Source organism: Natrarchaeobius oligotrophus (genome assembly GCF_003841465.1).
Taxonomy (GTDB): Archaea; Halobacteriota; Halobacteria; order Halobacteriales; family Natrialbaceae; genus Natrarchaeobius; species Natrarchaeobius oligotrophus.
This window is the reverse complement of sequence record NZ_REFZ01000017.1, coordinates 1-56102: the sequence shown is the minus strand read 5'-3', so window position 1 is coordinate 56102 and position 56102 is coordinate 1. Positions and strand designations below refer to the sequence as shown.

Below are 56102 nucleotides of genomic sequence, written 5' to 3'. Positions count from 1 at the left end.
AGTGAGACGCGTACCAGTCAGTCGAGTCGACTGTTTGTTTCTCAAGTAGATCGATACAACAAAAGCTATGGCTCTTCCCGGTAATCGGTACTCGTACTCCGCTGAAGTCGGCACGCGAGGCGAGTCGGCACCGGGAGCCGCGTAGGTGAAGTACGGAGTCAGTATGAAACCCGAGACACGGAATCCGAACGACGGTGGAGACGGCACGCCGGCGATCACGCCGACGGAACTCTTTCGCGCGTTCTCGTCGGATCGACGCCAGCGCGCGCTCGACTATCTCGCGGCGAAACCGGCGGCGATCCCGCTCGGTGACGTCGCGGAGTTCGTCGCCCTCGAGGAGGGAGAGCCGTCGTACGACCGGTACGAGCGAATTCTCGTCGACCTGTATCACAACCATCTCCCGCAGCTGACCGACGTCGGACTCGTCGCCTACGACGCGGAGACGGAACTCGTCTCGCTCGCCATCGATCGAGCCGTCGTCGCGCCGTATCTACGCCTGGCCGACTCGAGTGAATCGGTCGCCGGACCGGATCGGTAACGGGGGAGAATCACCGGAACGTCCGTCCGGAGGACACGGCGACGATAGTCCGCGCCGAATCGCTTCAAATTCGGTTACTATCACCACCCGACGAGCGCGTCGTCCGCCGATCGGCGAGCGCGTCGTCCGGTCCGCACGCGCAGTCGGCCGCTCAAAACAGCGATAGGTCTCCGGTGACCCGGTCGACGCGATCGTCCGCGGCGGGGCCAACCGCCAGGGCGGTAACGGTGCCGGGCTCGAGTTGCGTGTGACCCGCGTCTCGGACGAGCGCGGTGGGAATTCCGTCGCGCTCTGCAATCTCGGAGAGCTCGTGGAGCTGGCGTTCGCTCTCGCCTTTCAGGACGACCTTCTTCTGTCCCCCTCGTTTCCACTGGTCGCGAAGCTGCGTGTCGGCCTTCTCGTACGCCGACAGCGACGCGTGTGCGACCTGAGCCGCGAGTTTTCCCTGGCCCATCCCGACGTCGGTACGAGCGACGATGGCCTGTTTCATGGCGGGACCGACGCGACGGCGGCGTATAATCCCGATGATCCGCCGCGGCTACCGTGACGGGATCTCGAGGATCGAGAACGTTTCGATACCGTCGAGCAGGGCTCGGAACGTTTCGGTACCTTTTACGAACGCTGGTGCGACTGCCCGCGTAATGATCCTCTCCGACGCGGACATTCTGGACCGCCTCGAGGACGGCGATCTCGTCGTCGATCCCCTCGACGATCCGGAGCTACAGATTCAGCCGGCGAGCGTCGACCTCCGACTGGGACGGGAGTTCCTCGAGTTCCAGCGGACGAACATCCCCTGCATTCACCCGAACTCCGAACGGGAGGTCGACGAGTACGTCACGGAGACGGTCGTCGACGACGGCGACGACTTCATCCTCCATCCCGGCGACTTCGTGCTGGGAACGACCCACGAGCGCGTCGAGATTCCGGCTGACCTGATCGCACACGTGGAGGGGCGGTCGTCGCTGGGACGGCTCGCCGTGGTGGTCCACGCTACCGCGGGACTGTGCGATCCGGGCTATCGCGGCCAGATCACCCTCGAGTTGTCGAATCTCGGCACCGCACCGGTCGCGTTGACGCCCGGAATGCGAATCTCCCAGCTCACGTTCACCGAACTCAAAACGGAAGCCGAGCGACCCTACGGCAGCGGCCGCGGCTCGAAGTACCAGGACCAGGACGGCCCGCAGGCCTCCCGCATCCAGAGCGACGACGAGTTCGGCGGCGATCAGCTCGAGCGAGGCGACTGATCGACGAACCGCGGAGACGAATCGCACTCGACCGTCCGACTCGCACGTCGTGTCGCTCACCGTCGTGGTGCTCGCTTCGTCGTCCCACTCTCTCGCGCCGTCCGTCTCGTCGTCCCGTCCGCACCGTCGCGCCTTCGACTGACGGGTGGACGGCGATCGACGGGGACGGCGATCATCGCTCGGGATGAACCGGGGCGTCGAAACCACCACGAACTAACGGTTTGGCGACGTGGCGACGCGCACACGGCGGCACTTCGTACCACCCCGACTCGAGGTCGCGGTCGACGTCGATCGTTTCCTTTCCCGCCGCAGACGTCCCGCAGTCTCGACACCGGTAGCCCTGTCCGCGCCCGGCGCTTTCCATCGTCCGGTCGCAGTCGGGACAGGTCGGCGTCACGCGCTCGATCGTCTCGAGGTCTCGGACGGCGAACTTCTCGAGTTTGAGCGTTCCCCGGGAGACCTCGCCGCAGGCGGTGATCCGATCGCCGGGGCGGAGCGCACGAACCCGGTCGCGAAACCGTTTGGTCGGCTCGAACGCCGCACACTCCAGGCGACTGTCCTCGGCGCCGTGGGTCGGCTCCGCCTCGAAATCGACGAAGACGTGGCCGCCGCGGCGGGTCTCTGGCTCGCTCGCGACCCGGCCGTCGAGTCGATACGCGCGCCCGTCCTCGACGGAGTCGATCGAGCCGTCTCGCAGGTGGACGTCCGTCCCCTGGTTGGTCACGAACAGCCGGCTCGAGGCGACCGCCTCGCCGTCGATTCGACGCGCGACCGCCCGCACGGTGTCGGGGTCGTCGCCGCGAATTCCGTGGAGGATCGGACCCGGCGTGTGCGGGACGCAGACGGTCTCGCCTTCCCCGCGGTCGACCGTATCCCACGCCTCAGGGTAGCCCGCGTCGGCGGCCGCGAAGACGCTCTCGGGATCGACGTCGCGGGGCGTCCCCCACCGATCGACCGCGCGGTAGGAGATGCACTCGTAGGTCCACTCCGACAGCGCCCGCCAGCTACCGATCGCCGCGAGCGCCCCGACGCGTCCGCGGCCGTCGCCGGCGTGCCAGGATCGGTAGCCGTGGCGCTCGATCGTCGCGACGGCTTCGTCGATCTCGAGGTGGTCGCGGATCGCCCGTCGCGCGAACTCCCCGACGTCCTCGGGAATTTCGTCCGCCGCCTCGTCCGCGTCGGTCCGCTCTAGCGGATGGTCGGCGACGACGAGGCCGGGATTCGTTCGTTCGTCGACGGTCTCGGCCAGCGACTCGAGGCGGTCGCGGGCGAGCTCGAACGCCAGATCGGGATCGCACTCCGTGTGGATCGCGAGCGCGGCGTTCCCGCGGGTCTTGTACTCGACCGCAGGGTTCAGGCGGACGAGCAGGACGCGGGCGACGGAGCGGTCTCCGTCGCCGTTCGTCGCTCGCGATTCGCGCTCGAGGCGCGTTGCGATCCGCGCGGCGACGTACGTCGTGCACATCCCGTGCTCGCGGGAGTCGGTATCGTCGAGTCCGACGACGGTCATCGTCGACCGTTGTGGACGAGACGAGTAACCCCTTTCGGGACGTGCGGTCGTCGCGATCGAGCGGACGACGGAAGAGAACTTCTATTTAAGTATACCTCCACGGACGACTCGAATTCGGAGACAGCTTCCGGACATTCCGGGGCAACGCTCTTATATGAGGAGTTGCTTACATACTTCTATGTCCCGCTCCGCACTGGTCGGAAACGTAACCGCGATGCTCGAGGATGCGGGATTCGTGGTCAGCGACCGGTGTGCGATCCGTCCGAAGAGTTTCGACGTCGCTGCTCGTCGCGGCGATGACCTCATTCTCGTGAAGATTCTCGGGAACATCGACGCATTCAACGAGGCGACCGGCCACGAGATGCGCCGTCTCGGCACCTATCTCGAGGCGACGCCGCTCGTACTCGGTCTGCGAAGTCGTGACGAGGATCTGAAACCCGACGTCGTCTACTTCCGCCACGGCGTTCCCGTCCTCAGTCCGGATACCGCGTACAACCTGTTCGTCGAGGACGTCCCGCCGCTGATCTACGCGGCACCCGGCGGACTGTACGTCAACATCGACGGCGACCTGCTCGCCGACGAGCGCGAGGACCGCGACTGGAGTCTCGGTCAGCTGGCGAACGAACTCGGCGTCTCGCGACGCACCGTCTCGAAGTACGAAGACGGGATGAACGCCTCCGTCGAGGTCGCGATGGCGCTTCAGGAGCTGTTCGACGCGCCGTTGACGAGTCCCGTCGACGTCCTCGAGGGTGCAGACGACGTCCACGAGACCGAGTCGACGCCGGACGATCCGGAGGCCGATCCGGACGACAAACAGGTCGTCACCGTACTCACGCGTGCCGGCTACCGGGTCCACCCGACGATTCGGTCGCCGTTCAAGGCCGTCAGTCGCGACGAGGAGGACGTCGACGAGGACGTCGTCCTCACGGGCCACTCCGAGTTCACCAAGACCGCCGAGAAACGCGCCCGGATCATGAGTTCGATCAGCCGCGTCACCCGGACCCAGTCCGTCTACGTCGTCGACCGCGCGAAACGCGACTCGGTCGACGGTACCGCGCTCGTCGAACGCGAGGAACTCGAGACGTTTCGTGACGCCGACGACCTTCGGGACGTCATCCGCGAGCGCGCAGAGCAGGAAGAAGCGGCGTAGGCGGCTCGAAGCGGCGTTAGAATCATTTTCTCGGGTCTGTCACGAACGGACCGGCCGGTCTCGAGCGACGAGCGGGCGAATTGGTATCGACGGTCGAACGAATACTCGGCCTGATCGATCGACGGATCGCGGATACCGAACGAAGCGTCTACGCGTACGTCTCCTCGAGGTAGTCGACGATGTCGGCGCTTTCGTACATGCCGACGACGTCGTTTGTCTCGTCCGTGATCACGGGGACGCCGGTCTGACCGCTGACCTCCTCGACTTCGGTGCGTTCGTCGTGCGAGCGCGGTACCTCGATGACGTCGTACTCGAGGTCGAGTTCGTCGAGTTTCGAACGCACCTTCGCGCAGTAGGGACAGCCCGGGAGTTCGTACATCGTAATGTCTGACATGTGCCGTAGTAGTCGATTGCTCCCTATGAACGCACCGGTCGGCTGTGGGTATGTTTCACTCACCCATGAGGCGAGACGGCGGAACGAAGGTGACGCTACTCGCGATCAGAAGACGACCATTCCGGCCTCGACCGCGAAGTAGACGACGAAGTAGGCGACGAACGCGATTGCAAGCGCCCACTGTCCGAGCGAGACGTCGCGGTGGTTGCCCATGGCGGATTTGACGAGCGGATAGCTGATGATTCCCGCCGCCAGTCCGTTCGCGATCGAGGTCGTCAACGGCATGATCGTGATCGTCAGGCCGGCGGTGATCGCCCAGGCAGGGTCGGTCCAGTCGATGTCCGCAACGCCCTGGAGCATGATGATCCCGACGACGACGAGAGCCAGATACGTCGCGTACTGGGGAATCGCGGCTATCAGCGGAACGACGAGCAACGCGAGCAGGAACAGTCCACCAACCACCAGTGCCGTGAATCCGGTCCGTCCGCCTTCCTCGATACCGGTCGACGACTCGATGTACGTCGTCACGGTCGAGGTTCCGATCATCGCTCCGAACGTGGTGCCGACTGCGTCGGCCATCAGCGGCTTTTCGACCTCGGGTAGGTCACCCTGTTCGTCGAGGAAGCCGGCGATCTGCGAGACGCCGATCAGCGTTCCCGCGGTGTCGAAGAAGTCGACGAAGAAGAACGTGAACACGACGAGCAGGAAGACGAGCGGATCGTCGGTAATCATTCCGAGTCCCTCGACGAAGCCCCAGAACAGCGGCGTGAAGTCGTACTGGACGGATGCGAGCATCGAGAGCAGGCCGTCGGACGTCACCTCCTCGTAGGAACCCTCGGGCGTGAGAACGTCGGGTGCCACGACGCCGACGAGCGTAAGCACCCACCCCGAAAGCGCGGTCAACACGATTCCGATGATGATCGACCCCCGCACGCCACGTGCGTACAGAAGCAGCGTCAGGAGCAATCCGGCCAGCGAGAGTGCGGCGACGGGACTTTCGAGAACGTTCCCGAGGGTGACCAGCGTGCTCTCGTAAGCGACGACGACCTGCATCTCCTGCAAGCCGAGAAATAGCAAGAACACACCGATACCGGCACCGACGGCGAACTTCACCGGTTCAGGGAACAGCTCGATGATGTACTTCCGTGCACCCACGGCGGTCAGGGCGATGAAGATGATTCCCTCCACGAAGACGGCGGCGAGCGCGAGCTGCCACGGCACGCCGAGGATGACGACCACGGTGAAGGTGAAAAAGGCGTTCAACCCCATTCCCGGAGCCAGACCGAACGGACGGTTCGCGTACAGCGCCATCACGAGAATAGCCACGATCGAAGCGAGAATCGTCACGACCGCGAGCATCTGGACGATTTGACCTGCGTCGTAGGTCGTCCCGTTGATCATCGCTTCGCTCTGGAACTCGCCGGCGTCGTGATCCCAGAGAATCGCGCTGCTTAGAATCGCCGGGTTGACCACGATGATGTACGCCATCGCGAGGAACGTCGTCACCCCCGCCAGCGCTTCCGTTCGGTAATCAGTATCGTACTCGTCGAAACCGAAGTACTCCGCGAGCGTTTCTGAAGCCCCCATGTTGGACGTTCGAGCATAGATACAGATATGATTTAAAAGTTATTGTCTCCGCGCCCACCAGAGTATACAGGTACGTGTATAAGTGGTGTCGGTGCGATAAACCGGACGGTGTCCGCCGCCCCGGTCGACCGGCGTGGACGGTCGGGTGAACGTCCGTCGGTCGCTCGAGACGAACGTATTTCACGTCGGAGTGCGTACCCATTCCCCATGAAGTTTGTTATCGTGGGGTACGGTCGTGTCGGATCGCGAACGGCACGCATTCTGGACGAGGAGGGCCACGAAGCCGTCGTCGTCGACACCGACTCCGATCGCGTCGACCGCGCCGGAGCCGCGGGTTTCGAGACCGTCCAGGGTGACGGCGCGGACGAGGACGTTCTCGTCGACGCCGGCATCGCGGCTGCTGACGCGATCGGCGCGTTCACCCCGGATCTCAACGTCAACTTCGCTGCCTGCATGGTCGGCAAACACCACGGCTGTCGGACCGTCCTCCGGATCGACGAGGACTATCGCGAGGACATTTACGCGAAGTACGCCGAAGACGTCGACGAGATCATCTACCCGGAGCGACTCGGCGCGGCGGGAGCCAAAACCGCTATGCTCGGCGGGGACTTCAACGTCGTCACCGACCTGGCGGCCAACCTGCAGCTGACGGTACTGGAGATCCGTGACGGCTCTCCGGCCGTCGGAAAGCGGGTAAGCGAGCTCGAGCTTCCCGACTCGACGCGAATCTACGCCCACGGACGCCCCCGCGAATCGCTGACGATTCCGATCCCCGGCACCACGCTCGAGGCGGGCGACGAGGTCGCCATCATCACCGAAACCGATCGCATCGACGAGGTGCGCTCGAGTCTGCTGCCTGCGAGCGGTTGAACGACGGACGGGCCATTCGCGTCGAAACGGATTGGACGACCGTCGCTCCTCGAACTCCTGGCCAGCCGCCGGGCTCGTCAAATCCGTAACCGCCACTGGAAAAGTCGATCGCCCGAATGCGAGTCGGGCACAACGGTGTCGTCTCTCGATCACCAGCGGAACGAACGCCGTCGGCCGGGACGCCGCGGGGTCGCCGAATCGGTTCGGCGCCGTCGGCGCCCGTCGACAGCGATTGCCGACGTCGGCAATCGGCGCGCGACGGGGGATGGGGGTGTTACACGATGCGCGCCGGTTAGTACAATACACCTGATTGCCATAAAACCGCGTCAGACGATCGAATGACGTCAGTCAGACGCCGTCATCGATCGTCGTTCGGTCGAAACACGAGTACGTTCTGGTGGACCATCGACGGGACGAACGAGAACGGGTAGCCGTAGACGTGGAGGTCCTTCGTGGGATCGTACCAGATCAGGTTCGCCGCGAGCGTCACCGGTGCCGTCGACTCGATCGCCCGCGCGAGATCGGCCGAGAGGAACTCGTAGGACTGCTCACGGTACATATCCCCGATGAAGACGACCAGGTGTCCGTCGGGTGCGACCGCGTCGGCGAACCGGTCGAACTTCGTCGCCATGTCCGCGAGCCACTCGTCTTTCGTCCGACGCCCGGCTCCGTCGTCGAACGCGCCGAGTTTGCTCTCGCGGGTCTCCCGCTCGTTTCGCGTTTGCTCGAGTTCGTCCATGTGCCAGTAGGGAACGTCGGTGAGCAGGAGGTCGACCGAGTCGTCGGGGACGTCCGTGATCAGCTCTGCGCAGTCGCCGTGGCGCATCTCCTGGGCTGCAAGGGGCGGCTCGCCGCGGCTCGTCCGCTCGTCGTTTTCGCGCTCGAGGACGGTCTCGTAGAGTTCGACCCAGCGGTCGTTTCGTTCGAACCCGATCGCCTCGCGGAGCCCGGTTCCCTCGTGTTCGCAAAAACTCGCCCCGAGGAGGGTGCCGCCGACGCCCGCGAAGGGGTCGAGAACGGTGTCACCCGCTTTGCTGAACCGACCGATCAGCTCGGCACAGAGCCGCGGTGGTTTCTGACCGCCGTGTTCGCTGCGCAGGTCGTGCTGGACGTCCGGCGGATAGCCCCGATCGATCACCGACTTCGTCGCGTACTTCCACTCCCTGCCGGTGAGGTCGTTGACGCGGTTTCGTTCGTCGTAGATGCCGCGACCCTCGAGGTAGCGCTGGTGATCTGCGAGTTCGTCGGTGTCGATCACGTCGCCGTCTTCGATCGGTAGCGATTCGTCGCGTGCGCGCTCGACGTCGAACTCGCCGTCGTCGTCGGTAAACAGCCGGCTCTGCCGGTGACGCTCCCCGTCGTCTGCCATCTCTGTCCGTCGTAAGGGGCCGTGATCGCATAAATGCCGGTCTCTCGCGATTTCGCGTCCGTCGGCTCGACGTGACGCGTCAGTCGGGTCGTCGCGCTCCACACCGGCGGAACTCGGGTCGTCGGTCGGCGTCGATCGCCGGTGGCGCAACCCACGGATCGGTGTCGGACCGATCACGGCCGCACGTCGGGTGGTGACACCACCGTTAGCGGGCCCCTTTGTACGCTCGAGCACAAGGGTGCGTATGAACATGCTCGTCGACGGCGAGTGGCGAACGGACGCGTACGAATCGACCGACGGCGACGGCTCGTTCGAGCGCCAGGAGACGACGTTTCGCGACTGGGTCCGCGACGATCCGGACGCCGACGCACGACCCGAGGCGGGCCGGTACCACCTCTACGTCTCGTACGCCTGCCCGTGGGCCCACCGCACGCTCGTAACGCGCGCGCTGAACGGCCTCGAAGACGCGATCGGCGTCTCGGTGGTCGATCCGTACCGCGACGAGGACGGGTGGCAGTTCACGCCCGAGAAGGCGGGCTGTACGCGCGATCGGGTCCACGGCGTGGACTATCTGCGAGAGCTGTACGTCAGAGCCGATCCCGACGTCACTGGGCGCGTGACAGTGCCGGTGCTGTGGGACGAACGCGAGGACACGATCGTCAACAACGAGTCGAGAGAGATCATGCGAATGCTCGACACCGAGTTCGACCCGGTCGCGACTCGCGACGTCGACCTCTCCCCCGAGGGGTACCGAGACGAGGTCGACCGGATCATCGACGAAATCTACGAACCGATCAACAACGGCGTCTACCGCGCCGGGTTCGCGACCGAACAGGGGCCCTACGACGACGCGATCGACGACCTCTTCGACGCGCTCGATCACTGGGACGACGTCCTCGCGGACCAGCGGTACCTCGCGGGCGATCGACTCACGGAGGCCGACGTCGCCATGTTCACCACGCTCGTCCGGTTCGACGAGGTCTACCACACGCACTTCATGTGTAACGTCCAGTACGTCCGCGAGTACGACAACCTCTGGCCGTACCTGCGGGATCTCTACCAGACGCCGGGCGTCGCGGAGACGGTGAACATGGCACACATCAAAGAACACTACTACACGACTCACCCCGACGTCAATCCCCACCGGATCGTCGCTCGCGGGCCCGACCTCGCGCTCGACGCGCCCCACGACCGCGACGAACTTCCCGGCGGTCCGCCGGAGGATCTGGCCCCTGCGAGTGCGGACGATTAGACGCAGCCGTCTCGAGGACGTCGCCTCCGCTCGAGCGCCGGTCCGTCAAGAAGCGTTCGACGGCTGCTTTCCGGACTCGGTCCGCCAGGATTCAAAGCGCGACTCGTGCTCTTGCTCCGGGACGAAAATCTTCCAGAGAATCCACGCGAGGACGAGTATCGGCAACATCGGCAACAAGACGATCACGAGAATAATCGCCATCACGTAGCCGAACGCCGACATCTGAACGTTCGGTGCGTACCCCGTCGACTGAGACACCTTCGGCGACATGTTCGCTGGTACGAACGTGTCGATATTCGGTCTTTCGATCGCCCCACCCGTTCGCCGGTGCCGAGCGCCGCCTCGACGATCGACTCGTTCGGATTTCGCCGTCGGACGCGCCCCGTGGAGACCGCCGTCCGTCGGCTCCGTGCGAGCGCGAACGCCCGGCGGTCCCACCCACATCGGGACGGCGGCCCGTATCAGTCTTCGAGAACCTCGTTCGAGTCGTCCCGCGGTCGGTAGCCGAGTTCGAGCATCGTTTCGGTCAGCGAGAGAAACCGGTCGGCGTTGTTCGAGATTCCGTGGGCGGTAAGCGGCGTCCGCTCGAGGCTGTGGGTCGCCGCGGCGCGAATCACCCGCCGGCAGTCGGCCGGGCTGAGCCACATCGCACGGGCGAACCGCTCGCCAGCCCCGTCGCGGTCGGCACACTCCTGGCGCAGTTCGTCTCTGGTGAGCAACCAGCCGATCCGGAGGTTAACGACGTCCAGCCCGTGTCGCTTGGCGTAGTACGACCCCATCGCTTCGCCGAAGACCTTGGTGACGCCGTAGTAGGTGTCCGGATCCGGCGGGTCGTCGGGACGGACGACCTCCGGCGTTCCGATCGTCGACTCCGGTCGAATCGACGAGACCGCGTTCCCCATGTTGACCGCGTGGTTCGAACTCGCGAACACGACCCGTTCGAGATCGTTGGCGACCGCGGCCTCGTAGACGTTGTAGACTCCCTCGACGTTCGGGTCCGACAGGGCGTCCCACTCGGCCCGCGGATCGGGGTTCGCCGCGAGATGGACCACCGCGTCGTACCCCTCGAGCGCGTCGTGGACGGACTCCCGATCGGAGACCTCGATCGGCGTCGTCTCGAGGTCCGCCGACTCGCTGTGTGAAAAGAGCGCGAGGTCGCGTTCGCCGTCCGACAGCGCTTCGATCGCCTGCCTGCCGACGCGTCCCGACGCTCCGGTGATCGCGATGTCGGTCATACGGGCGTCGACACCGACCGCGCGGAAATAGGTCCGGCCGGCGCGTTCCGGTAGTCGACGCAGTTCTCGGCGGCGTGACCCTACAGCTCGACCGCCATCATGACTTCGTCGACGTCGCGTCCCTCCAGCTTGTAGTGGTCCTCGCGAACCGCCTCGATCTCCCAGTCGTGTTCCTCGAGGAAGGCGATCGCCTCCTCGTTCGTGGACGGAACGCTCTGGTAGACTTTCTCGTACTCGTTCGCACCCGCCCACTGGAGTCCTCGCGCGAGGAGGTGCGACCCGATGCCGTGGCCGCGGTACTCCTCGAGGACGCCGACGGTGAGTTCGGCCGTGTGGCTCAGCTTCTCGAGTTCCGGCGCGTAGAGGTGGACCCAGCCGACCACCTCGTCGTCGACGGTCGCGACGAAGAACATGCGCGACTCGAGTTCGTTGTGTCGCAACAGCGTCTCCTCGTGGTCGATCTCGTCGGCGACGGACTCGGCCTCGATGTACGTCTTCTCGGTCGCGACCTGGCGGATCGCGCCAACGATGCCCGTGAGATCCTCCTGTCTGGCCGGTCGGATGTGGAACTCGAGGTCCTCGCTGACGTACTCCTCTTCGGCTCCGGCGTCGATCGTCACCCTGAGCGTTCCGCGTTCTTCCTCGAGGCGTCCGTCTCGCTTTAAGATCGCGACGTGGTGTCTGAATCCGCCGGAGTCGATCCCGAGTCGCTCTCTGACGTCCTCCGGATCGACTGTTCCCTGCCGTTCGACGTACTCGTAGATCCGCTTTCGGTCCTCGTGGCCGAACTCGAGTGGTTCGCTGAGTCCCATGGTATGGAATGGCGGCCCACGCAACTTAACGTTTCGTCGTATCGGGGGCCACTCGCGAGGGACGCCGCCGGCGGTATAATGGTGCGACAGATGAATCCGGCCGGATTTGACCGTGGGGTTCATCTCGACGAACGGTGGGATGCCCGTCGAAAACCGAATCTCGCGCTCGCTGACCGAGCGCTCGCCGAACGAACAGCGATGATCGGACCGGACGAAGCGGTCGCAGTCGGTGGACTCCTCCTCGCGGTCGTGATCGGACTGCTCGCTCACGAGTGGGCACACGCGGTCGTACTCCGACTCGCGGACGTCGAGTACACCGTCTCGTACTTCCCCGGCCGCACCGACGGACTCGTCAGCCTGCTCGCGAGTTGCCCCTGGGCCGCCGTCCACCCGTCCCCGACGGGACGGGAGCCGGCCTGGGTCCTCAGAGTCGCGGCGCTCGCACCGCTGTCGATCGCCGTTCCGGTCTTCGCACTCGTCGCGTTCGACGTCGTCTCGACCGGTTCGTCGCTCGAGACGGCGATCGCAATCGGCCTCCTCGCCTGCGCGATTCCGAGCCCGCAGGATTTCTCCGTCGCGTTCTACGCCCATCGCGTTCTCGAGGAGGTCGACGACGCGAACGCGCGCAGTTCCCGCGCCGACTGACGGTCGCCGCGTCGCCGTGTGCGCGTTCACTACTACCGTCCGTTTCGACGGACGCGGTGCTCGAGCGTTCGGGTTCGTCTCACAAAAGGTGCTGGACCCGACGCGGGGGACGGGTCCGAGCCGGATCACACTGAACGATCACACAGCCACGAGTGACCGCAAGCGCTGATTGAGCACGAGTGATCCACCGGCGTTCACAGGGGTTTTCGTATTCGATGCGACCGGAGTCGGCGTCGATGCCGACGTATGGTCTATGTATCTGTCCAATAATAAACTTAATCGTTCGTGCTATATCGACCGATACTGCATTTTAATATCCACATAATGCATCTATCTGCGAGTTATTTTGAAGAGTTAGTACTTTGGTCCCCGGGATCGAGGGAACTCCGTCCGATGCGTCGATTTCGGACGTCGATCGAACCGGTTGTCGCCGACCGAACCGCCCGCACGGGCACGGTTGGTGTTGGATCCGAAACGAACGTGCGGTCCATCGGAACGGCGTCGTACGTCATCACGGTGCAACCGCTGGGGAGTCGCGGTTGCACCGATAGATCGTCACGTCAGACCGAATTCGTCCGGTGCGATATTCGGACGTTCGATCGTCCGTCGACACCCCCTCGAGCCGATTCAGGGGTCGATCTTGGCCGGCGTCAACCCCTCCGACAGCTCCGCGCTGATGAGGGCCGCGTGACTTCGCCGAAGTCGCTCGGAGAGGGCCTGGTGGGAGACGTCCAGTTCGGCCGCGAGTTCCTCGAGCGTTATCCTGCGGGGGACGTCGAAGTAGCCGTGTTCGTGGGCCGCGCTAATCGTCTCGTACTGGGTTTCGGTCAGCGGCGTCCGAGCGCGGTCGAGATCGTCGAAGCCGGCGACGCGCGTAACGTTCACCTGAAACTCGTAGCGCTGGAACAGTTCGTGACACGCCGACACCGCCTCGTGTTCGTGAAAGAGCAACTGGAGCGACCAGGAGGCGTCCCGACCGCGAGCCGTGAGGATCGCCCCGTCGTTGTCGGTGACGATCTCCTGGAACAGCTTGACTCCGTCTCCAAACTCGAGGCGGAACAGCCACTGATCGGCCTCCTCATCTCCGAACTCGGCGCGGTCTCGATCGCCGGTCAAACTGGCGATCACGTCCACGGACGGATCTTCCTCGAGCGCGTCTTCGACCCTCCGACGATCGGAACCCGACACTCGAACCAGGGGCGGTCCGTCACCGATCAGCCCCGCGATCTGGAACTCGAACGTCGATACGCGATCGAACGTCCGGGCGAATCCGAGTCGATCGGCAGGAATCTCGAGTTCGACGACCGTCGTCATCACCCGAATCCACCACAAGGACGTATAGACGAATTGGGTTTCCGGTAGCCTTTCCCGCCACCCAATCGCCGTGAGTGTCACTCGAAACTGATCCTCTGTTTCGCTAACGTTGGGCTTCAAAACGGAGGACGAACCCCCGTCACGGCCCGCCGTTCGGGCGACGCGTTTTCGCCGACGAAACGGTTCGGACGGACTGTCGCGACGAAGCGATTCGGACGGGCTGTCGGGCCGGTCTCCCGGCGCGACCGCGACACGTCTTGCGGGACAGCGGCAACAACGATAGCCGAATTGCGGCGCTACACGGACCGTCTCAGGCGGGAAGCTCCGTGGGGTCGCGCTCCCAGTGGCGATGCTCGGCGATGGCGTCGACGAACGACTCGGCGAACGCCTCGAGGTCGTCGCCGTCGCCGATCGTCACGACGCCGTGTTCGGAGACGACGCCGTCCCCGTCGCCCGCAACGTCGATACCCGGCAGCTCCACCGCCTCGAGCACGCTCGTCGCGTCGCCGGCGGCGGCGATCGCCTTCTTGTGTTTGAACGCCTCCGCGACGAACTGTTTCGCGCCACCCTGCTCGAGCAGGGCCTCGACGTTCTCCTCGCCGCCGGGGATGTAGACCGCGTCGAACAACACCGACTGGGTCGTCACGTGGCTCTCGTCTGCCTCGATCTCGTCGCCGTTTTCGGCTTCCTTGTCGCCCAGCACCTTCGAGACGACCTTCACGCGAGCGCCCTCGTCCTGTAGCGTCGACCGGACCGCCTCGAGGTGGTCGCCGTCGTAGCCGTCGTCGACGAGGATCGCGATCTTTCGGGTTTCGATGGAGTCCGCGTCGCGGCGCTCGTTGATGCTCAACGCGGGGTCTTCGGCGTCGTGATCCGGCATCTCGTCTCCCGGCGCTTCGGGTGGCTCGACGCCGATTCCCTCGGCGACGCGTTTGGCGAACTCGTGGTCGACGTTGTTGAACAGGTCGTACACCATCCGCTCGCGGATCTCCATCCGGTCGACCTTGCCGAGTTCGAAGTGGGCGGCGTCGACGATGTTTTGCTTTTCGGGTTCGGTCATGCTGTTCCAGAACAGCCGCGCTTGATCGAAGTGGTTCTTGAAGCTCTCCGACCGATTTCGAATCTTTCTGCCGTCGATCTTCTCGGCGAAGTGCTCGTAGCCGCCTTCCTCCGCGGACGCTTCTCGGGGCTCGTCGTCGCCGATCGAGTTCGGTTTGTACGAGACCTTCCCCGAGTTGATTTCCTGGCGCATGAAGCCCGCGCGCTGGTTGTTGTGTCGTTGCGCGAGCGGCCTGTTGATCGGGATCTCGTCCCAGTTGGCGCTGTTGAACCGGTTGAGCTGCGTGTCCTGGTAGGAGAACAGTCGCCCCTGCAACAGCGGGTCGTTCGTGAAGTCGATGCCGGGAACGACGTTTCCGGGGTGGAACGCCACCTGCTCGGTCTCGGCGAAGAAGTTGTCCGGCGTCTCGTTCAGCACCATCCGGCCGATCGGCTCGACCGGGACCTCGGTCTCGGGGACGATCTTCGTCGGATCGAGGACGTCGAAGTCGAACGCCTCGGCCTCGTCCTCGTCGAAGATCTGAACGCCGAGTTCCCACTCGGGTTCGTACCCCTCCTCGATGACGTCGTAGAGATCCATCCGATTGAAATCGGGGTTCTTGCCGGCGATCTTCTGGGTCTCGTCCCAGACGAGCTGCTGGGTACCGTACGCCGGCGTCCAGTGGAACTTGACGAAGTGTGCGTCGCCCTCGTCGTTGACCAGCCGGAACGTGTGGACGCCGAATCCCTGCATCATGCGGTAGGCCCGCGGGAGCGCGCGGCCCGACAGCACCCACATGATCATGTGCGTGATCTCCGGTTTGAGCGACGCGAAGTCCCAGAAGGTGTCGTGAGCTGCCGACGCCTGGGGCGTCCCGTCGTCGGGTTCCGGTTTGATCGCGTGAACCAGATCCGGAAATTCCATCGCGTCCTGGATGAAAAAGATGGGGATGTTGTTCCCGACGAGGTCCCAGTTGCCCTCCTCCGTGTAGAACTTGGTAGCGAACCCGCGGACGTCCCGAACGGTGTCGGGCGATCCCCGCGATCCGACGACGGTCGAAAACCGGGTGAACACGGGCGTCTTCGTGTCGGGATCGGTCAGCACCGACGCCTTCGTCAGCTCGGAGATGTCGTCGAACCCCTCGAGATCCGGGTCCTCGTAGGGTTCGAAGTAGCCGTGTGCGCCGGTGCCGCGGGCGTGGACGACTCGCTCCGGGATCGACTCGTGGTCGAACTGCGTCATCTTCTCCCGGAAGTGGAAGTCCTCCATGATCGTCGGCCCGCGCTCGCTCGCTTTCAGCGAGTTGTCGGTGTCGCTGACGCGCACGCCGTGATCGGTCGTCAGGTACTCACCCTCCGGGCTCTCGCGCACCGCGTCGAGCTGTCGGCGCTTGCTCTCGTCGTCGATTTCCTCGCTGCCGTCGCTCGTTCCCGACCGCGACTCCTCGTTCGAACCCGAGCCGTCGGCCCGCGTCGGACTCGAGTCGGTTCCGTCGGCACCCTCTGACGACGGATCGTCCCTCTCCTCCGTCGTTCGTTCGTCCGCTCCATCCCGTCCGCGCTCTGGATCGTCGTCCGTGGTCATGGTAGGCGTTCCCGGCTCGACCGGGTCACGGCGACTACCGCACCGGACTCACTGGATGCTGTGCATGGAACTGCAAGCCCCGGCGGTGATCAGTGCTCGACGAACTCGAACAGCACCCCGCCGGTGTCGGCCGGATGGACGAACGCCACCGAGTGGCCCCACGCTCCGGGTCGCGGCTCGTCGTCGATCGTCCGAACGCCGCGGTTGCGAACGCGCTCGAGCGCCCGGTCCGCGTCGTCGGTCGCGAACGCGAGGTGGTGGATTCCCTGTCCGCGTCGCTCGAGGTACTGCGCGATCGGTCCGTCCTCGAGCGGTTCGAGCAACTCGACGTAGCCGTCACCGCAGTCGAGAAAGACGAGCAACATGCCGTCGAACTCCTCTTCGTGAACGGTCTCGAGTCCGAAGAGGTCGCCGTACAGCTCGGCGAGTTCGCGCGCGTCGGTGGTCGCGATCCCTGCGTGATCGAAGTGCATGCACGCCCGTTCGTGGAGCGATCCCAAATATCGACGGGATCGGGAGGTCCGGGAACGGCTCGCAGACGGTCTTCTGTCCGTCGGTTCCGGTGCAACCACGAGCGGGCTGCGGTTGTCCCGACAGACGGTGACGGAGCCGTTTCATCCGGTTTACCGTACGTCATTTCCGGCGCAACCGCCGTACGGGTCGCGGTTGCGCCGGTAAATCGTCACAGCAATCCGTATCAGTCGAGGCGCGCAAGCCGGTTCAGCGCGTACACCGTCCGGAGGACGTCGACGCTCTTGCCGCGGTCGAAGACGAGTTCGTCCGTCTCGAGGACGTGAGCCAGCGTGTCGCGGGAGGCGTGTTCTGGCGCGGCCGCGATGCCGGCGCCGGTCTCCGCGATCCACTCCATCACGCGCAGATCGCTCTTGGAGTCGCCCATCACCAGCGCGAACGGATCGTCGACGTCGAGGACGTCGAGCGCCCGCTCGACGCCGACGACCTTGTTCAGCTCGAGACTTCCGATCTCGGCCGCGTCGGCCTCGTAGTAGGCGACGTCGATCCGCTCGAGCACGGACGCGAGTTCGTCGGGAACGTCGTCCGATTGCAGATCCGGGTAGGCACCCTCCCCCTCGAGGACGGTCCTGATCTCGGGGTCCTGGCTCGCGTAGAACGTCCGGGTCCAGTCGACGACGGTCCCGCCGTTCGATCCGATCTCGCCGTCGCCCGCCTCCACCGCCGTTCCGACCGCATCCGCCAGCAGGTCGATCAGGTAGACCAGCGCCTCGTCGATGGTCTCGCGGGCGCGCGACGATCCGGTCTCGTAGTTGGGCTTCATCGTCACGTTGAACTCGTTTCCCTGGAGGTGACAGCCCCGCCGCAGCTCCTCGGGTGCCTCCGGGAGCACGCGCGAGCGCACGTCGTCGAAGACGTCTCTGATCTCTTCTTCGAGGTCCTCGTAGAGGAGCTGTTTCGTCTCCGCGCCGTGGCCGGGCGTGAACACGCCGGTGCCCGCCTCGTAGACGATCGAGAGGTTCCCCGAGTGAACGATCTCGCTGCCCAGTCCCTGGATCGCGAACCCCTTGACGTTCTCCAGGGTCTGGCCCGTACAGATGACGATCGGGACGCCCGCGTCGTAAAACTCCGTGAGGACGTACAGCGTCTCCCGGGGAATCTCGTTGTCGGTGCCCCCGGCCGACCGGAGCGTCTCGTCGACGTCGAGGACCAGCACGTTCACGGCCCGGCCGTACTTCGCCTCGAGATCGAGGGCGGTAAACGCTTGGTCGCGGTTCGCCCGCGAGGCGACTTCCGCGAACGTCTCGCCGGCGGCGAACGCCGAACGGATCTCGTCCTTTCGGTGCTCGAGTTCCTCGGTCGCGCTCTGCCAGTGCTCGAGGGCGACCCGCGAGTCGACGGCGGGAAAGACGTCGACGAACTCCTGGTACTCCCGAAGCGTCTCCGTGTCGTACTCGTCGTACAGGCGGTAGACGAGATCGTATCGTTCCATGTGACGAACACCCTGGCCCCGAGGAGTAAGCGTTTTCGCTGTCCTCGAGGAACCGGATGCCACGGAGGGCGGCGACGCGTCGACCGAGACCGCCGGACGCCCGGCGACCCCCTCCGGGTATTCTCCCGCGTCAACGAACAGTATATAAAAGCGGCGACCGAACTCGCCGATATATGAAGAACGTCGACGACCTGATCGAGAGTGCAGCGGAGCTCGCCGCTCGAGGGCTCTCGAAGGGAGAGATCGCGGACGAACTGAACGTCTCCCGCGAGACCGCGAGCTGGCTCGTCGAACGCAGCGACGCGCAACCGACGGACCGGCCCACGCAGACCGCCGAAGAACACCCCGTCAGCGGCCCACAGGACATCCACGTCGACTGGTCGGCCATCGGCCGCGACAGCAAGCGGATGTGCTACGTCGCCGCCGCGATGGCCGACCTGCTCGCCAAACACGGCGAGGACGTCGACCTGACCGTCGGCATCGAGAAGGCGGGCGGTCCGATCGCCACGCTCGTCGCCCGCGAACTCGAGACGGACCTCGCGACCTACACCCCCGCGAAACACCAGTGGGAAGAAGGCGACATCGAAGACCTCGGCGGGACGTTCTCCCGCAATTTCGCGGGTATCCGCAACCGGGAGTGTTACGTCGTCGACGACACGATCACGAGCGGCACGACGATGCACGAGACGATCGACGCGATCCGTGCCCAAGGCGGAGATCCGCTGGCGTGCGTCGTGCTCGCGGACAAACAGGGTATCGAGGAGGTCGACGGCGTTCCCGTCTACTCGCTGTTGCAGGTCATCAGCGTCGGCAAAGACGAGTGATCGATCGCGGGGATCAGTCCTCTATCGCCAACCCGGCGTGCCAGCGATCGACGCCCGCCTCGCGTTTTCGCTCGTCCATCTTCGCGAGCAGGTGCGCCGCGAGCGACGCGGTTTCTGCTGCTCGCGACTCGCCTTCGGTTCGGAACTCGCCGCCGTCGCGGTCGGCGTACACCGTACAGACCGCGCCCGCGCGGAGCCCGTAGATCGAGGCGAGCGTACAGATCGCGCTCGCTTCCATCTCGATGTTCTTGACGTTCGCCTCGGCGAGTCGGTCGACGAGGTCGGCCGAACCGGCGGCTTCGAACCCGTCGTAGCCGGCCCGTCCCTGTCCGGCGTAAAACGAGTCGGCGCTCATCGTCAGTCCCGCATGGTACTCGTAGCCCAGCCGCTCTGCGGCGGCGATCAGCGCGGAGACGACCTCGTGGTCGGCGACGGCGGGGTAATCCTCCCGGACGTACTCCGCGCTGGTCCCCTCCTGGCGAACCGCGCCGGTCGTGATCACGAGGTCGCCGACGCTCATCTCCGGCTGGATCGCCCCGCACGAGCCCACTCGAAGGAACGTCTCGCAGCCGACCCGCGCGAGTTCCTCGACCGCGATCGCCGCCGAGGGGCTGCCGATCCCCGTCGAGGTGACCGAGATCGGCGTTCCCTCGTAGGTGCCCGTCGCGGTCCGATACTCGCGGTGGTGGGCCATCAGTTCGTGGTCGTCCCAGTGGGCGACGATCTTCTCGAGGCGCTCGGGGTTTCCCGGCAGGAGGACGGTCTCGGCGACGTCGTCCGGACCCACCTCGAGGTGGTACTGTACGTCGGCGTTCGGATCTTCGCTGTCGCCTGGCATCGGATAGGCGCGGTTCGCGGCGACGCCGTATATAAATGGGGGACGGCCGTAGCACGGGTATGGACGGCTCGCTCACCGACACCTACGTCGCGGCGATCCAGCACGATCTCGTCGAGCTTCCCGCGGACGCGACGCTCGTCGGGGTCGTTCGTCGGCCGACGTCGTGGTTTCACGCGACCGTCGACGAGAACCACCCCGAACTCGGTCCGCCGACGGACCTCCTCGAGGCGATGCGCGACGCCGAGGAGGAGCTGAAACTGTGCGGCCTCTGTGCGGAAGGCGCACACAACGCCGCCTGGGACGACGTCGGGTTCGGCGAGCGCTATCGCGACTACCTCGAGCGGTCGGACGACGCGAGGGATTCGCTGGCGGCGCTCGAGGATCGGCTGGCGGCCGGCGAATCGCTGGCGATCGTCTGCTACGAGAACACCGAGAAAAAGCGGTGCCACCGGACGATTTTGCGAGAGCGCCTCGCCTCTCTGCGGTGATGGACTGCGGCCGTCGACGTACCAGCAGTCGCCGCCGTCGAGAGCGAACCGATCCGCCGGCGGCCGAATCACTCGAGGGTGTCCCGTGAGATCGTGTTCGGAATGAGTTCCCCGAGCGTGTACCGGGCAGGCTCCTCGACCCCGTGGTCACAGACCACCGGAAGCTCCTCGTCGCAAAACTCCGCGAGCGTCTGTCGACACATTCCGCAGGGAGTGACGCCGTCGCGTCGGTCGGAGCTGACGGCGAGTCGGGTGAACTCGCGGTGACCGTTTTTGACAGCCTCGGCGATCGCGACCTCCTCGGCGTGGAGGCTGTTGCTGAAGTTGGCGTTCTCGAGGTTGCAGCCGACGAACACCTCGCCGGCCGCGGTCTCGAGTGCCGCCCCGACCCGGTACTCGGAGTAGGGGACGTGAGCGGCCGACTGCACCTCGCGTGCGGCCTCGATCAACTCGCGTTCGTCCATAGCACGCGATACCGTCTGCGAGCGCAAGAAGCCACCGGCGGCCGTCGTCCCGTCGCGAGAGGACTTCGGGAGATCTCGCCGGTCCGATTCCGGGGGCTACGCAGCGTCGTCGACCGCCGTCTCGACGACGTCGCTCGCGCGTTCGACCAGGTCGTCGACCTCGTCGCTTTCGGCGTAGATGCGAACGTACGGCTCGGTTCCGCTCGGGCGCACGAGGATCCACGACGCGTCGGAAAACTCGAGGCGAACGCCGTAATCCGTGTCGACGGTCGCGTCGGGAAACGTCGCCGGGAGTTCCGTCTCGAGGGCGGCCATCGCGTCGGCCTTTCGTTCGTCGGGACAGTCGACGCTCACCTTCCGGTACGGCCGTTCGGTCACCGGCGCTCTGAGGGCGTCGGTGTCGCCCGCGCCGGCGACGAGCCCAGCGACGAGCGCGGCGCTCGCGACGCCGTCGATCCAGCCGCCGAGGGCGGGGTGTACGTGCTTCCAGGGTTCGGCTGCGAAGACGACCGCCGTGTCGTCGTCGGCCCGCCGGCGCTCGCGAGCGATTCCCTCGTGCAACGCGCCCAGCCGGACTCGTTCGACCCGGCCGCCGGCGTCGCGGACGCGCTCGTCGATGCGCGCCGAGGCGTTCGGCGTCGTGACGACGACCGGATCGGCGGCGTCGCTCTGGGTCACGTAGTGTGCGGCGACGACGGCGAGGACGGTGTCTTCGTGGATCACGGCCCCGTCCGGTCCCGTGACGACCAGTCGGTCGGCGTCGCCGTCGTGGGCCAGGCCGACGTCGAACGTCCCGCTCGCGAGAAACGACGAGAACTCGCTCAGCGTCTCCGGCGTCGGTTTGCTCGGCCGCGCACTGAAGTGACCGTCGACGTTCGCGTTCACCGCGACGACGTCGGCACCCAGACGCTCGAGCACCTGTGGCGTGGCGAGCCCGCCCATCCCGTTTCCGCAGTCGACCGCGATCGAGAGTCCCGCGAGGACGTCGCCGCGGTCGTCGTCCCCGACGAATCGGCCGCGGACGTACGCCGTGACTGCGTCGCGGTACTCCTCGAGCACGGCGAGGCGGTCCGAGTGACCCCACTCGTTCCACGGCGCTGGCTCGGTGTCGTTCGCGTCGACCGCGGCTTCGATCGATCGCTCGGCCTCGCGGTCGTACTCGACGCCGTCGACGAAGAGTTTGATCCCGTTGTCCGACGGTGGATTGTGGCTCGCGGTGAGCATCACTCCGCGACGGCCGCGCGAGGCGAACGCGAGCGCGGGGGTCGGAACTCGTCCGATCCGGTAAACGTCGGCGCCGGCGCTCTCGAGTCCGGCCTCCATCGCGGCGGCGAGCGCCGGACCGGTTTCGCGACCGTCTCGGCCCACGACGAACGTTTCGCCCGGTTCGCCCGCGGCCTGACCGACGGCCAGCGCGAGCGACGGCGTGATCTCAGCGACCGGACCGCGAATTCCGGCGGTCCCGAACAGCGTCATGTGGGGTCGTTTCCCGAGGAGGCACTTATACTGTCCGCTGAGAGAAGAGGTGCGACTATCGCTGCGACGCGAACCGAGGACGGTTGCGGACGGAAGCGACTCGAGTGTGAACCCTACTCGGGAAGGTCGTCGATCAGGACGACGGCTTCGCCGTCGATCACCGTCGCGTCGTCGTCCTCGTTGCGGATGGTCGTCTCGAGCCGGTACTGGTCGCGGCCGAGGTCTTCGACGACTTCGACGCGCGCGGAGACGCGATCGCCGATGCCGACCGGCGCGGTGAACTCGAGGTCCTGGGAGAGATACACGGTGAGACCGGGGAGTCGGGCGAGGGCGGCGCTGATGAGCCCCGAAACGAGCGTCCCGTGAACGATCCGTTCGCCAAAGCGCGTCTCCGTCGCGAACTCGTCGTCGAGGTGGAGGCGGTTCGTGTCGCCGCTGATGCTGGCGAACGCTCTGACGTCCTCGTCCGAGATCGTCTTCGCGAACGTCACCGTATCCCCCACGTCGATCCGGGTCGGATCGTCGACGGTTCGCTCGAACGCCCAGTCGAGGTCGGAGTGCGTAACCGACGGAACCGAGGCGGACGTCGTTTTACCGTTCGATCGAGCGGCGGTCGTATCGGGAACCATCGCGGAGAACGCGGCGCGGTTGGCGGCGGCCGCACCCTGGAAGAAGCTCCGGGTCATCGCCGTCCACGCGTTCGTCATGGCGGCGAAGTTGTTCCCCCCACTGTTCTGGTGTGACATCTGCTCGATGCTAGGGCTGGAGGATTTATCACTCTTTGGCTGCATCACTCCGCTGTTATCAGGCGATCCGGATCCGATCGTTTCGCCCCGTTTAACGACGTATTACCGGCCCCCGCTGCGAGTAAGTGACTATTGTCGCGACCGTTCGAGTATCGAGACGGTTTCGCACCGGCGTCTCGACCGGACTGGTGGTTCCTCGAGTCGGATCGCAGGTATTGCGAGGGATCCGATCCGGGTCCCGGAACGCCAGCGAACTGCCGACGCCGCGATCGACCGCGGTGCGGACTAAGGCCATCACGTTCGCGCCCCCGCCCAACTGAAACCATCTAGTACCATTTGATGGTTTCTAGTGGAAAGCCTTATCCCGTTCCCCCACGTTCACTCGAGTGATGACGGACGACTCCGACCGATCGCTCTGGTTCCCGCCGGCCATGTTCGGCCAGCAGATGCAGGAAGCGGGCGAGCAGGTTGCTGAATCCCAGCAGGAGATGATGCGCCAGTTGATGGAAGCGAGTACGAAGACTCCCTTCGACGACGCGGGCGCGTTCGGGCCGATGAACATGGGAACGGCGACGTTCAAAGCCCGCGTCCAGAGCGGCGGTCGGATCAGCATTCCCGAACCCGAACGGGACGCCCTCGACATCGAAGAGGGTGACATCGTCCAGACGATCGTCGTCCCCGTCAAACGAAACCGAGAGGAAACACAATGACTCAGAACCCACTCACCGCGTTCTTCGACGCACAGCGCACCGCAGTCGAACAGACCCAGCACCTCACCCACGACGCCCTCGAGGCCCAGCGAACCTCGATCGGCGCGTTCGCCGACGCACTCGAGGCGTCGAGCTCGCTCGCGACGTCCAACGCGGAACTCTCCCGCGGAGCCGTCCACGCGTACTTCGACGCCCTCGAGTCGACGATGCCCGAAGGGGCCGCCGAGTTCGACGAACTGCGAGAACTCGCCGACGAGAGCGTCGACTCCGCGACCAGCGCGCAGTCGGAGTCGATCGCGGCCGTCGTCGAGACGCTCGAGGAGTCCGAAGCCGCCTACGACGAGTTCGCCGCGAACTACTCCGAGATGGTGGACGCCTCCTTCGAGTCGTTCCTGCAGGCCCACGAACAGCTCGAGCACAACGTGGCGGTCGCGGCCGAGAACGTCGAAGAGACCGCCGAGGAGTTCGACGCGTCGGCCTGAGTCGACCCACCTCAGCCTTTTCACAACTCCACCCCTATAGGTAACCAATGTCCGATTCAGAGCAGCCTCCGGCGCAGAACTGGAACGCGGTCGTCGAACAGTGGAACGAACAATTCATCGAGGCGTTCGAGGACAACGTCGAGGCCCAGGCCCGGTTCGTCGAGAGCTGGTCCGAAACCGTCGGCGAGCTAAGCGAGGACAACGAGGTCTCGGACGGACTCGAGGGCTACGCCAGGGCCTACGAGACCTGGATGAACGCCTCCAAGCAGATGGTCGAGCGGATGAACGACAGCCTCGAGGGCGAAGACGTCGACGCCGAGGAGTTCCGCGACGTCTGGCTCAACACGGCCAACGAGGCGTTCAAGGAGGTCATGTCGACGACCGCCTTCGCGAAGATGACCGGCGAGACCGTCGGCGACGTCCTCGAGTTACAACAGCAGGCCGACGAGACCGCACAGGAGACGCTTCGCACCCTCGGCTTCGCCACCGAGGAGGACGTCCTCGAGATCGGCGACCGCCTCGTCGAACTCGAACGCCGCCAGCACGACGTCGAGCGAAAGCTCGACCGCGTCCTCGATCACCTCGAAGACGAGGACCAAGAGTGAGCCACCACGAGCCATGAAAAATCCGTACGCAACCGCACTGGACTTCCAGCGACAGGCCTGGGAGGCCACCGCCAACCTGGCGGACAAGAGCCGAATCGCCCCGGAGCGCACCGAGACGATCGAGAACGTCGACGTCGGATCGACGCCGAGCGAGGTCGTCTACGGGGAGAACAAGCTCGAACTCCTCCACTACGAGCCAAAGACCGACGAGCAACACGACGTGCCGATCCTCGTCGTCTACGCGCTCATCAACAAGCCGTACATTCTCGACCTCCAGCCCGACCGATCGGTCGTCCAGACGCTGCTCGAGGCCGGTTTCGACGTCTACCTCATCGACTGGGGCGAACCGTCGAAGCTCGACCGGACGCTCGGCCTCGACGACTACGTCACGCGCTACATCGACAACTGCGCCGACGTGGTTCGCGAGCGCTCGGATCAGGATGAGATCAACGTCCTCGGCTACTGCATGGGCGGGACGATGTCGGCGATGTACGCCGCGTTGTTCCCCGAAAAGGTCAAGAACCTCGCGTTGATGGCCTCCGGACTCTGTTTCGCCGGTGAGGGGGGCGTCCTCGAACTGTGGGGTGCCGAGGAGTACTACGACCCCGAGACGGTGACCGAGACGTTCGACAACGTCCCCGCGGAGTTTCTGGACGTCGGCTTCGCGCTGATGGATCCCGTCGCCAACAACGTCACGAAGTACGTCCGCTTCTACGACAACGTCGAGGACGAAGACTTCGTCGAGAACTTCGCCCGGATGGAGCGCTGGCTCGACGAAGGGATCGACGTCGCCGGCCGCGCCTACGAGGAGTTCATCCGCGACATCTACCAGGCGAACAAACTCCACAGAAACGAACTCCACCTGAACGGCGAACGCGTCGACATCACGAACGTCGAGATGCCCGTCCTCCAGATCGTCGCCGAGTACGATCACCTCATCCCGCCGGGTGCGTCGAAGCCGTTCAACGAGGAAATTCCCGCCGAGGACACCGAGATCCTCGAGTTCCCGACCGGCCACATCGGCATGTCCGTCTCCTCGCGCAGCCACGACGAACTCTGGCCCGAGGTCTGTGACTGGTTCGAGGCACGCTCGAACGGTGCCGGCGTCGAGTCTGAGCCGGAGACGCCCGAACCCGACGAACCGGACGCCGCGCTGGCCGAAGACGTCGCTGGCGACGAGCGCGGACCCGACGACCTCGAGAACGGGGTCGACGCCGAGTCGATCGCCGGTTCGACCGGGAACCTCGAGTCCGCTTCTGACGCCGACCTCGAGGCCGAAACGAGCGAGTACGTCGGCGACGAGCGCTCCGACGAGGAGATCGAAGCGCGCGGCGAGTCCGACGTCGACGACGAGCCCGCCGAGCCCGGTGAGATGACCGTCGACGAGGAAGTCGTCGAGGAGGTCGCAGACGACCCCGATACCGTCGACGGGAGCGGGGGCGACGAGGAGTCCGCGATCGACGCCGAAACGGACGATCTGACCGACCTCGACGGCGTCGGTCGGGCGTACGCGAACGTCCTGTCCGAGGCGGGCGTCGACACGTTCGACCAGCTCGCCGAGGCGGACACCGCGGAGCTCGCGGCCGAAACGGGGCTGTCGCCGAGTCGCGTCGACGACTGGATCGAGCAGGCGCGCGAGCGCTGACGCGAATCGACCGTCTCGGTTCGTCCGTCGTTCGATATCCGAGGCCGACTCGAGTTCGGTTCGGAAACGCCGACTCGAGTTCGACGACCGGGGCTGGCGGGACGGCCCGTCGCGGCCACAGGTTCTTATATACTGTCGGAGGTAGAACGTGGTCCTAGCCATGTCTATGGACGGACGGACGTGCGTGGTCACGGGATCGGCGCGCGGCATCGGACGCGGTATCGCCGAGTACCTCGGCGCGGAGGGTGCCAACGTCGTCATCAACTACCGCTCTTCCGAGGAGGCGGCGAACGAGGCGATCGACGCGATCGAAACCGCAGGCGGGAGCGCAGTCGCCGCGCGGGCCGACGTCACCAGCCGGGTGGAGGTCGAGGAGATGGTCGATATCTGTCACGACGCGTTCGGTCCCGCCGACGTGCTGGTGAACAACGCGGGAATCACGGCCGACACGCAGTTCGTCGACATGACCCCCGAGGAGTGGGATCGCGTGATGGACGTCAACCTCGGAGGGACGTTCAACTGCACCCAGGCGTTCTACGACGACATCTGGAACGCGAACGAGGGGCGACTGATCAACATCTCGAGCGTCGTCGGCAAACAGGGGAACTTCGGGCAGGCCAACTACGCCGCGGCCAAAAGCGGACTGTTCGGATTCACGCGCACCATCGCCCTCGAACTGGCACAGGGCGGTTCGACGGCCAACTGCGTCGCGCCCGGATTCACCCGGACGGACATGTTAGAGAGCGTTCCGGAGTCCGTCCTCGAGCGCATCGTCTCGGGCATCCCGCTCGAGCGCCTCGCCGAGGTCGAAGACGTCGCCGCAGTCGTGCGGTTTCTCGCGAGCGAAGCGTCGTCGTACGTCACCGGCGAGGTGATCGACGTCAACGGCGGGATGGATCTGTGAGGCGATTCAACAACGTTTTTACTCGCGCTCGCGCTTCGAAGTCGTATGAGCGAACGCGAGGTGCTCGAGTCCCTTCGTGAGAACGCGCGGTACTCCGCGGCCGACATCGCGCGAATGACCGACCTCGAGGAGAGCGAGGTCGAGGCGGTAATCGAGGAACTCGAGGCAGCGGGCGTGGTCCGTGGGTACCAGCCGGTGGTCGACTGGGACAAACTCGAGGACGAACGCGTCCGCGCCGAAGTCGAGTTGAACGTCAGGCTCGACCGCGAGACGGGATACGGCGACATCGCGGAGCGCCTCGCACGGTTTCCGCAGGTCAGAGCGCTGCGGCTGGTCAGCGGCGACTACGACTTCGACATGGAGGTCGAGGGCGATTCGATCCGCGAGGTCTCCCAGTTCATCAGCGAAAAGGTCGCGCCGGTCCCCGAGATCACCCAGACGGTCACCCACTACGTGATGACCTCCTACAAGGAACACGGGATCGAACTCGGCGACGGCGACGACGACGATCGGCTCTCGGTCTCGCCCTGACCATGACGATCGAACTCTCCGACCGGGTGCAGGCGGTTCCGCCGTCAGGCATTCGGCGCTTTTTCGAGATCGCAGAGGAGCGCGACGAGGTCATCTCGCTGGGCGTCGGCGAACCCGACTTCTCGACGCCGTGGGCCGCTCGCGACGCCGCGATCGCCTCCCTCGAGCGCGGCAAGACCTCCTACACCGCGAATCGAGGAAAACGCGAACTCAGGGAAGCGATCGCCGGCTACGTCGCGGACCGATTCGACTTCGACTACGATCCCGACGAGGAGATCATCGTCACCGCCGGAGCGAGCGAGGCGGTCGATCTCGCCTTTCGAGCGCTCGTCGATCCGGGCGACACCGTCGCGATCGCCCAGCCGGCGTACATCTCGTACGAGCCGGGCGTGATCTTCGCCGGCGGCGAGGTGCTCTCCGTTCCGACGAACGAACGGGACGAGTTTCGACTCACCGTCGAGGCGCTCGAGGACGCGGGTGCCGAGAACGCGGACCTACTGGTCCTCTGTTATCCCAACAACCCGACCGGCGCGATCATGCGCGAGTCGGACCTCGAGCCGATCGCGGAGTTCGCGCGCGAACACGACGTGACGGTCCTCTCGGACGAGATCTACGCCGAGTTGACCTACGACGGTGAGCACGCATCGATCGCCACGTTACCGGGCATGCGCGAGCGAACGATCGTCTTCAACGGCTTTTCGAAGGCCCACGCGATGACCGGCCTGCGGCTGGGATACGCGCTCGGCCCCGCGGACGTCGTCGGCGCGATGAACAGGATTCACCAGTACACGATGCTCTCGGCGCCGACGACGGCCCAGTACGCCGCGCTCGAAGCCCTCGAGTCGTGCGAGAACGACGTTCGCGAGATGATCGATCAGTACGATCGCAGGCGGCGGTTCGTCCTCTCGCGCTTTCGCGAGATCGGAATGGACGTCTTCGAGGCGAAGGGTGCGTTCTACTGTTTCCCCGAGGTGCCGGAGAGCTTTACGTCCGAGGAGTTCGCGGAGGCGGTGCTCCGAGAGCAGGGGGTGGCCGTCGTCCCCGGCGACGTCTTCGGCGAGGGCGGCGAGGGGCACCTGCGGGTCTCGTACGCGACGGGGCTCGAGGAACTGCGGGAGGCGCTGGTCCGGATCGAGGCGTTCGTCGACGAGCACACCTGAGCGGCGAGGGTTCGGTCCTCGCGTGTGAGCGTCCGTCGACGACCGCGTTCTCACGGCGACCGATTCGACGAATCGGTTTCCAGTCCGATCACCGGTACAGCGAGACGTACAGCATGCCGAAGCCGACGATGAACGGAATCGTCTCGACGATGTAGAAGACCGTTATCGGCGAGGTAATCTGTGAGACGATCGTCGTCATCCCGACGCCCATGCTGAGAAACGCGAAGCCGATGAACGCCGACTCGAGACGCTTCGACGGGTTGGCGCAGTACGACTGGAAGCTGATGAGCGTCAGCCCGAGCGCGAGCGCGAACACCGTCATCTGCATCAGCATCAACAGGACTTCCGCGAGCTGGCTCTCCATGAGCATCAGGAGGGTCTCTCCCAGCTCACTCATCGGTGGTACCTCGTCGGGCGGTCGGCGAATCGATCGTCGTCATCGTCGGCGGTCGGTAGCTCGAGTTCATTTGACACCGAGGTCGTCCCAGAGACGGGAGAACCGGTCCGGCAGGTTCTCTTCCCGGAAGATGCGAACGTCGTACTCGTCGTCCTCGAGCGAGATGACCGTGCTGTTGAAGTTGCACGTGTACTCCTTGTAGTGGTTGCCGTCGTCGGCGACGAGCGTCCGTTCTTTGATGAGGTCGTACTCCTGGAGGACGTCGATACGTCGGTAGATGGTCGGTTGAGAGAGATCCAGTCGGTCGGCTAGTTCCTTCGCGGAGCCCGGTTCGCGACTGATCGACGCGAGTACGGTCCGGGCGTGTTCGTCCCCGATCGTGTTGAGGATCTCTTCGATGGGGGCCTCATCATCCATGTATGATTCCTCTGGAACTCTCAAGCAAAAGGTTTTCTGGGTTGATCAAACAGTCACGATCGCTTTCGCTTTCCACCGCGTGTCGCTGTTCCAAGGTGTTGGTTCCCGCCGGGTAATTCGACAAACCCCGTCCGATGGGTTCGTTTCCGACTGTGTCGGGCCGCCTACTCCGACGAATTTTGGCCGACCATTGGTGTAAGATAACACATGTTTTTCCGGCTCTACTCCGGCGAGACTCCTGTCGTTCGATTGGGCTTTCTCAATCAGCGAAAATACCTTTATATAGCAATTATCCCCGTACGAAGTCGCTGTCGACGTTATATGATGGGGAGATACGATACACGGGTATGGCAACGACTAATGACGTCTCGAACGGGATGACCGAGCCCTGCGAAGTTTGCGAAACTGACACGTTACACGAAGTGACCGTCCAGCTCATCACCGAAGGCGGTGACGGAAAGAACGCGCGATACTCGCGCGAGCCCTACCGCGTCCGGGAGTGTCTCCGGTGTGGGAACCGCGACAGCAAGCGGATGAACAACGCCTGATTTTTCGAGTGCGTTTGCGTTTTCGCGGTCGGACACCCGCTCCATCACGTCGATCCGTGACCGCGTCGTCGAGACGTAGCCGGTGCTCCCCCGATCACTCGTCGTCGCTCCGGCGGGTTTCGACGATTCGGTACAGCACCGTTCCGAAGCCTGCGACGGTCAACACGAATCGCTCACCGGTAGCGGCGATCGGGAAGACGCGCTCGACGTCGGCAGGCGGCTCGTCCCGGGTCGGATCGAATCCCGTCGAGTAGTGCGTGTCCGCGGTCGTTCCGCGCACGGTCGACTCGTCGACGCCGCCCGTCTCCGAATCGATCTCGACGAACGTCTGGACGAGTCCGCGCTGGTCGGTGACGAGTAGCGTTCCCGAGAGGTCGTAAAATCGGTCGTGAACCGGCCAGAAGAGGTTGACTCCGTTGAAGAACGCGTCGAGTAGAATGTGCGCGAACAACACCGTGACGAGCGTCACCCACGCCACGCGGTAGCCGTACTCGCCCCAGCGTTCGAGGACGAACGATCGATCGCGAAGTTTGACGTCCCACAGTAACAGCGCGGCGGGCACGAGGACGATCCAGACGTTGTGAAACGCCGCGCGGTGGGTTCCGGGCACGTAGATGCCGATCAGCGTATCGAGGTCGATGATCGCCGTCGCGCCCATGACAATCAGGATCGCTTTCGTGTCGAACCGATCACCCAGCAGCGCCGCCCCCATCATTCCAGCGATCGCGACGTGGACGATTGTCGATGGCATATCGATCGTCTGGAACCGTCGTCGCTTTACTGTTGCCCGCGACCGAGCGGCCGGCCGTCGAGTCGTCTCGTCCGCCGGCTCGGAGGGGGCGGCCGGAACCGGCGACTCCGGTAGCTACTTGAGGCGACCGCGTGACCGACGCACATGGGCGGACGCGGACCGAAACGGGAACTCGCGGAGAAGATCGCCGGAGAGATTACCCTGAGCGACGATCCCGGGGCAACGCTGCGTAAGTGGCGAACCGACTTCGACGTCTCCCAGACGGATCTCGCGGCGGAACTCGACGTCTCTTCGTCGGTCATCTCCGACTACGAAAGCGGCCGCCGAGAGAGTCCCGGCATCGGCGTCGTCGGCCGTCTCGTCGAAGGACTGCTCGAGATCGACGAGCGCAGAGGCGGCGACCGAATCCGACAGTACGGACGCGTGCTCTCGGCCGGTTTCGACAGCGACGTCGTCCTCGATCTCCGGGAGTACGCGACGTCGATCCCCGTCTCGCGGCTGCACGACGAACTCGAGGCGACCGAGATCGTCACCGGGAACACGAGCCACATCAGCGGTCACACCGTCGTCGACAGCATCGAGGCGATCACCCGTCTCTCGAGCGAGGAGTTCTTCCGACTCTACGGCCAGAGCACGAACCGCGTGCTCGTGTTCACCAACGTGACCCGTGGAGAAGGCGTCGGTATCGCACTCCGGGTCGTCAACCCGACGCCCAACGCCGTCGTCCTCCACGGGCTCGAGGAGGACGAACTGTGGGACCACGCGCGAGACCTCGCGCGCATCGACGGCTACTCGCTGGCCGTGACGACCGCGCCGCTCGAGAACGTTCTCGAGCGGCTCGTTTCACTCGAGTGAGTTCCGCGTGCGGTATCGACGATGATCCTCGCACCGATTTTCGACGACATCGATCGAACCGAACGGGCGACCATCGGGCTCACGGCCGCCTACCTCGCGACGCTCTCGGCCGTTTGGCTCGTCGACGAGCCGATCGTCTGGCTCGCGTGGGCGATCGGCGCGGTCGCGGTCTCAGGGGCGGCGATGATCGTCGCCAATCGCATCCGGTCGATCGAATAGGTGCGTCCGCGTTCCGCGAGATCGCTCCCGTCCGAATCCCCGTCGCACCTCGAGTGCGAAATCAGGCGATCTGGTCTTCGTACTCCGCGGCCGACAGGAGCTCCTCGAGTTCGGCTGCGTCGTCGGGATCGATCTCGAGCATCCACCCCTCGCCGAACGGATCGCCGTTGACGAGTTCGGGCGCGTCGAACAGCGCCTCGTTGACCGCGACGACCTCGCCGGCGACCGGCGCGTAGAGATCGGAGACGGCCTTGATCGATTCGACGATGCCGAACTCGCCTTCCTGTGTCACCGACTCGCCCTCGTCCGGCAGTTCGACGAAGACCACGTCGCCCAGTTCGTCCTGAGCGAAGTCCGTGATTCCGACGCGAACCGTCCCGTTCGTCTCGAGTGCCCACTCGTGTGATTCCAGATACCGCCTGTCCGATGGTACGTCGAAGCTCATGTTATGCTGTGTCGATAAACGGCGTGGGTTCGACTCTTGCCTTTTTCGACTGGCCGCGAACGACGACCCGCAGGGTCGTCCCGGGCTCTGCGTACTCGATCGGCACGTAGCCGAGGCCGATCGCCTGCTCGAGGGTAGGACTCATCGTGCCGCTGGTGACGGTTCCGACGACCCGGTCGTCGGTGTTCGTCACGTCGTACCCGTGGCGCGGAACGCCGCGGTCGATGAGCTGAAAGCCGACGAGTTTCTCCTCGACTCCGTCCCGTTCGATCCGCTCGAGTGCGTCCCTGCCGACGAACTCGGTGTCGAGCGCGACGGTGAAGCCGATCCCCGCCTCGTACGGCGTCCGGGGGTTCGACTCGGGATCGAACTCCTGGCCGGCGAGCAGGAAGCCGGCTTCGATCCGGAGCGTATCGCGAGCGCCGAGCCCGCAGGGCTGGCAGTCGAACGCCGACCAGATCCGCTCGGCCTCGTTCCAGGGGACGATCAGTTCGAAGCCGTCCTCGCCGGTGTAGCCGGTTCGGGCCGTCCAGCACTCGACGCCGTCGATCGCCGCGTACTCGGCTTCGAATCGCGAGCGGTCGGCCACGGATCCGTCGATCACGTCCTCGACCAGTTCCGGGGCGGCCGGTCCCTGGACGGCGAACATGGCGTACTCGTCGGTGCGGTTGTCGACGGTCGCATCGAGGCCCCACTCGTTTCGGAACTCGATCCAGCGCTCGTGGGTCGCCTCGTCGGTTCCGGCGTTTGGAACGAAGAGGTACGTCGCATCCCCGTCTTCGTCGGGGAGCCGGTAGACGACGGTGTCGTCGAGAATAACGCCGTCTTCGTCGGTGATCGTCGCGTACTGACTCTCCCCGACGTCGAGTCGCGTGACGTCGTTGCTGGTGAGTCGTTGCATCAGCGACGCCGCGTCCGGGCCGGTGACGTGAATCTGGCCCATATGCGAGACGTCGAAGATACCCGCTTCGGTGCGCACGGCCGTGTGTTCCGTACGAATCGAGTCGAACTCGACCGGCATGTCCCAGCCGCCGAACTCCGTGAACTTCGCGCCACGCTCGTCGTGGATCCCACGCAACGGCGGCGTCTGAAGCGGCATACTCGAGCCGACACCGCGGATACAGTAATGTCTTTTCGTCGCCTCGAGAGGCGGGCGGTCCGTTGGTCACCGTTGCGACGAGCAAAAGGCAGGTGCGTGCACGAGTCGCCGACTACGTACCGCGCTCTTCGATGGTCAGCGTGTAACTGCCGCTGCCGTCTTCCGCGCGAACGAGGATGCGAATCGTCTCGTCGCCCGAGAGGTCGACGTCGACTTCTTCGTCGCTGCCGTCGCCGGTCGACGCTTCGTCGTAACTCGTCCGCGACGGTCGGCTTCCGTCGGTCGTCACGTAGAGGTCGAAGTCCGCGTCCGACGGCCCGTCGATGGAGACCGTCGCGCCACAGGGGTTCGACGTTCGCAGGGCGTAGCTCCACCTGTCACGTCGGCCGAACCAGCTCGCCCGGAGGCTGCTTTCGACGCTCGCGGTCTCCGTTTCGGCTCCACAGCGGTCGGTGTCGTCGTCTCCGTCGTCCTCCTCACCTCCGTCTTCTTGCTCGTCGTTGCCACCAGTCTCCGCGATGACCTCCTCGGTCGATCGTTCCTCGCCGTCGAGTTCGATCCACATGCCGTCGGGCTGTTCCAGGTCGATCGACGTGACCGGGCCATCGACCCGGAAGGCGTCGCCGTGGCCGCCGCCGGTGACGCCGCCGGCGTGCCACGTCCCGTCGTCCTCCTCGATGAAGTCTTCCGAGACGTACGTGCCGCCCTCGATGTTCCCGCCGGACGGGCTGTCGTAGGGCGCGTCGGCGAACTCGACCGGTCCTTCGGCCGTGAACTCGTAGCCCGCCCCCCTCGTGTCGGGCTCGGTGATGAACGCCAGAAGGCGTCCCGCGGGTTCCGCGTCGTCGTCATCGTCGTCGGTATCGTCCTCACCGTCGCCCTCGTCACCGTCGTCTCCGTCGTCCGGCTCGTAGCCGTCCGGGACGGTGTTCACCGCCGCGTCCGCGTCCACCCGTCCGTACCCCTGGGCGCTGCTCGAGAGTCCGACGTCCGTCGCCGTCTCCCGGAGGTGCTCGCGCAGCTCCTCGACGGAGAGATCGGGATAGGCCGACAGCACCAGCCCGGCGACGCCGGAGACGACCGGCGTGGACATCGACGTTCCCGACGCCCGCGTGTATCCGTCGTCGAGAGTGGTCGAGACGAGGCTGGTTCCGGGCGCGGCGAGTTCGATCGCCGATCCGCGGTTCGAGAACGACGCGAGTCCGTCGTTCGACGTGAGCGCCGAGACGGCGATCACGGAGTCGTAGGCGGCGGGATAGAGGACGGACCCGCCGTCGTTTCCGGCACCGCCGACGAGGAGACAGCCCTGCGCGACGGCGTACTCGCAGGCGTTTTCGAGCGTCCGCCAGTCGCTCGAGCTGGCAAGCGAGAGGTTGATAACGTCGGCACCGCTGTCGGCGGACCACTGGATCGCGTCGGCGACGTCCGAGAGCGAGCCGCTGCCGCTTTCGTCGAGCGCGCGGGCGCTCAGGAACGTACAGTTGCTGATCCCGGCGTGTCCGGTCGCGTTGTCGGTCGCTCCGGCCGCGATGCCGGCCACGATCGTTCCGTGCGTTTCGTTCGAATTAGCCGGATACGGCTCGCTCATCCGGCCGACGAACACCTCTCCGATGCGGTCGTCGACGTTCGGCTCGAGATTTTCGTGGTCGTGCTGGACCGCCTGATCGACGACGGAGATGACGACGTCGTCGTCGCCAAGCGTTCGCTCCCACGCCCCTTCGCAGTTGACCTGCTGTGGCGCGTGCTGAGCGCCGTAATGTGGGTCGTTCGGCGTATACAGCGCCTGAATCGTCGCGTTCTCTTCGACGTACTCGATCGCGTCGATCCCTTCGAGCGTTTCCTCGACCCGCTCTTTCGCTTCCTCGGGCGTCTGCGCGGGAAACCTGATCGAAACGTACTCGAGAACCTCGTTCGAGTGGACGACGTCCGCGTTCCCGGAGAGCGCGGATCGGACCGTCGACTCGGCGTCCGAAGTAGACGAGGAGACGCCGACGAGCAGCTCTTGTTCTTTCGAGCCCGGGTCGCGTCCGGGCGTGGCGCTGGCGACCCCGGTCGAACCGAAGAAGGCACCGAGCGCGCCAGCGGCTTTGAGGACCGATCGCCGGTCCCGTTCCGCGGAGTCAGTAGGTGGCATACAACGACAATCAACATTCGGTGAAATTATTAATATCTTTGCGAACTCGAGTTGATTTATTCGATTATATTTTCAGATGAGAGGTGTCATTCACAACATCAATCGAATATAAACGGCGAACAGGTGAAGCCCGGGAAGCACTACCGACTCGAGAGTGTGATAAACTCGCACGGCGTTTCCGCAAGGAGGCGACGGGGCGAATCCTCGAGGGCGCGATCTACGGCGACTCAGTGGGCGTACTGGCGAACGCGGTGTGGGACTGTCGGACGGCGACCGATTTCGTCACCTGCTCAGGTACCCCCCGTCGATCGCCATCGCCTCTCCCGTCGCGAACGACGCCTCGTCGGAACACAGCCACGCGATCGCGTCGGCGATCTCCCGTGGCTCGCCGAGTCGACCCTGCGGATGCAGCTCTCGTAGCTGCTCCACCGTCGCCTCGTCCTCGTAGAGCCCGGCTTCCTCGAGCATTGGCGTCTCGACGTATCCCGGACAGACGGCGTTGACCCTGATATCGTCCGACGCGTAATCGAGCGCGGCGACTTTCGTGAGGCCGACGACGCCGTGTTTCGAGGCGGTGTAGGCGGGTGCACCCTCCGTACCGACGCGCCCGAGGATCGACGCCGTGTTGACGATCGCACCGCCGCCTTCCTCGGCCATCGCGTCGATCTCGGCGCGGAGACAGCGCCAGACGCCGGTGAGGTTCACGTCGATCACCTGCTGCCAGTCGCGTTCGGACACCTCCGCCGTCGGCACGAGCGTGCTTCCGATCCCCGCGTTGTTCACGGCGACGTCGAGGCCGCCGTACTTCTCGGTCGCCGTCTCGACCATCTCCGCGACGTCGCCGTCGTCGGTGACGTCCACGGCGACGAACGTCGCCTCGGCGTCGGTTTCCTCGGATATCGTCGCCGCAACTGATTCGCCGTTCTCCCTGTCGATGTCCGCGACGACGACGTTCGCGCCGTCGTTCGCGAGCGTCCGCGCCGTTCGTTCGCCGATGCCCGATCCGCCGCCGGTGACGATCGCCGTCGAGTCGTCGAACCGTGTCATCTGTGTATCCTCCGTCGAACGGACACCGTTCGCAGGTAAAAACCACCCCCACCTCTCGCGGTTCGAGAAGCGTCCCTCCCGCGAGCGGTCCCGTTCGTCGCGACCCGTGAATCGCGCTCCCGGCGACCTTTCGCCACACCTATCTGCCGGCTCGCGAAACGACGAACATGCTCGAACGCGTTCGCGCGCTCTTCGATGTCGGCTCGAAACGGCCCGCCGAGCCGACGTCCGCCCCGAGCGTCGGGCTCTTCGTCGACGGGCCGAACGTGTTCCGCGACGAGTTCGACGTCGACCTCGACGACCTCCGGGACGCCGCTCGAGAGCTCGGCCGCGTGGGAATCATCCGCCTCTACCTCGACGAGCACGCGACGCCCGGACTCATCCAGGCCGCCGAAGCTCGCGGTTTCGAGGTGATCGTCACCAGCGGCGACGTCGACGTCAAACTGGCCGTCGACGCCACGGCGCTCGTCGGCGACGGAACCGTCGACACGCTCGCGATCGCGTCGCGGGATACGGACTTCAAACCGGTGCTCGAGTACGCGGGTGCCGTCGGCGTCGAGACCGTCGCCATCGCGCCGGGGATCCACGGCCGCTCCGACGCCCTCCAGAACGCGGCGGACGAAGCCGTCACCCTCGAGCCGTAGCGCCGGCGCTCGATCGGGACATCGCGCGACCGCGCGGTTACGAGCCGTCCGAGTCGGTGTCCCCGTCGTCACCGTCGAAATCGCCGTCGGAACCGTCAGTATCCGAATCGCCGTCCTCGCCGTCGGAATCGCCGTCACCGTGCGAGTCGCCGTCGACGCCATCGACACCCGGGCCGCCGTCGAGGTAATAGAGGACGACGGGCGGACAGACGTACGCGACGACGCCGACGATCGCGAACAGCGGGTCGACGAACGTGAACAGTCCGAACGCCGAGAGCGCGGCCGCCGCACCCGCGTGGGCCGCGCTGTGGGTGTATCCTCGGTAGTACGTCCACAGCCCGGATAGCCACTCGAGGAGGACCGATCGCGATCTTCCTTCGGTCGAAAACGCGGTCATGAGTGCTAGTGGCGACGAACGAACAAAAGCGGTCGCTCACCTCGATCGAGACGGTCCGTTGCATTGACGTAGCGGTGCAACCGCAGACGGATCGCGGTCCGACCGGAACTGGCGGCGACGAGCCGTCTGACCGATCGCGAGGGAACCGATACGCCGTGGACCCGGATGCGATCCGGGTCGCCGGAGCGACGATTCGGTGACTTTTCACGGCCGGACCGCCCACAGGCGCGTATGATCGACGACGGGACGCCGGTGCTCGACAATCACCTGCACCTCGATCCGGACAACAACCGCGGCATCGACGCCGTCCGCGACTTCGCCCGCGTCGGCGGGACTCACCTGCTCGTGGTGAACAAGCCGTCCTGGCACCTCGGCGTCGAGGCCGACGCGGGCGAGGACTTTCGGCCCGTGTTCGATCGAACCGTCGAGATCGTCGACGCCGCGTCGGCGGAACTCGAGGGACGCGCCTGGCCCGTACTCGGCGTCCATCCCGGACTGATCTCGCGGCTGGTCGACGAGCGCGGCTACTCCCCCGAGCGGGCTCGCGAGATCATGCGGGGCGGGATCGACGTCGCGGCGGAGTACGTCGCGGACGGCCGGGCGCTGGCGCTGAAATCGGGCCGCCCCCACTACGAGGTCGACGACGCCGTCCGAGAGGCGTCCAACGACGTCATGCGCCGGGCGTTCGAGCGCGCCGCGGACCTCGAGTGTGCGGTCCAGCTTCACGCCGAGTCGAGCGAGGAGATGTCCGACGTCACCGAGTGGGCCGAAGCGGTCGGACTGGCGGCCCACAGGGTCGTCAAACACTACGCGGGCGGTCGACTCGAGGGGCCGATCCCGAGCGTGATCAGTCGGAAAGACGAACTCGAGGTGGCCGCCGAGCGCGGCGAGCCGTTCCTGATGGAAACCGACTACATCGACGATCCCGACAGACCGGGTGCCGTTCTCGGTCCCAAGACCGTCCCCCGCCGCGTCGCCTGGCTGCTCGAGAACGGCTACGACGACGCCGTCCGGAACGCACACGTCGAGACGCCGGCGCGGGTGTACGGCATCGACACCGAAGCGACGCTCGAGGCATCTCGGACCGGATGAGCCGCGGACGCGGACGCGAGCGCGTCTCTCCGGTCGGGCCGACTCGGCACGAGGTAGAGAAAGGCATTTCAAGCGGCCGGTGTAGGTGACTGTATGAGCAATCCGCCGACCGAGTTCTACTCGGAGGAACGTTGGCAGAACTGGATCGACCGAATCAAAGACGAGGAGATCGATCCGGAGGACGAGTCGTCGGCCCGGCTGCTGTTGAACCTCCAGGACGATACGGCGATCGCGGTCGCGAAGATCGTCGCCGCCTACGACGACGACGAACTCGAGCGGGAGGAGGCACTCGGCGAGATCAACGACGTCCGCGAGATCGTCCTCGACGAGGTCGACATCGAGGACGAGGAGAAGCTGATCCTCGTAGACGGCGTCCAGACGAGCCTGGTCTGCGTGTTTTTCGCCGCGGAGGAGTACATCGCCAACGGACCGGCGGAGGAAGGCAGCGTCACCGACTACCTCGGGGCCGCAGCAGACGCCGAGGCCGAAGAGGATTTCGACGCCGCGCTCGGCTACGCGGCGCAGGCGGGTACGCTCATCATCGACGGCGACGAACTCGACATGACCGTCGCGGAGGAACTCGAGTACGGGCTCGTGACGGAGTGGATCAACGGATTGGACAGTCTCCAGAGCGCGATGAGCGATCCGGAAGTCGTCGAAGAGGACGAGTGAGACGGTCCGCTGTTCGTCGACTCCGACACACCCGCGATCGGCCCGCGGTGTTCCGATATCCAGCGACGCCAGACCGTCTGAGAAACGCACGCGGGCGTTCCCGGCGTTCTCGAACAGCGAGACCCATCGCGATCGACGTATCGAGGGGCCACCAGACGTATACGTAGTTGCGACTATCCGTCGGTATGAAACGCGGGGGACGAGAGCGCGCGGTGACGATCCAGATCGGCGCCGTGTTGTTGCTCGCGATCGTCTTTTCGGCGCTGGCGCTGTATCAAGTCAACGCCGTCCCCGTCCAGAACGAAGCCGTCGAGATTTCCCACAACGAACGCGTTCACGACGACGTCCAGGTGCTGCGAAACGAGATACGGAACGCCGGCACGAGCGGGGAGCGCCGGTCGGCCTCGGTGACGCTCGGAACGCAGTATCCCACGCGGTCGTTTCTGACGAATCCGCCCGATCCCTCGGGAACGCTCGAGACGACCGACACGAGAACGATCGCGATCGAGAACGCGACCGTCGACGATCCGGACGACTACGAAGGGGAGCCGGCGAACCTCCTCGGGGAGCACGACACGACGACGATCGCGTACGAGCCCGGATACAACGAGTACGACGCGCACCCGACGACTCGGCTCGAGCACGGCCTGGCGTTCAACGAGTTCGACGACGCGGCGGTGGCGCTCACGGAACAACCGCTGATCGACGACGACCGAATCACCGTCGTCGTCGTCGACGGAGAGCTCTCGGAGACGTCGACCGGTGCCGTCTCGGTCGATCCGGTCGCGCTCAGCGGACCGAGCGATCCGGTCTCCGTGACCGGCGGGCTCACGCTGACGATTCCGACCGACTCACCGTCGCTGTGGAACGAAACGCTTCGGGACGATCTCGAGGACGCGATCGCGAACGTCGACGAGGACGAGACGAACGGTCACGTCACGGTCGAACTGAACGCGGACACGTACGAACTGCAGGTCGCTCGCGTCGGCGTCGGATCCCACGGCGGTGCGAGCGACGAGTTCGACGTCCATCGGTCCCACGGCCAATCCGACGGACCGGGAGAAAACGGTGATCCGGCACCCTACCGGACGTTGTGGGCGGAGACGAACCCCGACGACGTCGTGATCGAGGAGGGAGAACGCGACGTAGCACTCGAGATGGAGGCCGACGACGACGGCGCGGCCGTGGAGCGAGCGTCCGTTTCGTACGCGATCTCCGATCCCGACGACGTCGTCGACGAGTTCGACCGACGCGGTACCACGGACGCGGACGGGCGAAACCAGACCACGCTCGAGTTCGACGACGACGCGATTCCGGCCGACGGATCGTCGGTGTCTGTGTACGTCTCGAGCGGCGCGAGCGGCGATCGCCACGACCTCGAGGTGGAGCGGGCGTCCGATCCCGATCCGCCCGACCCGTCGCCGGTGACGACGTTCGAGAGCGCCAGCGTGTCGGATCTCGTCGCCGGCGAATCGGGACAGAGCCAGGAGATCGCGTTCCAGTTCGACGGAACGCTCGAGCCCGGCGACGAGGTCGAGGTCGATCTCGGGGACGCGCAGTCGGGGAGCGTCGATTATCACCCGCAGGGGACGGCCACCGTTCAGTCCGGGAATCACGAATCGATATCGTTCGACACCGGCGGCAATCACGCCGAACTCACGTACGAGTCGGCCGGCGACGACGCGGAAACCGAGATACGGATTCTCCTCGAAAACGTGGACGCGGACGACGGCGACGGAACCGCGTACGACGTCGACTTCGACGGACCGAACGAGACGGCGGAGACGGCGTCGTTCGCGATCAGATCCGATTAAAGCGTCGCCGATCTCGACTACGCTGACGACTGTACGCGACGGGCTACGTCGTCGTGAACGACGACGGGTACTTCGACGGCGACCTCGACGCGGGAGCGTGCGTTTTGGTCGGACAGGACGTTTCTCCTCACGGGACGATCGACGCGGGAACGTATGTGGTCGTCGAGTCGATGCGTGAGTTGGAGACGACATCGGCGCGGAAGGCGACGTCCAGCTCGGTCAGGACGTCTCGATCGGCGGCGACGTGTACGCGGACGGTATCGACTGCAACGACGGTACGACCATCGACGGAACCGCCCGCGGAGTACGAATCCCCGTAGCACCGCCGCGATCGACGGCACGTACGTCAGCTGTCGAAATTTCGAACGACAATACCATATGGCTTCACCGATAGTATTCGGCCATGACCGCAGTCGGTATCGACGCGATCGAAATCTGGACCGGGAACCTCAAACTCGACTTGCCCGGGACGTTCGCCCCGGAGAAAGGCGAGGACCCCGAGAAGTACACGAAGGGGCTCGGACTCAACGCCAGTTCGTTCCCCGATAGCTACGAGGACATCGTCACGATGGGAGCGAACGCCGCTCACCGACTGATGGAACGCAAAGGCCTCGAACCCGACGACATCGGCCGCATCGACGTCGCGACCGAGAGCGCGTTCGACAACTCCAAACCGGTTTCGACGTACATCGCCGGCTGTCTCGAGGAAGTGTACGACGACGACTTCCACCACGCGAACAAAGGCGAGCGCAAGTTCGCCTGCATCGCGGGCACCCAGAGTTTGGACGACGCCTACAACTGGATCCGCGCGGGCCGCAATCGCGGCCGGTCGGCGCTCGTGATCGCGACCGACACGGCGCTGTACGCACGCGGCGACGCGGGCGAGGCGACCCAGGGTGCCGGGGCCGTCGCGATGTTGATCAGCGAGGAGCCTGCCCTCGTCGAGCTGTCCACCGAGCAGGGGTACGGTTCGGCCGACGAGACCGACTTTCTCAAACCCAACCAGCAGTTCCCCTCCGTCGACGGCAAGCGGTCGGTGCAGGTGTACCTCGCACGCATGCGCGAGGCGCTCGAGGACTACGAGAGCGTCGCGGGCGACGTCCACCCCGACGACATCTCCTACATTCCGTTTCACACCCCGTTTCCGGGAATGGTTCGGAAGGCTGGCCTGCTCGGCTACCGCCACATCACGCGCGACACGTCGATCGAGGACGACCTCGCCGACGAGATCGGCAGACAACCGCGAAAGGAGGCGTTCGACGACGAGGACGCCTTCCGTGACGCCGTTCGCGAGTACATGAATGCGCTCAAAGAGACCGACCGGTACCACGAGTGGTACGCCGAGACCATCGAACCGACGCTGTCGCTCTCGCGAGAGGTCGGCAACTGGTACACCGGCTCCGTCCACCTCGCGCGCACGAGCGCGCTCAAAACCGCGCTCGAGGAGGACCGTGACCTCGCCGGCGAGATACTGCTGGTCGGCTCCTACGGCAGCGGCGCGCAGGCGGAGATCCACGCCGAAACGGTGGCCGACGGCTGGCGCGAGGAGATCGGCTCCCTGAACGTCGACCAACAGCTCGCGGCCCGCTACGACCTGAGCTGGGCGGACTACGAGAAGGTTCACGACGCCCACAACCACGACGTCGACGACGACGTCGGGGAGTTCACGACGCCAGAAAACGAGTTCGTCTTCGACGGCTGGGGACGGATGGGCGAGCGAAAGTACAGCTACGTCGAGTGAGACGGATCGCTGGGCGGGAGACTCGGACGTGCCGCCGTGTTAGTCCGTCCGTCGAATCCGATTCCGGAGGCGAAACGCACTACACCGTTCGCTCGCTAGAGCAGCCAACGGAAACACTCGAGGATCAGATTGTATGGACCCGCTCACGCTGTTCGGTATCGACGTCGTTCTCTTCTTCGTCATCGGTCTCCTGGCCGGCGCACATTGCATCGGAATGTGCGGTCCGCTCGTGACGGTCTACGCCGGCCGAATGGACGGCGGGTCGGGAGACCCGAGTGCCGGCTCCGGCGGACGAGCCGGGCACCTCACGACGTACGAGGTCCGCCAACACGCGCTGTTCAATATCGGACGGACGGCGAGTTACACGCTGCTCGGGGCGTTCTTCGGCGCGCTCGGCGGCGCGCTCTTTCTGACGACCGCGGAGCTCACGCCGGTCGTCGACCTCGCCCGCGGCGGCGTCGGCCTCGTCGTCGGCGGCTTCGTCATCGCGACGGGCGTTTACTACCTGCTGGGGCGGACGACCGGCGGCGTCTCGGTGCCCGGCCTCGAGCGGATCACCGGTTGGCTCGTCGCGCGCGTCGACCGGCTGGCGAACGGCCCCGGGATCGTCGGACTCGGCGCGGTCCACGGATTGTTGCCGTGTCCGGTCCTGTACCCGGCGTTTCTGTACGCGTTCGCGACCGGCTCGCCGACGGGCGGCGCGCTCGCGCTCGCGGCGCTCGGCGTCGGAACGGTTCCGGCGGTGTTCGCCTACGGCACCGTCGTCGACGCGGTGGACGTCGCCCACCGTCGTCGCGTTCACCGGTTGCTCGGCGTCGCGTTCGTCGTCCTCGGCTACGTCCTGTTCGCCCACGGGCTGATGGCGATCGACGTCCACGTTCCCCATCCCGAACTGCCGTTCTACGACGCGATCGACGCACCGGGCGGCCACGACCACCACTGACCACCGCGCGATCGACCACCACCAATCCGAAACGCACCCACGATGACGACCGACCGACCGACAGAAGGCGGCTGCACGCTGTGTGACCTCCCGGTCGAAGGAAGCGACGTCGTCGACGGGGAGGACGCCTTCTGTTGCGTCGGCTGTCGCGACGTCTACCGGGCGCTCGGGGACGTCGACGTCGACGCCGCGGACGTTCGACGAGCCCGGTCGGACGACGGCTCCGACCGGACGGTTCCGCCCGATCACGAGTCGACGTACCTCGAGGTCGACGGGATGTACTGTGCGTCCTGCGAGGCGTTCATCGAGGCCGTCGCGAGCGACGTCGACGGCGTCAGCGCGGCGAGTTCGAGCTACGTCACCGAGACGGTGCGGATCGACCACGACCCCGACGCCGTCTCGCTCGAGGAGTTAGCCGACGAGATTAGCCAGCTGGGATACAGCGCCTACGCCCGCGACGACGCGTTCAGCCGGCGCCAGGCGGACAACTGGGAGATGGGACGCGTCGCCGTCGGCGTGCTCATGGGGATGATGGTGATGCTCCAGTACGTCGTTTTCATCTACCCGGTGTACTTTGGCGGGCTGTTCTACGACGAGCGGACGACGGCGTTCTTCGAGGCCACGCTCGCGAGCGACGTGGCGACGCCGTTTTACCTCATGATCGCCGCGCTCACGACGATCGTCCTCGGCGTGACCGGCAAGCCGATCCTGCAGGGTGCGTACGTCGGGATTCGCACGCGGTCGCCGAACATGGACCTGCTCGTGGCGATCGCCGCCGTCAGCGCCTACCTCTACAGCACGCTCTCGATCGCCGTCGGCGGCGACCACATTTACTACGACGTGACCGTGGCGATCGTCGTCATCGTGACCGTCGGCGGCTACTACGAGTCCACGCTCAAACGCGAGGCGACCGAGCGACTCTCGGATCTGACCGCCGTCCAGGTCGACGAGGCTCGACGCGTCCGCGACGACGGCGGCCACGAGGACGTCGCCGTCTCGGACCTCGTGACTGGCGATCGCGTACTGGTGCGCGCCGGCGAGCGCGTCCCCGTCGACGGCGTGGTGGTCGAAGGAGACGCCGCCATCGACGAGGCGGTCGTCACGGGCGAATCGCTGCCGGTAACGAAGGGCGACGGCGACGATGTCGTCGGCGGCTCGCTGGTCGCAGACGGCGCGATCACGGTCCGCGTCGGCGAGGACGCGACGAGCACCCTCGATCGGATCGCCGAACTCGTCTGGGATCTCCAGAGCTCGAGTCACGGCATCCAGAAACTCGCCGACAAGCTGGCGACGATCTTCGTTCCGCTCGTGCTCGTCCTCGCGGTCGTCGTCACGACCGTCTACCTCGCGCTCGGTGCCGGCGTCGCCGACGCGTTGCTGGTCGGACTCACCGTGCTCATCGTCTCCTGTCCGTGTGCGCTCGGACTCGCGACGCCGCTGGCCGTCGCCGCGGGCATCCGCGACGCTCTCGAGCGGTCGATCGTCGTCTTCGACGACAGCGTCTTCGAACGCATCCGCGACGCCGACACCGTCGTCTTCGACAAGACGGGGACGCTGACGACCGGCGAGATGACCGTCGTCGACGCCGACGTCGACGCCGACCTCCTCGAGCGGGCGGCCCTGCTCGAGCGTCGGTCCGCACACCCGATCGGGCGGGCGATCGCCGCCGCCTCGCCGCTCGCGGACGGGGGCTCGCTCGAGAGAGACCCCGTCGAAGATGACTCGGCGACCGACTCGAGCGACGACGCCCTCGAGCGAGGGGGTGACGCGACGGCCGACGACCGCATCGAGGAGTTCCGCAGCCACCGAAACGGCGTCTCCGGCGTCGTCGACGGCGAGGAGATCGTCGTCGGCCACCCGGACCTGTTCGCCGCGCTCGGCTGGACGGTTCCGGACGGGATCGCCGCCCGGATCGACGGGGCTCGTGAGACCGGCCGCGTCCCGGTTGCCGTCGGCGAAGGTGGCGTTGCGACGGGCGTCATCGTCGTCGGCGACGAACTCCGAGGTGGGTGGGAAGAGACCCTCGACGCGATCTCGACGGCCGACGCGGAGGTCGTCGTCCTCACGGGCGACGACGAGCGCGCGACGCGTCGGCTCCGAGAACACTCGGCGGTCGATCGCGTGTTCGCGGGCGTCCCGCCGGAGGGTAAAGCCGAGACCGTCGAGCGACTCGGAACCCGCGGTCGGACCGTGATGATCGGCGACGGGACGAACGACGCCCCCGCGCTCGCGGCGGCGGACCTCGGCATCGCACTCGGCGGCGGGACGGCGATGGCCGCAGACGCGGCCGACGTCGCGCTCGTCGACGACGACCTCTCCTCGGTCGACACCGTCTTCGAGCTCGCTCGAGCGACCGATCGACGCGTGAAAGGGAACGTCGGGTGGGCGTTCTGTTACAACGCGATCGCGATCCCGCTCGCGGTCACCGGCCTGCTCAACCCGCTGTTCGCCGCGATCGCGATGGGGACGAGCAGCCTGCTCGTCGTGACCAACTCCTCGCGGTCGTTACTCGAGGAGTGATCGTTCGTTCGCACCGATCGAGTCACCGAGCTAATTAGTCGGGGCGACGTACCGGGACGCATGGTCGAACGACTCGACCCGTCGGAGTGGTTCTCCGAGCGGCCCGGACTGCTCGCGATCGCGGTCGCGAGCACTGCCTTCGGTCTCGTCGTCATCCTCCCGTACCTCCAGTACATTCTCCTCGGGGTCGTCCTCGCGTACATTCTCATGCCGGCACAGCGACGACTCGAGACGTACGTCCGATCGATGACCGCGGCGCTCGTGCTCGTCGTCGTCGCGATTCTCGCGATCCTGTTGCCGCTCGCGTACGTCCTCGCCATCGCGATCCGCGAGGCGCTCGAGATCGCGACCGCCGTTCAGGAGGGGAATCTCAGCGTCGACGCGATCGAGTCCAGACTCGAGGCGACCGGATACGCCGTCGACCTCGGGGAGCTGTATCAGACCTACGAGGAGCCGATCGCGACGGGCGTCCAGGGGCTCGCGACCAGGACGATGGACGTGGTCACCGGGCTTCCGGGAATCCTCATCGGGTTGACCGTGACGCTGTTCGTGTTGTTCGCGCTGTTGCGAGACGGGGACGCGCTCGTGGCGTGGTTCGGGCGAGTGCTGCCGATCGACGACGAGATCCAGCGCGAACTCCGGCGCGAACTCGATCAGCTCATGTGGGCGTCGGTCGTCGGAAACGTCGCCGTCGCCGGCATTCAGGCGGTCTTGCTCGGGGTCGGGCTTGCGCTGCTCGACGTCCCCGTCGTCATCTTTCTCACCGTCGCGACGTTCGTCCTCGCGTTGCTCCCGCTGGTCGGGGCGTTCGGCGTCTGGGTCCCCGTCACACTCTATCTCCTCGCGCTCGATCGCCCCGTCGCCGCGGCGACGCTCGCCGTCTACGGCTCGCTCGTCAGCGCCTCCGACACCTACCTTCGACCGGCGCTGATCGGCCGAACGAGCGCGTTCAACTCCGCTATCGTCGTCGTCGGCATCTTCGGCGGCCTCGTCGTCTTCGGCGCGGTCGGGCTGTTCATCGGTCCCGTCGTCCTCGGCGGCGCGAAGATCGCCCTCGACGTCTACGCTCGAGAGCGCGAGGGGGCGACCGCCGCGCGGACGCTCGAGGACGAGGAGACGGCCGCCGATCCGGCCGCGGAAACCGATGACGAAACCGGCATCGCGTCCGAGACGGACGAGAACGGCCGTCCAGCCGTCGAATCCGACGAGGTCGACGCAGCCGGCCGAGACGACGCCGACTGGATCGCGACCGAACGCGCCGATCCGGATTCCGGCGGGGCGAGCGAACGCCGAGACGGCGTCTCCAACGACGGGGATCGAACCGTCGAGGACGAAGACGCGGCGGGAACGGGAGGCGATCCGGATCCCTGACCTGATGCGAACCGTCGTCCGTCAGTTCGGGCGCAACCGCCAACTGGACGCGGTTGTACCGGGCCTCGGTTGCGCCAGTTCGTACGACTCGATCTGACGGACGCGAGAAACGCCCCGGACGTTCGACTGATTCCGACCGTCGGGACGTATGAGCGACGGCCGCCGAACGGTGTGTTCTTTATACAATCGCCGTGACTAGTCGATACCACGTCTTCGATCGACGACCGGGGCGGTGAGGAACGGGGATCGCGGGGTACGTCGATCGAGGTCATCGCAAGCATGCACGGAACACACGACGCGGGGAGTCCGTACGCTCCCCACACGGACGACGAACGAACGGCGATGCTCGAGGCGATCGGCGCCGAGACGGTCGAGGATCTCTTCGACGTTCCCGCCGGGGTGGCGTTCGACGGCGAGTACGGAATCGACTCCCGGTCAGAACGCGAGACGCGCCGGTTGGTTCGGTCGATACTGGGACGAAACGACGGGCTCACGGAACTCCTCGGCCGGGGACACTACGGCTACTACGTTCCCTCGCTGGTCGACCATCTCGCGGATCGGTCGGAGTTTCTCACCTCCTACACGCAGTACCAGCCCGAGATCTCTCAGGGTTTTCTGCAGGCGCTGTTCGAGTACCAGTCGCTGCTGGTCGAACTCACCGGCCTCGAGGTCGCCAACTGCTCGATGTACGACGCCGCGACGGCGCTCGGAGAGGCCGCGACGCTCGCCGATCGGATCCGCGACGCGAGCGGAACGCGCGTGCTCGTTCCCGACCGCCTGGCGTCCGGCAAGCGACGCACCCTCGAGAACTACGTCGCCGGAACCGATCTCGTCGTCGAGACGTACCCGACCGACGACGGAATCGTCGACCTCGAGGGGTTCGAACGCCGCGTCGAAGGGGGCGGAGCCGGCGGCGACGAAACGGACGCCGTGATGGTGTACGCCGAAAACCCGACGGTTCGCGGAACGATCGAGGAGAATCTGAGTGCGATCGGTTCGATCGCCGACGACGCCGACGCGCTGTTCGTCCTCGGCTCCGATCCGGTCGCGCTGGCGCTGCTGGAGCGGCCGGCCGACGTCGGCGCGGACGTCGTCGTCGGCGACGCGAGCGTGCTCGGGCTCCCGACGAGTTTCGGGATGGGGCTCGGGCTGTTCGCGACGAGCGAAACGTACCTCCGGCAGGTTCCGGGGCGGCTGGTCGGCGCCAGCGAGGACGCGACCGACCGGCGAACGTTCACGCTGACGTTACAGACCCGCGAGCAACACATCCGCCGCGAGCGGGCGACGAGCAACATCTGTACGAACCAGGCGTGGGTCGCGCTCCGGACCGCGATCCACGTCGGCGCGCTCGGCCCGCGCGGGCTGGTCGAACTCGCCTCGCGAAGCGTCACCCGAGCCGAAGAGTTGGCCGAGCGGGTGGACGACCTCACCGGCGTCACCGCTCCGGTCCACGACCGGCGACACTTCCGGGAGTTCGTCGCTCACGTCGATCAGCCCGCTCGAGCCATCGCGTCGGACCTCCAGAAACGTGGCTTCGCGGTGCACGTGGTGGACGACCACGAGATACAGCTCTGCGTCGCCGGCGTTCCCGACGAGCGACTCGACTCGTTCGTCGCGACCCTCGAGGAGGTGGTCGGATGACCGACGACCGCTCGGGCGAATCGGACGGCCCTGGGGGACGGCAGGTCCGGTACGATCAAGCGCGTTACGTCGAGAACGGGCGCTACGAACCGTTGCTGTCGGAGAAGGATCTGACGCGCGTCGAGATCGACGGCGGCCGGGAGGACGGCGACGAAAGCGAAGAGACCGTGAACTCGCCGCTTCCAGACGACCTTACGCGCGACTCTCTCGAACTCCCGGCACTCTCGGAGCCCGAACTCGCGCGCCACTACACCCGCCTCTCCCAGATGGTCTACGGCATCGACAGCGGTCCCTACCCGCTCGGCTCGTGTACGATGAAGTACAACCCGCCGTTTACCGAGGACGTCGCCGCGCTCGCCTCGGCCGCGGTCCACCCCGATCGATCGGAACGGTCGATCCAGGGGACGCTCGAGTTGCTGTACCGGCTCCAGGACTACCTCGCGCGAATCGGCGGGATGGACGCCGTCACGCTCCAGCCGCCGGCGGGCGCCGCAGGCGAGTTCGTCGGCGTCCGCATTGCCGCAGCGTATCACGACCACCGGGACGACGACCGCGACGAGGTGATCGTTCCCGAGAGCGCTCACGGGACGAACTTCGCGACCGCCGCGCTCGGGGGGTACGACGTCGTCGAGCTCCCCAGCGACGACGGGGGACGCGTCGACCTCGAGGCGCTCGAGGCTGCCCTCTCCGAGCGGACGGCCGCGCTGATGCTCACCAACCCCAACACGCTGGGACTGTTCGAGCGCGACATCGTCGAGATCGCACAGCGGGTTCACGACGTCGGCGGATTGCTCTACTACGACGGCGCGAACCTGAACGCGCTGCTGGGGCGCGTCCGCCCGGGCGACATGGGCTTCGACGTGATGCACTACAACGTCCACAAGACGTTCGCGACGCCCCACGGCGGCGGCGGACCCGGAGCCGGTCCCGTCGGCGTCAGCGAGCAACTCGCGCCGTTTCTGCCGTCGCCGCGGGTTCGGAAGGTCGGCGGATCGAGCGATACCGGCAGCGACTCGAGCGGCGGTGGCGGCGATTCTGGTGACGATATCGGTGGCGGGACCCGCGGCCGCGAACCGACGTACGAACTGTTCGAACCCGAGCGCACCATCGGGAAGGTCCACGGCTACCACGGCAACTGGCTCGTCCTCGTCAAGGCGTTCGCCTACGTCGCTCGGCTGGGCGACGAGGGGCTCGCAGACGCCAGCGCGAAGGCGGTGCTCAACGCGAACTACCTCGCCTCCCAGATCGAGTACGACGTCCCGTACGAGCCGTTCCACCACGAGTTCGTCGCCAGCGCGGGCGAACAGGACGCCGCAGACGTCGCAAAGCGGATGCTCGATTACGGCGTCCACCCGCCGACGACGAAGTGGCCCGAGATCGTTCCGGAGGCGCTCATGACAGAGCCGACGGAGATCGAGAGCAAAGCCACCCTCGATCGGCTCGCAGGCGCGTTCAACGCCGTCGCCAGAGAGGACGACGCCGACCTCGAGGCCGCGCCCGGCCGAACGACGGCACGCCGGATCGACCAGACGAGCGCGGCGCGAACCCCGCGGCTGTCGTGGCAGGCGCTCGAGAGGGAGTGACCGTCGTTCGTCCCGGGCGAAACCGCACGTATTCGGGAGGATCGGGTTCGATTCCACCGAGCGTCGACCCCTTCGACCGAACAAACGAACGCTCGACACCGAACCTGCTCGGAAAAGTACGCGGTTGTTACAGACGAGTGAAGAGACAGACGCACGTCAGACGGTCCAAAACGCTTATTCGCGCGGGCGCGGCTTGTATGAGCAATGGCCGGGTTAGACGACGTGTTCGGGGATCTCTTCTCGGGTGTCGACGCCGTCATGCTCTTTGCACCGAGCGGCTCGTACTACGAGCGGTTCGCGAAGGTCGACGACCTCGACGTAATCGTCGTCGGAACGGAAAACGACGTCGGCGCGCCGGAGTTCGTCGAGCTCCCCCTCGAGTTCGACGACGTTTCCGAGCGGATCCGCTTCGGGCTCGAGGGCGGACTCGAGAAGGGTGTGATCGATGGCGGTGACGAACTGGTCTGTGCGACGAGCATCTTCGAAGAGGAGATCGACACGGTCTCGCGCGTCAGGGTGAGTCAGGACGCCCACACGGGAATCTACGACCTGTTCGCCAAATCTCGCGCGGAGCCGCAGGTGATCAAGGCGGTGCTCGAGCTGGCGATCGAACTCGGCAAGAAAGGACAGAAGGGAAAACCGGTCGGCGCGCTGTTCATCGTCGGCGACGCCGGAAAGGTGATGAACAAGTCCCGGCCGCTGTCGTACAACCCGTTCGAGAAGTCTCACGTCCACGTCGGCGACCCGATCGTCGACGTGATGTTAAAGGAGTTCTCGCGGCTCGACGGAGCGTTCGTCATCTCCGACGCGGGCAAGATCGTCTCGGCGTACCGCTACCTCGAGCCGTCGGCCGAGGGAGTCGACATTCCGAAGGGACTCGGTGCGCGCCACATGGCCGGCGGGGCCATCACGCGCGACACCAACGCGATCGCGATCGTGCTCTCGGAGAGCGACGGGCTCGTCCGGGCGTTCAAAGGCGGAGAAATCATTCTCGAGGTCGATCCGGAGGCGTACTGATATGGACTGGCAGACGCTCATCGACGAGCCGGCGGTGATCGCCGCCGCAGTACTGGCGCTGGGGCTCGTCGTGGGGTATCTCGTCGGCCGCCTCAACAAGGAGCTGCTGACGGCGTCGGGCGTTCCGGAGGCCGTCGAGGGAACGCCGTTCGAGCGGACGGCACAGTCGATCGGCACCTCGACGGTCGAGATCGTCGCCCGGCTGAGTTCGTGGTTCATCTACGGAATCGCAGTGTTGACGGCGATCTACATCGCCCAGTTACTGGACACCGACATGTTCGCGTTTCGGGTGGTCGAGTTCATCCCGCAGGCGTTCATCGCGGTGCTGGTGCTTATTCTCGGATTCATCGTCGCCGACAAGTCGGAGCTGATGGTCAGCGAGTACCTGCGCGGCGTCAAACTTCCCGAAGTGGCGGTGATTCCGCGGCTCGTCAAATACTCGGTTCTCTTCGTGGCGTTCGTCATCGCGCTCGGACAGATCGGCGTCTACGTCCTGCCGCTTTTGATCTTGCTCGCGGTCTACGCGGCCGGAATCGTCGTCGTCGGCGCGCTCACGTTCAGGGACTTTCTCGTCTCGAGCGCGGCGGGGATCTACCTCCTGCTCAACCAGCCCTACGGAATCGGCGATCGGATTCGGATCGGCGACCAGTCCGGAATCGTCCAGGAGGTCGACCTGTTCGTGACGAAGGTCGAAAACGACTCGGAGGAGTACATCATCCCGAACCGGCGGGTGTTCGAGGACGACATCGTCCGCGTACGGGACTAGTGGCGTCCCAAGCCTGAACTGATGAGCGAAATCATTCGGTGTGGTTCGGTTTCGCTCAGCAGTCGACGCTTGGGACGGTACTAGATCGGGGACGGACCGATCGCTTTCGATTCGACGAACGCCGAGCCCACCGGACGACGTCATCGTATGACTTTCGTTTCGAAACATCTTTTTCGTCGCGTTCGAAACGGGCGGCGTGAACGAGGATCGACGACAGTTCTGGGCGCTCTATCTCACCAGATTCGCGGAAGGCTTCGGGTTCATCACGCTGGTAACGCTGCTGCCGTACTACATCAACGCGCTCGAGCCGACGGATACGACGATCCTGGGTCTCACGATCAGCGCCGGCCTCATCGTCGGGCTGTACACCACCGGCTTTACGTTCGCACAGACGGTCGCCGTGATTCCGCTCGCCTGGGGCGGCGACCGCTTCGACAAACGGCTCGTCTTGCTCACCGTGCTCGGCCTGGGTGCGGGCGTCTACGCGCTCTTTCCGCTGGTCGACTCGAGCGCGACGTTCATCGCAATCCGCGCGCTTCAGGGAGCGATCATCACCGGAACGGGGCTGATGACGCTCTCGCTGGTCGGCCAGATCGCCGCCACCGGAACGCGGGCGAACTACATCGGAAAGTCCAACGCCGCGTACTTCGCCGCCTCGATCGTCGGCAGCCTCAGCGCCGGCGTGCTCTACGAGGCGTTCGGCTTCGGGCCGATCTTCGCGATCATCGTCTGTATCACGATCGCAGCCTGGCTCGCGATGCGACACCACCTCGAGCCCGACGTGACGCGCGTCTACGGCTTTCCGTTCAGCGACCTCGCGCTCAACCGTCGCATTCTCACCCTCTCGAGCTTTCGCGTTCAGTACGCGTTTTCGGTGACGCTCGTTCGAACGTGGGTCCCCATCTTCGCCGGCGTCTCCGCCGCCCAGGGTGGGCTGGCCTACGGCGGACTCGCGGTCGCGCTGACGGTCGTCGCGGAGAAGTTCACCAACATGTGCTGTCAGCCGTTTACCGGCAGACTCTCCGACGGCTACGGCCGCGCGCTGTTCGTCTTCGCCGGCGGAGCGACGTACGGGCTGGTCGCGCTGGCCGTTCCGTTCGCACCGGCTATCGGGGCCGCGCTCGCGCTACCGTCGGAGTTCGTCGTCTCGATTCCCGCGATCGCGGCCGGGGCGACGCTTCCCGGATGGCTCCCACTGTCGGCCGTACCGGGGCAGGTGACGATCCTCGGCGACGTTTCGCCCGCGTTCGTCCCGCTGATCGTCCTGTCGGGGCTGCTCGGCGTCGCCGACAGCTTCCGCGAACCGGCGAGTATGGCGCTGTTCGCCGACGAGGGGACCGAAGACGGCGGCGTCGCCTCGAGTTTCGGCATTCGCGACCTGCTCTGGCGGCCGGGAAGCGTCGTCGCGCCGCTACTTGGCGGCTGGCTGATGTACGAGGTGGGAATGTCCGCGGTGTTCTACGTCGGCGGCGCGTTCGCGCTCTCCGGCGTCGCGCTGTTTCTGGTGATCCTCGTGTGGCTACACGGCCGTCGCGCGCTCGTCGAGTGGTAATCCTCCGAAAGCGATGGCGAACGCGGTCCCTATCCGACTTCGTCGGAATTTGGACGCCGACGAATCCGACTGTCGTCTCGAGGTAACTCGTACGCCCTCGATACGGTGGGTGACGTCGGCGGGGAACGGACCCCGGGCAGAACTTTCCGGCTGCGTCCCGTACCGACGATATGCCCGAATTTCTCGGCTCGTGGAACGAGACGGAAGTGGAGGCGTTTCTTCAGCGAGCGACGATTCCGATCCGGATCGCGACCCACAGACCGGACGGCTCGCCGTGGGTGGTGACAGTGTGGTATCGGTACCACGATGGGGGGTTCGAGTGTGCGACCGAAGACAGCGCGCACCTGGTGCGGTTCCTTCGTACCGATCCCGAGGTGGCGTTCGACGTCTCGACGAATCGGATCCCCTACCGCGGCGTGAGGGGCAACGGCACCGCCACACTCGAGCCGGATACGGACAAGACCGTGTTGCGTGCGCTCGTCGAACGGTACCTCGATGGGACGGACTCCGATCTCGCGCGTCGATTGCTCGACGACGAGCGCGACGAGATTCGAATCCGCATCGAACCGCGGCAGGTGTTTAGCTGGGATTACACGGACCGAATGCAGGGTACTGACGATTCGTAACTCGGTTTCGAACTCCGGTTCACTCCCGCTCGCACACGGAACAGTCTCGATGCCAATGCTCCTATCGCAACACCGAACGCGCCACCTGCGAACGCAGCGACCACCAGTTCGATCGGCAGCAACTCAGTATCCATAGTCCAATTTGTCTCAGAGAGTGATCTGATCTAAAAGGTCTGTGACACGCCGTTCGACCTCGTCACGGATCCCCCGAACCGTCTCTATATCCTTACCGTGAGGATCTTCGAGATTCCAGTCGTGAAGGCACTGTCTAGTTCAGCACCTCCTCAGCTGGTGTTCGTCCATTTAGTGCTTGATTCGGCCGATCATGGTTATAATGGTGTCTGAAGCGTCTGAGCCAGCGGCGTGCGCTGGCTGGACTGCCCCGCCAGAAGGAGTGAAAGCGGTCGATCCGCATTGAGACAGTCTGAAACC

The 56102-nt window shown here is 65.5% G+C and carries 58 protein-coding genes (1 of these 58 running past the window's edge); 33 read left to right on the top strand and 25 right to left on the bottom strand.

Annotated features, from left to right (window positions below; genetic code table 11):
• Positions 1 to 5, top strand: partial view of a hypothetical protein gene (locus EA472_RS18120; protein WP_243637896.1) — the 3' portion only. It extends 259 nt beyond the left edge of the window; only the last 5 of its 264 coding nucleotides appear in the window; its start codon lies off the left edge, out of view; the stop codon is at positions 3 to 5.
• A gap of 158 nt (positions 6 to 163) precedes the next feature.
• Positions 164 to 538: a DUF7344 domain-containing protein gene (locus EA472_RS18115; protein WP_207891182.1), complete on the top strand. Its 375-nt coding sequence runs from the start codon at positions 164 to 166 to the stop codon at positions 536 to 538.
• A 151-nt stretch (positions 539 to 689) separates the two neighbouring features.
• Here the strand turns inward: EA472_RS18115 and pth2 are convergent, their stop codons facing one another.
• Entirely contained in the window at positions 690 to 1028 is a 339-nt protein-coding gene (gene pth2, locus EA472_RS18110) for a peptidyl-tRNA hydrolase Pth2 (RefSeq protein WP_124192915.1), read from the bottom strand.
• Positions 1029 to 1179: 151 nt separating this feature from the next.
• Between pth2 and dcd the strand changes: the two genes are divergently transcribed.
• Entirely contained in the window at positions 1180 to 1782 is a 603-nt protein-coding gene (gene dcd / locus EA472_RS18105) for a dCTP deaminase (RefSeq protein ID WP_124192914.1), read from the top strand.
• A gap of 172 nt (positions 1783 to 1954) precedes the next feature.
• On the opposite strand, the gene EA472_RS18100 is transcribed toward dcd, so the two are convergent.
• The gene (locus tag EA472_RS18100) at positions 1955 to 3292 is read right to left on the bottom strand and encodes a tRNA(Ile)(2)-agmatinylcytidine synthase (RefSeq protein WP_124192913.1); all 1338 of its coding nucleotides are present in this window, start codon (positions 3290 to 3292) and stop codon (positions 1955 to 1957) included.
• Positions 3293 to 3470: 178 nt separating this feature from the next.
• Between EA472_RS18100 and EA472_RS18095 the strand changes: the two genes are divergently transcribed.
• On the top strand, positions 3471 to 4442 hold the full coding sequence (locus EA472_RS18095) for a transcriptional regulator (protein WP_124192912.1): 972 nt from the start codon (positions 3471 to 3473) through the stop codon (positions 4440 to 4442).
• A 148-nt stretch (positions 4443 to 4590) separates the two neighbouring features.
• Here EA472_RS18095 and EA472_RS18090 read toward each other — a convergent pair whose 3' ends face one another.
• Entirely contained in the window at positions 4591 to 4836 is a 246-nt protein-coding gene (locus EA472_RS18090) for a glutaredoxin family protein (protein ID WP_124192911.1), read from the bottom strand.
• Positions 4837 to 4941: 105 nt separating this feature from the next.
• The gene (locus EA472_RS18085) at positions 4942 to 6423 is read right to left on the bottom strand and encodes an NCS2 family permease (protein ID WP_124192910.1); all 1482 of its coding nucleotides are present in this window, start codon (positions 6421 to 6423) and stop codon (positions 4942 to 4944) included.
• Between the two features lie 207 nt (positions 6424 to 6630).
• Here EA472_RS18085 and EA472_RS18080 point away from each other — a divergent pair, with 207 nt between their 5' ends.
• The gene (locus EA472_RS18080; protein WP_124192909.1) at positions 6631 to 7293 is read left to right on the top strand and encodes a potassium channel family protein; all 663 of its coding nucleotides are present in this window, start codon (positions 6631 to 6633) and stop codon (positions 7291 to 7293) included.
• 358 nt (positions 7294 to 7651) lie between these two features.
• On the opposite strand, the gene EA472_RS18075 is transcribed toward EA472_RS18080, so the two are convergent.
• On the bottom strand, positions 7652 to 8662 hold the full coding sequence (locus EA472_RS18075) for a DNA methyltransferase (RefSeq protein WP_124192908.1): 1011 nt from the start codon (positions 8660 to 8662) through the stop codon (positions 7652 to 7654).
• Positions 8663 to 8906: 244 nt separating this feature from the next.
• Between EA472_RS18075 and EA472_RS18070 the strand changes: the two genes are divergently transcribed.
• The gene (locus tag EA472_RS18070) at positions 8907 to 9914 is read left to right on the top strand and encodes a glutathione S-transferase family protein (RefSeq protein WP_124192907.1); all 1008 of its coding nucleotides are present in this window, start codon (positions 8907 to 8909) and stop codon (positions 9912 to 9914) included.
• A 45-nt stretch (positions 9915 to 9959) separates the two neighbouring features.
• Here the strand turns inward: EA472_RS18070 and EA472_RS18065 are convergent, their stop codons facing one another.
• The 3 genes from EA472_RS18065 to EA472_RS18055 form a co-directional block, all read right to left on the bottom strand.
• On the bottom strand, positions 9960 to 10184 hold the full coding sequence (locus tag EA472_RS18065) for a DUF7535 family protein (RefSeq protein ID WP_124192906.1): 225 nt from the start codon (positions 10182 to 10184) through the stop codon (positions 9960 to 9962).
• Positions 10185 to 10375: 191 nt separating this feature from the next.
• The gene (locus tag EA472_RS18060; RefSeq protein WP_124192905.1) at positions 10376 to 11149 is read right to left on the bottom strand and encodes an NAD-dependent epimerase/dehydratase family protein; all 774 of its coding nucleotides are present in this window, start codon (positions 11147 to 11149) and stop codon (positions 10376 to 10378) included.
• 80 nt (positions 11150 to 11229) lie between these two features.
• Positions 11230 to 11961 (bottom strand): GNAT family N-acetyltransferase, encoded by a 732-nt coding sequence (locus tag EA472_RS18055; RefSeq protein WP_124192904.1) that lies wholly within the window; start codon positions 11959 to 11961, stop codon positions 11230 to 11232.
• A gap of 198 nt (positions 11962 to 12159) precedes the next feature.
• Here EA472_RS18055 and EA472_RS18050 point away from each other — a divergent pair, with 198 nt between their 5' ends.
• A complete protein-coding gene (locus tag EA472_RS18050) occupies positions 12160 to 12606 on the top strand; it encodes a hypothetical protein (RefSeq protein WP_124192940.1) in 447 nt (148 codons plus the stop codon).
• A 627-nt stretch (positions 12607 to 13233) separates the two neighbouring features.
• On the opposite strand, the gene EA472_RS18045 is transcribed toward EA472_RS18050, so the two are convergent.
• The 4 genes from EA472_RS18045 to EA472_RS18030 all read right to left on the bottom strand — a co-directional run bounded on the left by EA472_RS18045 (position 13234) and on the right by EA472_RS18030 (position 18506).
• The gene (locus tag EA472_RS18045) at positions 13234 to 13920 is read right to left on the bottom strand and encodes a helix-turn-helix domain-containing protein (RefSeq protein WP_124192903.1); all 687 of its coding nucleotides are present in this window, start codon (positions 13918 to 13920) and stop codon (positions 13234 to 13236) included.
• Positions 13921 to 14230: 310 nt separating this feature from the next.
• Positions 14231 to 16543, bottom strand: coding sequence for a catalase (locus EA472_RS18040; RefSeq protein WP_124192902.1), 2313 nt, complete (start codon positions 16541 to 16543; stop codon positions 14231 to 14233).
• Positions 16544 to 16632: 89 nt separating this feature from the next.
• Positions 16633 to 17016, bottom strand: coding sequence for a methylmalonyl-CoA epimerase (gene mce, locus EA472_RS18035; RefSeq protein ID WP_124192901.1), 384 nt, complete (start codon positions 17014 to 17016; stop codon positions 16633 to 16635).
• 224 nt (positions 17017 to 17240) lie between these two features.
• A complete protein-coding gene (locus tag EA472_RS18030; protein ID WP_124192900.1) occupies positions 17241 to 18506 on the bottom strand; it encodes an HAD family hydrolase in 1266 nt (421 codons plus the stop codon).
• A gap of 173 nt (positions 18507 to 18679) precedes the next feature.
• Here EA472_RS18030 and gfcR point away from each other — a divergent pair, with 173 nt between their 5' ends.
• Positions 18680 to 19330, top strand: a complete 651-nt coding sequence (gene gfcR, locus EA472_RS18025; protein ID WP_124192899.1) for a transcriptional regulator GfcR — start codon at positions 18680 to 18682, stop codon at positions 19328 to 19330.
• A gap of 13 nt (positions 19331 to 19343) precedes the next feature.
• On the opposite strand, the gene EA472_RS18020 is transcribed toward gfcR, so the two are convergent.
• Entirely contained in the window at positions 19344 to 20168 is an 825-nt protein-coding gene (locus tag EA472_RS18020) for a nucleoside phosphorylase (protein ID WP_124192898.1), read from the bottom strand.
• 59 nt (positions 20169 to 20227) lie between these two features.
• Here EA472_RS18020 and EA472_RS18015 point away from each other — a divergent pair, with 59 nt between their 5' ends.
• Positions 20228 to 20656, top strand: coding sequence for a DUF488 family protein, N3 subclade (locus EA472_RS18015; RefSeq protein WP_124192897.1), 429 nt, complete (start codon positions 20228 to 20230; stop codon positions 20654 to 20656).
• Between the two features lie 68 nt (positions 20657 to 20724).
• Here EA472_RS18015 and cdd read toward each other — a convergent pair whose 3' ends face one another.
• From cdd to EA472_RS18000, 3 genes are all read right to left on the bottom strand, one after another.
• Positions 20725 to 21120 (bottom strand): cytidine deaminase, encoded by a 396-nt coding sequence (gene cdd / locus EA472_RS18010; RefSeq protein WP_124192896.1) that lies wholly within the window; start codon positions 21118 to 21120, stop codon positions 20725 to 20727.
• 96 nt (positions 21121 to 21216) lie between these two features.
• Positions 21217 to 22596, bottom strand: coding sequence for a phosphomannomutase (locus EA472_RS18005; protein WP_124192895.1), 1380 nt, complete (start codon positions 22594 to 22596; stop codon positions 21217 to 21219).
• 113 nt (positions 22597 to 22709) lie between these two features.
• Positions 22710 to 23342, bottom strand: a complete 633-nt coding sequence (locus EA472_RS18000) for a MaoC family dehydratase (RefSeq protein WP_124192894.1) — start codon at positions 23340 to 23342, stop codon at positions 22710 to 22712.
• Between the two features lie 389 nt (positions 23343 to 23731).
• On the opposite strand from EA472_RS18000, the gene EA472_RS17995 reads away from it, so the two are divergent.
• The 7 genes from EA472_RS17995 (at position 23732) to EA472_RS17965 (ending at position 29379) form a co-directional block, all read left to right on the top strand.
• Positions 23732 to 24052 carry an AbrB/MazE/SpoVT family DNA-binding domain-containing protein gene (locus tag EA472_RS17995; protein ID WP_124192893.1) on the top strand — a complete coding sequence of 107 codons (321 nt, stop codon included), beginning with the start codon at positions 23732 to 23734 and terminating at the stop codon, positions 24050 to 24052.
• On the top strand, positions 24049 to 24534 hold the full coding sequence (locus tag EA472_RS17990) for a hypothetical protein (RefSeq protein WP_124192892.1): 486 nt from the start codon (positions 24049 to 24051) through the stop codon (positions 24532 to 24534). Before EA472_RS17995 ends, EA472_RS17990 begins: the two co-directional genes overlap by 4 nt.
• A 47-nt stretch (positions 24535 to 24581) precedes the next feature.
• Entirely contained in the window at positions 24582 to 25139 is a 558-nt protein-coding gene (locus tag EA472_RS17985) for a poly(R)-hydroxyalkanoic acid synthase subunit PhaE (RefSeq protein ID WP_124192891.1), read from the top strand.
• A gap of 13 nt (positions 25140 to 25152) precedes the next feature.
• Positions 25153 to 26784, top strand: coding sequence for a class III poly(R)-hydroxyalkanoic acid synthase subunit PhaC (gene phaC / locus EA472_RS17980; protein WP_124192890.1), 1632 nt, complete (start codon positions 25153 to 25155; stop codon positions 26782 to 26784).
• A 160-nt stretch (positions 26785 to 26944) separates the two neighbouring features.
• Complete coding sequence (locus EA472_RS17975; protein ID WP_124192889.1) at positions 26945 to 27688, top strand: beta-ketoacyl-ACP reductase; 744 nt, start codon at positions 26945 to 26947, stop codon at positions 27686 to 27688.
• A 45-nt stretch (positions 27689 to 27733) separates the two neighbouring features.
• Entirely contained in the window at positions 27734 to 28219 is a 486-nt protein-coding gene (locus EA472_RS17970; protein ID WP_124192888.1) for an Lrp/AsnC family transcriptional regulator, read from the top strand.
• A gap of 2 nt (positions 28220 to 28221) precedes the next feature.
• On the top strand, positions 28222 to 29379 hold the full coding sequence (locus EA472_RS17965; RefSeq protein WP_124192887.1) for a pyridoxal phosphate-dependent aminotransferase: 1158 nt from the start codon (positions 28222 to 28224) through the stop codon (positions 29377 to 29379).
• Between the two features lie 88 nt (positions 29380 to 29467).
• Here EA472_RS17965 and EA472_RS17960 read toward each other — a convergent pair whose 3' ends face one another.
• Positions 29468 to 29743 (bottom strand): DUF7521 family protein, encoded by a 276-nt coding sequence (locus tag EA472_RS17960; RefSeq protein ID WP_124192939.1) that lies wholly within the window; start codon positions 29741 to 29743, stop codon positions 29468 to 29470.
• Between the two features lie 99 nt (positions 29744 to 29842).
• Positions 29843 to 30193 carry an ArsR/SmtB family transcription factor gene (locus EA472_RS17955; protein WP_124192886.1) on the bottom strand — a complete coding sequence of 117 codons (351 nt, stop codon included), beginning with the start codon at positions 30191 to 30193 and terminating at the stop codon, positions 29843 to 29845.
• Positions 30194 to 30540: 347 nt separating this feature from the next.
• Here EA472_RS17955 and EA472_RS17950 point away from each other — a divergent pair, with 347 nt between their 5' ends.
• Positions 30541 to 30741 (top strand): DUF7835 family putative zinc beta-ribbon protein, encoded by a 201-nt coding sequence (locus tag EA472_RS17950; RefSeq protein WP_124192885.1) that lies wholly within the window; start codon positions 30541 to 30543, stop codon positions 30739 to 30741.
• Positions 30742 to 30835: 94 nt separating this feature from the next.
• Here the strand turns inward: EA472_RS17950 and EA472_RS17945 are convergent, their stop codons facing one another.
• A complete protein-coding gene (locus EA472_RS17945; protein ID WP_124192884.1) occupies positions 30836 to 31492 on the bottom strand; it encodes a metal-dependent hydrolase in 657 nt (218 codons plus the stop codon).
• Positions 31493 to 31636: 144 nt separating this feature from the next.
• On the opposite strand from EA472_RS17945, the gene EA472_RS17940 reads away from it, so the two are divergent.
• Positions 31637 to 32347, top strand: coding sequence for a helix-turn-helix domain-containing protein (locus EA472_RS17940; protein WP_124192883.1), 711 nt, complete (start codon positions 31637 to 31639; stop codon positions 32345 to 32347).
• Positions 32348 to 32368: 21 nt separating this feature from the next.
• Positions 32369 to 32566, top strand: a complete 198-nt coding sequence (locus tag EA472_RS17935) for a hypothetical protein (RefSeq protein WP_124192882.1) — start codon at positions 32369 to 32371, stop codon at positions 32564 to 32566.
• 61 nt (positions 32567 to 32627) lie between these two features.
• Here the strand turns inward: EA472_RS17935 and gcvH are convergent, their stop codons facing one another.
• From gcvH to EA472_RS17915, 4 genes are all read right to left on the bottom strand, one after another.
• On the bottom strand, positions 32628 to 33011 hold the full coding sequence (gene gcvH, locus EA472_RS17930) for a glycine cleavage system protein GcvH (RefSeq protein WP_124192881.1): 384 nt from the start codon (positions 33009 to 33011) through the stop codon (positions 32628 to 32630).
• A 1-nt stretch (position 33012) separates the two neighbouring features.
• Entirely contained in the window at positions 33013 to 34110 is a 1098-nt protein-coding gene (gcvT, locus tag EA472_RS17925) for a glycine cleavage system aminomethyltransferase GcvT (RefSeq protein WP_124192880.1), read from the bottom strand.
• 112 nt (positions 34111 to 34222) lie between these two features.
• Complete coding sequence (locus EA472_RS17920; protein WP_124192879.1) at positions 34223 to 36244, bottom strand: S8 family peptidase; 2022 nt, start codon at positions 36242 to 36244, stop codon at positions 34223 to 34225.
• Between the two features lie 282 nt (positions 36245 to 36526).
• Positions 36527 to 37291, bottom strand: a complete 765-nt coding sequence (locus tag EA472_RS17915) for an SDR family NAD(P)-dependent oxidoreductase (RefSeq protein ID WP_124192878.1) — start codon at positions 37289 to 37291, stop codon at positions 36527 to 36529.
• A 167-nt stretch (positions 37292 to 37458) separates the two neighbouring features.
• Between EA472_RS17915 and EA472_RS17910 the strand changes: the two genes are divergently transcribed.
• Entirely contained in the window at positions 37459 to 37935 is a 477-nt protein-coding gene (locus EA472_RS17910) for an NYN domain-containing protein (protein WP_124192877.1), read from the top strand.
• A 37-nt stretch (positions 37936 to 37972) separates the two neighbouring features.
• Here EA472_RS17910 and EA472_RS17905 read toward each other — a convergent pair whose 3' ends face one another.
• Positions 37973 to 38332 (bottom strand): hypothetical protein, encoded by a 360-nt coding sequence (locus tag EA472_RS17905; RefSeq protein WP_243637895.1) that lies wholly within the window; start codon positions 38330 to 38332, stop codon positions 37973 to 37975.
• 231 nt (positions 38333 to 38563) lie between these two features.
• Here EA472_RS17905 and EA472_RS17900 point away from each other — a divergent pair, with 231 nt between their 5' ends.
• The 13 genes from EA472_RS17900 (at position 38564) to EA472_RS17840 (ending at position 55670) form a co-directional block, all read left to right on the top strand.
• Positions 38564 to 39424, top strand: a complete 861-nt coding sequence (locus EA472_RS17900; RefSeq protein WP_124192876.1) for a TatD family hydrolase — start codon at positions 38564 to 38566, stop codon at positions 39422 to 39424.
• Positions 39425 to 39517: 93 nt separating this feature from the next.
• The gene (locus EA472_RS17895) at positions 39518 to 40096 is read left to right on the top strand and encodes a DUF2150 family protein (RefSeq protein WP_124192875.1); all 579 of its coding nucleotides are present in this window, start codon (positions 39518 to 39520) and stop codon (positions 40094 to 40096) included.
• Positions 40097 to 40281: 185 nt separating this feature from the next.
• Positions 40282 to 41910, top strand: coding sequence for a hypothetical protein (locus EA472_RS17890; protein WP_124192874.1), 1629 nt, complete (start codon positions 40282 to 40284; stop codon positions 41908 to 41910).
• 403 nt (positions 41911 to 42313) lie between these two features.
• The gene (hmgB, locus tag EA472_RS17885) at positions 42314 to 43651 is read left to right on the top strand and encodes a hydroxymethylglutaryl-CoA synthase (RefSeq protein ID WP_124192873.1); all 1338 of its coding nucleotides are present in this window, start codon (positions 42314 to 42316) and stop codon (positions 43649 to 43651) included.
• A gap of 133 nt (positions 43652 to 43784) precedes the next feature.
• Entirely contained in the window at positions 43785 to 44594 is an 810-nt protein-coding gene (locus EA472_RS17880; protein ID WP_124192872.1) for a sulfite exporter TauE/SafE family protein, read from the top strand.
• A 42-nt stretch (positions 44595 to 44636) separates the two neighbouring features.
• Positions 44637 to 47114: a heavy metal translocating P-type ATPase gene (locus tag EA472_RS17875; RefSeq protein WP_124192871.1), complete on the top strand. Its 2478-nt coding sequence runs from the start codon at positions 44637 to 44639 to the stop codon at positions 47112 to 47114.
• Positions 47115 to 47174: 60 nt separating this feature from the next.
• Complete coding sequence (locus EA472_RS17870) at positions 47175 to 48485, top strand: AI-2E family transporter (RefSeq protein WP_124192870.1); 1311 nt, start codon at positions 47175 to 47177, stop codon at positions 48483 to 48485.
• 279 nt (positions 48486 to 48764) lie between these two features.
• Positions 48765 to 50126, top strand: a complete 1362-nt coding sequence (gcvPA, locus tag EA472_RS17865) for an aminomethyl-transferring glycine dehydrogenase subunit GcvPA (RefSeq protein WP_124192869.1) — start codon at positions 48765 to 48767, stop codon at positions 50124 to 50126.
• Positions 50123 to 51709, top strand: a complete 1587-nt coding sequence (gene gcvPB / locus EA472_RS17860) for an aminomethyl-transferring glycine dehydrogenase subunit GcvPB (RefSeq protein ID WP_124192868.1) — start codon at positions 50123 to 50125, stop codon at positions 51707 to 51709. The genes gcvPA and gcvPB overlap by 4 nt, the downstream gene beginning before the upstream one ends.
• 204 nt (positions 51710 to 51913) lie before the next feature.
• Positions 51914 to 52726 carry a diadenylate cyclase DacZ gene (dacZ, locus tag EA472_RS17855; RefSeq protein ID WP_124192867.1) on the top strand — a complete coding sequence of 271 codons (813 nt, stop codon included), beginning with the start codon at positions 51914 to 51916 and terminating at the stop codon, positions 52724 to 52726.
• A gap of 1 nt (position 52727) precedes the next feature.
• Positions 52728 to 53492, top strand: coding sequence for a mechanosensitive ion channel family protein (locus tag EA472_RS17850; RefSeq protein WP_124192866.1), 765 nt, complete (start codon positions 52728 to 52730; stop codon positions 53490 to 53492).
• A gap of 196 nt (positions 53493 to 53688) precedes the next feature.
• Entirely contained in the window at positions 53689 to 55044 is a 1356-nt protein-coding gene (locus EA472_RS17845; protein ID WP_124192865.1) for an MFS transporter, read from the top strand.
• Positions 55045 to 55214: 170 nt separating this feature from the next.
• On the top strand, positions 55215 to 55670 hold the full coding sequence (locus EA472_RS17840) for a pyridoxamine 5'-phosphate oxidase family protein (protein ID WP_124192864.1): 456 nt from the start codon (positions 55215 to 55217) through the stop codon (positions 55668 to 55670).
• 268 nt (positions 55671 to 55938) lie between these two features.
• Here the strand turns inward: EA472_RS17840 and EA472_RS17835 are convergent.
• Positions 55939 to 56102: integrase core domain-containing protein (locus tag EA472_RS17835; protein WP_165874939.1), on the bottom strand; the 164-nt coding region annotated here is incomplete at its 5' end.

Coding starts and splice junctions, on each gene's coding strand:
- EA472_RS18055 (WP_124192904.1), bottom strand. CDS start 11,961: ATGGGACTCAGCGAACCACTCGAGTTCGGCCACGAGGACCGAAAGCGG.
- EA472_RS18065 (WP_124192906.1), bottom strand. CDS start 10,184: ATGTCGCCGAAGGTGTCTCAGTCGACGGGGTACGCACCGAACGTTCAG.
- EA472_RS18075 (WP_124192908.1), bottom strand. CDS start 8,662: ATGGCAGACGACGGGGAGCGTCACCGGCAGAGCCGGCTGTTTACCGAC.
- EA472_RS18100 (WP_124192913.1), bottom strand. CDS start 3,292: ATGACCGTCGTCGGACTCGACGATACCGACTCCCGCGAGCACGGGATG.
- EA472_RS17985 (WP_124192891.1), top strand. CDS start 24,582: ATGTCCGATTCAGAGCAGCCTCCGGCGCAGAACTGGAACGCGGTCGTC.
- EA472_RS18030 (WP_124192900.1), bottom strand. CDS start 18,506: ATGGAACGATACGATCTCGTCTACCGCCTGTACGACGAGTACGACACG.
- EA472_RS18060 (WP_124192905.1), bottom strand. CDS start 11,149: ATGACCGACATCGCGATCACCGGAGCGTCGGGACGCGTCGGCAGGCAG.
- EA472_RS17850 (WP_124192866.1), top strand. CDS start 52,728: ATGGACTGGCAGACGCTCATCGACGAGCCGGCGGTGATCGCCGCCGCA.
- EA472_RS18015 (WP_124192897.1), top strand. CDS start 20,228: ATGGACGGCTCGCTCACCGACACCTACGTCGCGGCGATCCAGCACGAT.
- phaC (WP_124192890.1), top strand. CDS start 25,153: ATGAAAAATCCGTACGCAACCGCACTGGACTTCCAGCGACAGGCCTGG.
- EA472_RS17890 (WP_124192874.1), top strand. CDS start 40,282: ATGAAACGCGGGGGACGAGAGCGCGCGGTGACGATCCAGATCGGCGCC.
- EA472_RS17965 (WP_124192887.1), top strand. CDS start 28,222: ATGACGATCGAACTCTCCGACCGGGTGCAGGCGGTTCCGCCGTCAGGC.
- EA472_RS18090 (WP_124192911.1), bottom strand. CDS start 4,836: ATGTCAGACATTACGATGTACGAACTCCCGGGCTGTCCCTACTGCGCG.
- mce (WP_124192901.1), bottom strand. CDS start 17,016: ATGCACTTCGATCACGCAGGGATCGCGACCACCGACGCGCGCGAACTC.
- EA472_RS18070 (WP_124192907.1), top strand. CDS start 8,907: ATGAACATGCTCGTCGACGGCGAGTGGCGAACGGACGCGTACGAATCG.
- gcvH (WP_124192881.1), bottom strand. CDS start 33,011: ATGAGCTTCGACGTACCATCGGACAGGCGGTATCTGGAATCACACGAG.
- gfcR (WP_124192899.1), top strand. CDS start 18,680: ATGAAGAACGTCGACGACCTGATCGAGAGTGCAGCGGAGCTCGCCGCT.
- EA472_RS17920 (WP_124192879.1), bottom strand. CDS start 36,244: ATGCCACCTACTGACTCCGCGGAACGGGACCGGCGATCGGTCCTCAAA.
- EA472_RS17940 (WP_124192883.1), top strand. CDS start 31,637: ATGGGCGGACGCGGACCGAAACGGGAACTCGCGGAGAAGATCGCCGGA.
- EA472_RS17895 (WP_124192875.1), top strand. CDS start 39,518: ATGAGCAATCCGCCGACCGAGTTCTACTCGGAGGAACGTTGGCAGAAC.
- EA472_RS17995 (WP_124192893.1), top strand. CDS start 23,732: ATGACGGACGACTCCGACCGATCGCTCTGGTTCCCGCCGGCCATGTTC.
- EA472_RS17970 (WP_124192888.1), top strand. CDS start 27,734: ATGAGCGAACGCGAGGTGCTCGAGTCCCTTCGTGAGAACGCGCGGTAC.
- dcd (WP_124192914.1), top strand. CDS start 1,180: ATGATCCTCTCCGACGCGGACATTCTGGACCGCCTCGAGGACGGCGAT.
- EA472_RS17975 (WP_124192889.1), top strand. CDS start 26,945: ATGTCTATGGACGGACGGACGTGCGTGGTCACGGGATCGGCGCGCGGC.
- EA472_RS18045 (WP_124192903.1), bottom strand. CDS start 13,920: ATGACGACGGTCGTCGAACTCGAGATTCCTGCCGATCGACTCGGATTC.
- EA472_RS18080 (WP_124192909.1), top strand. CDS start 6,631: ATGAAGTTTGTTATCGTGGGGTACGGTCGTGTCGGATCGCGAACGGCA.
- hmgB (WP_124192873.1), top strand. CDS start 42,314: ATGACCGCAGTCGGTATCGACGCGATCGAAATCTGGACCGGGAACCTC.
- EA472_RS17950 (WP_124192885.1), top strand. CDS start 30,541: ATGGCAACGACTAATGACGTCTCGAACGGGATGACCGAGCCCTGCGAA.
- EA472_RS18005 (WP_124192895.1), bottom strand. CDS start 22,596: ATGACGCTGTTCGGGACCGCCGGAATTCGCGGTCCGGTCGCTGAGATC.
- EA472_RS17945 (WP_124192884.1), bottom strand. CDS start 31,492: ATGCCATCGACAATCGTCCACGTCGCGATCGCTGGAATGATGGGGGCG.
- EA472_RS18040 (WP_124192902.1), bottom strand. CDS start 16,543: ATGACCACGGACGACGATCCAGAGCGCGGACGGGATGGAGCGGACGAA.
- EA472_RS18085 (WP_124192910.1), bottom strand. CDS start 6,423: ATGGGGGCTTCAGAAACGCTCGCGGAGTACTTCGGTTTCGACGAGTAC.
- EA472_RS17880 (WP_124192872.1), top strand. CDS start 43,785: ATGGACCCGCTCACGCTGTTCGGTATCGACGTCGTTCTCTTCTTCGTC.
- gcvPA (WP_124192869.1), top strand. CDS start 48,765: ATGCACGGAACACACGACGCGGGGAGTCCGTACGCTCCCCACACGGAC.
- cdd (WP_124192896.1), bottom strand. CDS start 21,120: ATGGACGAACGCGAGTTGATCGAGGCCGCACGCGAGGTGCAGTCGGCC.
- EA472_RS17840 (WP_124192864.1), top strand. CDS start 55,215: ATGCCCGAATTTCTCGGCTCGTGGAACGAGACGGAAGTGGAGGCGTTT.
- EA472_RS17905 (WP_243637895.1), bottom strand. CDS start 38,332: ATGACCGCGTTTTCGACCGAAGGAAGATCGCGATCGGTCCTCCTCGAG.
- EA472_RS18020 (WP_124192898.1), bottom strand. CDS start 20,168: ATGCCAGGCGACAGCGAAGATCCGAACGCCGACGTACAGTACCACCTC.
- EA472_RS17990 (WP_124192892.1), top strand. CDS start 24,049: ATGACTCAGAACCCACTCACCGCGTTCTTCGACGCACAGCGCACCGCA.
- EA472_RS17955 (WP_124192886.1), bottom strand. CDS start 30,193: ATGGATGATGAGGCCCCCATCGAAGAGATCCTCAACACGATCGGGGAC.
- EA472_RS17960 (WP_124192939.1), bottom strand. CDS start 29,743: ATGGAGAGCCAGCTCGCGGAAGTCCTGTTGATGCTGATGCAGATGACG.
- EA472_RS18000 (WP_124192894.1), bottom strand. CDS start 23,342: ATGTCACACCAGAACAGTGGGGGGAACAACTTCGCCGCCATGACGAAC.
- EA472_RS18050 (WP_124192940.1), top strand. CDS start 12,160: ATGATCGGACCGGACGAAGCGGTCGCAGTCGGTGGACTCCTCCTCGCG.
- EA472_RS17875 (WP_124192871.1), top strand. CDS start 44,637: ATGACGACCGACCGACCGACAGAAGGCGGCTGCACGCTGTGTGACCTC.
- pth2 (WP_124192915.1), bottom strand. CDS start 1,028: ATGAAACAGGCCATCGTCGCTCGTACCGACGTCGGGATGGGCCAGGGA.
- EA472_RS18115 (WP_207891182.1), top strand. CDS start 164: ATGAAACCCGAGACACGGAATCCGAACGACGGTGGAGACGGCACGCCG.
- EA472_RS18095 (WP_124192912.1), top strand. CDS start 3,471: ATGTCCCGCTCCGCACTGGTCGGAAACGTAACCGCGATGCTCGAGGAT.
- gcvT (WP_124192880.1), bottom strand. CDS start 34,110: ATGCCGCTTCAGACGCCGCCGTTGCGTGGGATCCACGACGAGCGTGGC.
- EA472_RS17900 (WP_124192876.1), top strand. CDS start 38,564: ATGATCGACGACGGGACGCCGGTGCTCGACAATCACCTGCACCTCGAT.
- EA472_RS17870 (WP_124192870.1), top strand. CDS start 47,175: ATGGTCGAACGACTCGACCCGTCGGAGTGGTTCTCCGAGCGGCCCGGA.
- EA472_RS17915 (WP_124192878.1), bottom strand. CDS start 37,291: ATGACACGGTTCGACGACTCGACGGCGATCGTCACCGGCGGCGGATCG.
- gcvPB (WP_124192868.1), top strand. CDS start 50,123: ATGACCGACGACCGCTCGGGCGAATCGGACGGCCCTGGGGGACGGCAG.
- EA472_RS17910 (WP_124192877.1), top strand. CDS start 37,459: ATGCTCGAACGCGTTCGCGCGCTCTTCGATGTCGGCTCGAAACGGCCC.
- EA472_RS17935 (WP_124192882.1), top strand. CDS start 32,369: ATGATCCTCGCACCGATTTTCGACGACATCGATCGAACCGAACGGGCG.
- dacZ (WP_124192867.1), top strand. CDS start 51,914: ATGGCCGGGTTAGACGACGTGTTCGGGGATCTCTTCTCGGGTGTCGAC.